The 57,671-nt window shown below is 73.1% G+C and carries 33 protein-coding genes and 1 pseudogene (2 of these 34 only partly in view); 16 read left to right on the forward strand and 18 right to left on the reverse strand.

Features of this window, described 5'->3' with window-relative positions:
* Positions 1-24,225 carry the 3' portion of a lonely Cys domain-containing protein gene (locus tag ACZ4WQ_RS31645; protein ID WP_468022622.1) on the forward strand. Its footprint begins 1,605 nt before the window's first position, so the window shows 24,225 of its 25,830 coding nt (coding positions 1,606-25,830); the start codon falls outside the window, past its left edge; it ends in the stop codon at positions 24,223-24,225.
* A 60-nt stretch (positions 24,226-24,285) separates the two neighbouring features.
* Here the strand turns inward: ACZ4WQ_RS31645 and ACZ4WQ_RS31650 are convergent, their stop codons facing one another.
* Complete coding sequence (locus tag ACZ4WQ_RS31650) at positions 24,286-25,710, reverse strand: RICIN domain-containing protein (protein ID WP_398373477.1); 1,425 nt, start codon at positions 25,708-25,710, stop codon at positions 24,286-24,288.
* Positions 25,711-25,840: 130 nt separating this feature from the next.
* Positions 25,841-27,835, reverse strand: coding sequence for a BTAD domain-containing putative transcriptional regulator (locus ACZ4WQ_RS31655; RefSeq protein WP_398373478.1), 1,995 nt, complete (start codon positions 27,833-27,835; stop codon positions 25,841-25,843).
* A gap of 467 nt (positions 27,836-28,302) precedes the next feature.
* Between ACZ4WQ_RS31655 and ACZ4WQ_RS31660 the strand changes: the two genes are divergently transcribed.
* Positions 28,303-28,980 carry a response regulator transcription factor gene (locus tag ACZ4WQ_RS31660; RefSeq protein ID WP_398373479.1) on the forward strand — a complete coding sequence of 226 codons (678 nt, stop codon included), beginning with the start codon at positions 28,303-28,305 and terminating at the stop codon, positions 28,978-28,980.
* Here the strand turns inward: ACZ4WQ_RS31660 and ACZ4WQ_RS31665 are convergent.
* Positions 28,895-30,439 (reverse strand): HAMP domain-containing sensor histidine kinase, encoded by a 1,545-nt coding sequence (locus ACZ4WQ_RS31665; RefSeq protein WP_398373480.1) that lies wholly within the window; start codon positions 30,437-30,439, stop codon positions 28,895-28,897. The two genes, ACZ4WQ_RS31660 and ACZ4WQ_RS31665, sit on opposite strands and share 86 nt — an antisense overlap.
* A gap of 3 nt (positions 30,440-30,442) precedes the next feature.
* On the reverse strand, positions 30,443-31,117 hold the full coding sequence (locus ACZ4WQ_RS31670) for a response regulator transcription factor (RefSeq protein WP_311725534.1): 675 nt from the start codon (positions 31,115-31,117) through the stop codon (positions 30,443-30,445).
* A 185-nt stretch (positions 31,118-31,302) separates the two neighbouring features.
* On the opposite strand from ACZ4WQ_RS31670, the gene ACZ4WQ_RS31675 reads away from it, so the two are divergent.
* A complete protein-coding gene (locus tag ACZ4WQ_RS31675) occupies positions 31,303-31,596 on the forward strand; it encodes a hypothetical protein (protein WP_311725535.1) in 294 nt (97 codons plus the stop codon).
* A gap of 46 nt (positions 31,597-31,642) precedes the next feature.
* Here the strand turns inward: ACZ4WQ_RS31675 and ACZ4WQ_RS31680 are convergent, their stop codons facing one another.
* The 3 genes from ACZ4WQ_RS31680 to rpmB all read right to left on the reverse strand — a co-directional run bounded on the left by ACZ4WQ_RS31680 (position 31,643) and on the right by rpmB (position 32,611).
* The gene (locus ACZ4WQ_RS31680; RefSeq protein ID WP_311725536.1) at positions 31,643-31,783 is read right to left on the reverse strand and encodes a hypothetical protein; all 141 of its coding nucleotides are present in this window, start codon (positions 31,781-31,783) and stop codon (positions 31,643-31,645) included.
* Positions 31,784-32,069: 286 nt separating this feature from the next.
* Entirely contained in the window at positions 32,070-32,375 is a 306-nt protein-coding gene (gene rpsN / locus ACZ4WQ_RS31685; RefSeq protein ID WP_311725537.1) for a 30S ribosomal protein S14, read from the reverse strand.
* Positions 32,375-32,611, reverse strand: a complete 237-nt coding sequence (gene rpmB, locus ACZ4WQ_RS31690) for a 50S ribosomal protein L28 (RefSeq protein WP_311725538.1) — start codon at positions 32,609-32,611, stop codon at positions 32,375-32,377. Before rpmB ends, rpsN begins: the two co-directional genes overlap by 1 nt.
* Before the next feature lie 85 nt (positions 32,612-32,696).
* Between rpmB and rpmG the strand changes: the two genes are divergently transcribed.
* From rpmG to ACZ4WQ_RS31705, 3 genes are read left to right on the forward strand one after another with little or no spacing between them, the layout of a single operon-like run.
* Positions 32,697-32,861: a 50S ribosomal protein L33 gene (gene rpmG / locus ACZ4WQ_RS31695; protein ID WP_216346459.1), complete on the forward strand. Its 165-nt coding sequence runs from the start codon at positions 32,697-32,699 to the stop codon at positions 32,859-32,861.
* Positions 32,862-32,866: 5 nt separating this feature from the next.
* Complete coding sequence (locus ACZ4WQ_RS31700; protein ID WP_361188372.1) at positions 32,867-33,124, forward strand: type B 50S ribosomal protein L31; 258 nt, start codon at positions 32,867-32,869, stop codon at positions 33,122-33,124.
* Positions 33,121-34,287, forward strand: coding sequence for a CobW family GTP-binding protein (locus ACZ4WQ_RS31705; RefSeq protein WP_311725540.1), 1,167 nt, complete (start codon positions 33,121-33,123; stop codon positions 34,285-34,287). Before ACZ4WQ_RS31700 ends, ACZ4WQ_RS31705 begins: the two co-directional genes overlap by 4 nt.
* 54 nt (positions 34,288-34,341) lie before the next feature.
* Here the strand turns inward: ACZ4WQ_RS31705 and ACZ4WQ_RS31710 are convergent, their stop codons facing one another.
* The 6 genes from ACZ4WQ_RS31710 to dnaK are packed head-to-tail and all read right to left on the reverse strand — an operon-like array spanning position 34,342 to position 41,117.
* Positions 34,342-34,605, reverse strand: coding sequence for a UBP-type zinc finger domain-containing protein (locus ACZ4WQ_RS31710; RefSeq protein ID WP_311725541.1), 264 nt, complete (start codon positions 34,603-34,605; stop codon positions 34,342-34,344).
* 40 nt (positions 34,606-34,645) lie between these two features.
* Entirely contained in the window at positions 34,646-37,285 is a 2,640-nt protein-coding gene (clpB, locus tag ACZ4WQ_RS31715) for an ATP-dependent chaperone ClpB (protein ID WP_311725542.1), read from the reverse strand.
* Positions 37,276-37,644 (reverse strand): chaperone modulator CbpM, encoded by a 369-nt coding sequence (locus tag ACZ4WQ_RS31720; RefSeq protein ID WP_385337018.1) that lies wholly within the window; start codon positions 37,642-37,644, stop codon positions 37,276-37,278. Before ACZ4WQ_RS31720 ends, clpB begins: the two co-directional genes overlap by 10 nt.
* Complete coding sequence (locus tag ACZ4WQ_RS31725) at positions 37,641-38,612, reverse strand: DnaJ C-terminal domain-containing protein (RefSeq protein WP_385337021.1); 972 nt, start codon at positions 38,610-38,612, stop codon at positions 37,641-37,643. The genes ACZ4WQ_RS31720 and ACZ4WQ_RS31725 overlap by 4 nt, the downstream gene beginning before the upstream one ends.
* Before the next feature lie 6 nt (positions 38,613-38,618).
* Entirely contained in the window at positions 38,619-39,206 is a 588-nt protein-coding gene (locus ACZ4WQ_RS31730) for a nucleotide exchange factor GrpE (RefSeq protein ID WP_311725545.1), read from the reverse strand.
* Positions 39,207-39,215: 9 nt separating this feature from the next.
* Positions 39,216-41,117 (reverse strand): molecular chaperone DnaK, encoded by a 1,902-nt coding sequence (gene dnaK / locus ACZ4WQ_RS31735; RefSeq protein ID WP_385337024.1) that lies wholly within the window; start codon positions 41,115-41,117, stop codon positions 39,216-39,218.
* 250 nt (positions 41,118-41,367) lie between these two features.
* On the opposite strand from dnaK, the gene ACZ4WQ_RS31740 reads away from it, so the two are divergent.
* The 10 genes from ACZ4WQ_RS31740 to ACZ4WQ_RS31785 all read left to right on the forward strand — a co-directional run bounded on the left by ACZ4WQ_RS31740 (position 41,368) and on the right by ACZ4WQ_RS31785 (position 53,141).
* Entirely contained in the window at positions 41,368-43,086 is a 1,719-nt protein-coding gene (locus tag ACZ4WQ_RS31740; RefSeq protein WP_398373481.1) for a PucR family transcriptional regulator, read from the forward strand.
* Between the two features lie 262 nt (positions 43,087-43,348).
* Complete coding sequence (locus ACZ4WQ_RS31745) at positions 43,349-44,230, forward strand: transketolase (RefSeq protein ID WP_311725548.1); 882 nt, start codon at positions 43,349-43,351, stop codon at positions 44,228-44,230.
* The gene (locus ACZ4WQ_RS31750) at positions 44,227-45,213 is read left to right on the forward strand and encodes a transketolase family protein (protein ID WP_385337032.1); all 987 of its coding nucleotides are present in this window, start codon (positions 44,227-44,229) and stop codon (positions 45,211-45,213) included. Before ACZ4WQ_RS31745 ends, ACZ4WQ_RS31750 begins: the two co-directional genes overlap by 4 nt.
* Complete coding sequence (locus ACZ4WQ_RS31755; protein WP_385337035.1) at positions 45,200-46,717, forward strand: FGGY-family carbohydrate kinase; 1,518 nt, start codon at positions 45,200-45,202, stop codon at positions 46,715-46,717. The genes ACZ4WQ_RS31750 and ACZ4WQ_RS31755 overlap by 14 nt, the downstream gene beginning before the upstream one ends.
* Positions 46,714-47,511, forward strand: coding sequence for an SDR family oxidoreductase (locus tag ACZ4WQ_RS31760; RefSeq protein WP_385337038.1), 798 nt, complete (start codon positions 46,714-46,716; stop codon positions 47,509-47,511). Before ACZ4WQ_RS31755 ends, ACZ4WQ_RS31760 begins: the two co-directional genes overlap by 4 nt.
* Before the next feature lie 101 nt (positions 47,512-47,612).
* Positions 47,613-48,626 (forward strand): ABC transporter permease, encoded by a 1,014-nt coding sequence (locus ACZ4WQ_RS31765; protein WP_361188388.1) that lies wholly within the window; start codon positions 47,613-47,615, stop codon positions 48,624-48,626.
* Between the two features lie 99 nt (positions 48,627-48,725).
* Positions 48,726-49,691, forward strand: a complete 966-nt coding sequence (locus ACZ4WQ_RS31770) for a sugar ABC transporter substrate-binding protein (RefSeq protein WP_311725553.1) — start codon at positions 48,726-48,728, stop codon at positions 49,689-49,691.
* A gap of 34 nt (positions 49,692-49,725) precedes the next feature.
* Positions 49,726-51,231: a sugar ABC transporter ATP-binding protein gene (locus tag ACZ4WQ_RS31775; protein ID WP_385337042.1), complete on the forward strand. Its 1,506-nt coding sequence runs from the start codon at positions 49,726-49,728 to the stop codon at positions 51,229-51,231.
* A 69-nt stretch (positions 51,232-51,300) separates the two neighbouring features.
* Positions 51,301-52,305 (forward strand): sugar-binding transcriptional regulator, encoded by a 1,005-nt coding sequence (locus tag ACZ4WQ_RS31780; protein WP_352132163.1) that lies wholly within the window; start codon positions 51,301-51,303, stop codon positions 52,303-52,305.
* A 68-nt stretch (positions 52,306-52,373) separates the two neighbouring features.
* The gene (locus tag ACZ4WQ_RS31785; RefSeq protein ID WP_398373482.1) at positions 52,374-53,141 is read left to right on the forward strand and encodes an SDR family oxidoreductase; all 768 of its coding nucleotides are present in this window, start codon (positions 52,374-52,376) and stop codon (positions 53,139-53,141) included.
* A gap of 12 nt (positions 53,142-53,153) precedes the next feature.
* On the opposite strand, the pseudogene ACZ4WQ_RS31790 reads toward ACZ4WQ_RS31785, so the two are convergent.
* The 5 genes and pseudogenes from ACZ4WQ_RS31790 to ACZ4WQ_RS31810 all read right to left on the reverse strand — a co-directional run.
* Positions 53,154-53,623 (reverse strand): annotated as a pseudogene (locus tag ACZ4WQ_RS31790) (aminotransferase class V-fold PLP-dependent enzyme); the annotation flags it as partial.
* Positions 53,622-54,701 (reverse strand): tetratricopeptide repeat protein, encoded by a 1,080-nt coding sequence (locus tag ACZ4WQ_RS31795; protein ID WP_398373483.1) that lies wholly within the window; start codon positions 54,699-54,701, stop codon positions 53,622-53,624. The pseudogene ACZ4WQ_RS31790 and the gene ACZ4WQ_RS31795, both read right to left, overlap by 2 nt.
* Positions 54,698-55,960, reverse strand: a complete 1,263-nt coding sequence (locus ACZ4WQ_RS31800; RefSeq protein WP_398373484.1) for an ATP-binding protein — start codon at positions 55,958-55,960, stop codon at positions 54,698-54,700. Before ACZ4WQ_RS31800 ends, ACZ4WQ_RS31795 begins: the two co-directional genes overlap by 4 nt.
* 67 nt (positions 55,961-56,027) lie before the next feature.
* Positions 56,028-57,092: a PP2C family protein-serine/threonine phosphatase gene (locus tag ACZ4WQ_RS31805; protein ID WP_385337054.1), complete on the reverse strand. Its 1,065-nt coding sequence runs from the start codon at positions 57,090-57,092 to the stop codon at positions 56,028-56,030.
* Between the two features lie 123 nt (positions 57,093-57,215).
* Positions 57,216-57,671, reverse strand: the 3' portion of a protein-coding gene (locus tag ACZ4WQ_RS31810; protein ID WP_398373485.1) for an endo alpha-1,4 polygalactosaminidase. Its footprint extends 471 nt past the window's final position; only the last 456 of its 927 coding nucleotides appear in the window; its start codon lies beyond the right edge, outside the window; it ends in the stop codon at positions 57,216-57,218.

A 57,671-nucleotide genomic window follows, 5' to 3' on the forward strand; every position in this document is an offset into this window, starting at 1 on the left:
GGGTTCGACGCGACCCCCGACGACACGCCGGACACGACCCCCGCCCCGGACACCATCACCCAGGACAGCGACGACAACCCGGCGGCTGCGGACCCGGTCCGGGATCCGGTACGCCCCGAGCAGTGGCGCGGGCGGCAGCAGGGGTCCCCGACCGAGATACACACCGAGATCCGGCCCGCCGCCGACGACCAGACGCAGGACCAGGACCAGGACCAGGACCAGAGCCAGGAACAGGGTCACGGCGGCCCGGTGACCCAGCCCGCCCAGGACCCGACGGTCGTCCGCACCACGGTCCAGCGCGTCCAGGCCGACGACGGCCGCTGGGTGCGCAACCTGACCCTGGACCTCCCGGTGCGGTTCGGCGACGGGTTCTCCGCCGACCGGCTCCAGGAGTTCCAGGAGCGGATGCGCGGACTGCTGGACACCCAGGTCAACCACGGCCTGCCACTGCCGCGCTCCGGCGACCAGCTGTACATCGACCTGAACCTCGTCCACGACCCCGGCAACGCCGAGGCCATCGAGCTGACCGAGACGGCCAACCCCGCCCCGTCCGATCAGCGCCACGTCCGGATGTCCCCGGATGACCCGTCACTCGGCGGACCCGAGCGCGCCCGGCGCCAGCTCCGCAACGACGGGACCGCGCTGCGCCAGGTACTGCGCTACGCCGGCCTCGACGTGGATCCGGACGCGCTGCCAGGCCCCGCCGTACGCCCTGACCACCTCCAGACCGTCGAGGACCTGACCGACACCGGCCCGGCCGTGGCCGACCAGGCGCCGCCGCCCACCCCCTCCGTGGCCGACCACACCCAGCCCACCCCGCCCGTGGCCATCGCCACGACGTCCACGACACCCACCAGCACCCTCACCGAGGCCGACGGCCCCGCCGCCCTCACCGAGACCGTCGACACCGACCCGGCCCCCGTGCCCGAGCCGACGGTCCTGGCCACGGCCTCCTCGTCGCCGGTCGACCCCGCTCCGCGCAAGCCGGTGATGGTGGAGCCCGTCGTCGACCCGGTGCGCCCCGAGCAGTGGCGCCCCCGGCGGGAGGGGGCGCCCTCGGCGCCCCTGTGGACCGAGCGCTACGACCCGGCCGCCGACCCGCTGGCTGAGGGTCCGGGCCGCGGGCCGCAGACGCTGGGCGGGCGCGACACCGTCATCCGTGCGTGGATCCGGCGGGTCCAGGCCGACGACGGCCGCTGGGTGCGCAACCTGACGCTGAATCTGCCGGTGCGGTTCGGCGAAGGGTTCCCCGCCGACCGGCTCCCCGGCTTCGAGGGCCGGATGCGCGAACTGCTGGACACCCACATCAACCACGGGCTGACGCTGCCGCGCTCGGGCGACCAGCTCCACATCGACGTGAACTTCGTCCACGCGCCCGACCACCCGGAGGCCATCGAGCTCAGCTCGACCGCCGACCCCACCGAGTTCGACCAGTTCTCTTTCCGGCTGTACTCCGACGACCCGTCTCTCGGGCCGGAGGAGAACGCGGTGCGCCGCCGCAAGAACGACGCCCGGTCGCTGCATGAGCTGATGCACTTCGCCGGTCTGGGGGACCGGTCGCGCGACCCCTCCTCGCTCTTCCGCCGCATCGAGAACGGCTCGGTCGACAGCGTCGGGATCATGGCCGATCCGAACACGCTGCCCGACCGCGCCGTGCCGGCGCACTACCTGCGGACCATCGAGGACGCCGCCGACTCCGGTCCCGCCGTGCCCGACCACCCGGTCTCGGCCCGGCCCCTGCCGACCACCACCTCCGGCGACCCGGCCGATCTGCTGCCGCCCGCCCAGCTGCGACCGGCGCATCCGCCGTCCCAGGCGAACGTCGGGGTCACCGCGGCGCCCAAGGACGTCGAGGACATCAAGGAGCTGTGGGACCGGGCGGTCGAGCGCCAGGGCCCCGGTGGCGGGCCACTCACCATCACGGTGGACGGCGCCAGCGTGACCGCGCCGCAGCTGATGACCGCGGTCCTGGAGCGGCTCGGCGCCACGGACCGGGCGGGCGATTTCACCGTGCCCAAGCCCAAGGCCAAGCTCACGGCGGGGGCCACCCACAAGGTGCTGCTCTCCTTCAACGCCGACGGCCACCGCGGAACCGTCAGCCGGGAGATCCGCATCGAGTCGGCGCAGTCGGCCACCGCCCCCGCGTCCGGGCCGGCCGGCCCGCCGCGTCCCCCGTACGACCCGGCGACCACGCCGGAGGCCAACGCGCGGGCGCTCACGGTGGGCCGCGACGTGGCCGCGCTCATCAACGGGCTGTTCCCGGGCGACGGGCGGACGCGGGACGTCCAGGGGCCCGTCGTGCTCACCGGCGGCGCCCAGGCCAATCTGCGCTTCGGCAGTCCGCGCCCCCTCGCGGGCCTGGACTTCCGGCTCGCCACCCCGGATGTGCGGCTCCACGAGGACCTGCTCAACCGGGCCCTGGCCGAGCACTTCCCGAGCCCGCCCGGCGCCCCGCTGGGCGTCCTGCGGCAGGACGGGCGCGACCCCCGCGCGCTCAGCGGACGGATCAACGGCGTCGACATCACCATCGGCCCGAGCACCGACCCGTACCGCGACACGGACGAGGCCGACGGCATCGCCGTCCCGTCCCTCGTCGACTCCCTGGTCGACACGGCGTACGCGCTGGCCGCGCGGCCGGACCGGCACAAGCGCGGCTCGGACCTGTTCGACCTGCTGTGGGCGCTGGGCGGGCACCCGGGCCTGGACGCGGCGCTCGCCGACGAGCTGGTGCGGCGGCGGGGCTCGGAGTACGCCGCCCAGCGGCCGGCCCAGGCGAAGGCGGATGTGACGAGCCAGTTCATCGACGTGCTGAACGGGCTGATGGGGACCAGGGCCGCGCGCGAGGCCCTGGAGGCCCAGTGGCGTGAGTTCGGCGCCACCCCGGAGGACGTCCAACGGCTGCGCACCACCCTCACCGACCTCGCCGACAGCTTCCGGGCCGGGTCCGGCCCGCACCGCGCCCTGGTCCTGACGGCGGGCAACTTCACCGGCGACATGTTCGGCCTGGCCACCGCCCTCTCGCTCAACCCGAAGCTGCACGTCGGCGTGGTGACCGGACCGCGCACCCGCGACCAGGTCGGGCCGTTCCTCCGGAAGACCCTCACCGCCCCGGTGCACGCCCGCCACGCCCGGGCGATGGCCGAACTCGAGGCGAACACCGGGCTGTCGCCGAGCGAGCGCGCACAGGAGCGGGACCGGCTCACCGCCCGGCGCGACGCCGAGCTGCGCGCACAGGAGGACCGGCTCCACACCCTCCACACCGACGACCCGCACCAGCTGTACACACAGACCGCCAACGGCTACGAGGCCCTGCCCTACGACGCGATGAGCCCGCCCGTGCCGGCGGGGCTGCGCAGCACCCGGTTCCAGAAGCCGACGAAGTACGCCACGAGCGAGGTGGCGCAGGTATGGGACGGCCAGGGGCGCTCGCGGGCGAAGATCCGTGGCGCCTGGGGCCTGGACAACCACCACACCGAGCGGGTGCGGCGCTTCCTCGCGGCCCGCGGAGTGCCGGAGGGCGGCCCGCATGTGGTGCTGTGGTCGCGGCTGGGCAGCCGTCAGGAGGGCGACGCGCACCCCCAGCACGACAGCGGCACGACCGGGCTGCGGCAGATCATCGACCATCTGCCACCGGGCACGAATGTGATCATCGCGGGCGACAGCGCGCAGAGCGGCGCGCTGAAGCGGCTCGCCGACGGCTATGACAACGTCCACGACCTCACGGAGTTCTGGAAGACGGACGACTGGCGGCAGGCGTTCCCCGACGAGACGCGCGAGGTCCAGTTCCAGGTCTTCGACCACCTCTCCCAGGCCTCCGGCGGCAACCTGAAGCACCTTGGTTTCCGCAGCGGCAACCTGGAGGGCTACGCCCTGATCGGACATCAGGTGCGCTACCTGGAGGAGTCCGGGAACCACCAGGCCAAGCGGATGAAGGCCTGGCACGACCCGAAGATCGGCTATCAGCGGATCACCGTCAACAAGGTGCCGACCCTCGCCGGGCAGTGGGTGGTCAAGAACGCCGAGGTGACCGGCAACGAGGCGCCCGTCCCGTGGTGGTCCGACCTCGACAGCGCGAACACGGGGTCCCGCGCGCGGCTGAAGACCGAGTCGCTCGCCGCCTTCGGCATCAAGAACACCCCGGCCCAGCGCGGCTTCGACCCGCTGGACCTGGAGGCCATCGGCTCGTATCTCGGCTTCTCCGCCCAGGGCTCGCAGGGCGCGCTCGACGCGCGCCCCCTGCCGCCGCCCCCCGGCACCTCGGCCCCGTCCCCGGCCGCCGACCCGACGGGGCAGCGGCCGCGGGCGCGGCGGCCCGCCCCGTCCCCGGCCTCCCCGGACCGCGTGGCGGACCTTGCCGCCCGGCTGCCGGGCATGCCGGCGGCGGAGCGCGCGAAGGAGCTGGCGCTGCTGTCGTCGGCCGACCGCGAGAAACTGGCGTCGGACCCGGCGCTGATCGACGCGCTGGAGGCCGGGCTGCCCGCGCCGGAGTTCGCCGCGACGGCCGCGCGGCTGCTGATCCAGGTGCCGGAGGGGGTGAACCAGCCCGACGCGGCACGGCGCGAGGTGCTCGGCCGGCTCACGCCGATGCTGAGCAACCGCAAGGTGGCGGCCACCCTGCTGAGGGCCCGTGCGCGGGTCGTGGTGGTGCCCAAGGACGAGGCGATGACCTCGCTCGCCCCGTTCCGCCATCTGCGGGGCAAGCCGGTCGGCCCGGACGGGCGGGTCTGGGACACCGTGCGCGGCAAGGGCGGCCGCACGACAGCGGTGACTGAGGAGAACCTTCTCGGCAAAGAGAGCACCATCGGCGACGAGCACATCTACGCCAAGGGGTACTCCACCACCACGCACGAGTTCGCGCACGCCATCCATCAGCACGGGCTCTCCGACAAGGACCGCAAGCGCATCCGGGACGCCTTCTACGCCAAGCGCAACCGGGAGCGGCGGTCGCAGCTGCCGGGCTCCAAGGTCCCCCCGCCGCAGTGGCCGGACGGAGTGGCCAGGGACCTGGCGGGGCAGCCGGTGCTGAACTACTCCGCCCGGGACGAGTACGAGTTCTTCGCCCAGCTGACCAACGCCTACCTCGGGACCAACGAGGGCACCGACCCGTACACCGGGCAGCGCCGCAACAACGGGGCCCAGTGGGTGCGGGAGTACGAGCGGGGACGGCCCAAGCGGGAGCGGCTGTTGCCCCTGCTGGAGCGGCTGTACGGCACGAGCCGTCCCGAGGCCGAGAACAACCTGTACGAGGGGTTCCGCGGGCTGTGGGACCAGGCCGAGAACACCCACCGGCCCCAGCCGCACGTCCCCGCGCCCGCGCCCGACCCCGCGCCCACCGCTCCGGCCACCGTGGACACCCTCGGGACCGACGGGCGGACGCCCCCTCCGCCGCAGACCACCACCCAGGACCAGCAGGAGCGGAACGGAGACCAGGACGGAGACGGTACCGAGACCCCCGAGACCGGTACGGACACGCCGGAGACGACAACTCCCAAGGACCCGCTCAGCATCGAGCACCACCTCGACCGCCGCCGCCCGCCCCGCCTCGACCGCGGGCTGCCGCCCGCCCCGCTGGAGCGCGAAGGCGCCCGGTTCACCGACGGCAGCCGGATGCCCGCCCCCCTCGACGGCATCCGGCAGCTGATGGCCGACCTGCCCGAGGAGGTGCTGGCGCGGTCGGCCGCCTTCGGCACCAAGGACTTCACCCTGCGCGGCACCGATCAGGCGCTGAAGGAGCTCGATCGCGAGCTGCGGGCCAGGCCGGGCGCCCGGCCCGGCAAGCCCCGCTCCGGCGCCCCGCGCGACACCGGCCTGCTCGCCGAGGTGGCGACGGCGCTCCGCGAGGACCTGAGCGGACTCAGCGGCGACGGGCGCGAGTTCACCTACACCGACGAGAAGGGCCGGGTCCGGGTGCTGCATCTCGCGGTGCGCCACTACGGCGGCTGGGAGCGTTTCGCCGACACCTCCGACGGACCGCGGAAGATCGAGTCGACGGCGCGGACCCAGCGCACCACGGGACGCACCCCCACCCAGAGCACCAGCTACGCCCTCAACCCGTTCGTCCCGCTGTGGCCGCTGACCAAGCCGCTGGACGTCTTCGGCCGGGTCGGCCTGCGCTTCGCCCGCACCCACGCCGTCGGTTACACCCTCACCTCCCAGGCCACCAGCCAGTCCAAGACGAGCAGCACCGACACCTCGCACCGCTACCTCGACGACGCCTACTACGAGTTCACCGTCACCGATGAGCAGGGCCGGCCCGTGACGGAGGACGGCGGCCGGACCCCGGCGACGTTCGGCTTCGGGATGCGCGGCGGGCTGTCCCTGCGGCTCTCGGACAGCGCGGTGACCGAGTCCAAGCCGGGCCGCATCCCGCGCCTGATCGGCTACCAGGGCCGGCCGCACCACCGGCTCGTCACCACCGAGGACTTCGGCCCCCTCATCCATGTCAGGGACTGGGCCGCCGGGCAGATCGGGGCCCGCCCCGGCTCCTCGGCCCACCGCGAGCTGGACGCGTTCATCTCGTCCCGCAACTTCCAGCGGATGTCCCGGGTCCTCGGCACCGGCCGGATGACCACCGCCCCGCTGTTCGCCGACGACAAGCTCCGCACGCCACTCGGCGTCTTCACGGTGCAGGTCCTGCCACGCCGCGCCATCCTCGTCGACGAGACGACCGCCTCCGCCCTCAAGGACGTCACCGCGCTCACGCTCACCAACGAGCGCAACCTCTCCATCGCCACCGGCCAGGAGATCAACGGCTCGGTGGGACCGGCCTTCAACTGGCTCGGTCTCAACGGGGACCAGCTGAATCTGCGCTTCCTGCTCGGCTTCGCCGCCCGGTACGGCCACCGGTCCACCCGCGCCATGAACACCGGCGGGTCCGGCGCGGTCAAGACCGAGGGCGAGGCCAAGAACACCCCCGTCGGCCTCTATCTCGTCGAGAAGGCCGTCGTGGTGCGGCGCGCCGGCCGCGACCGCACCGGGGACACCACCCCGGGGCCCGAGCACACGGCCCGGGTGTTCGTCACCTGGAGCCTGGACCGGATGCCCCGCTCCGAGGCGCGCCGGCTGGCGGGCTGGGACGACGGGACACGGCTGCGCATGCGCAGCGGCGCGCCCGAGCCGTACGCCCCCGCGTATCTGACCACCGACCGGCCGCCCACGCTGGGGGTGGCCAGAGTCGAGGAGTTCACGGCCGACGACGCCACCGCCGACGACGCCACCGACACCACCTGGCTCGACAGTTTCGCGGACGCCATCCTGCGGGAGGCCGCCCGCGCCTACCCGGACCTGGTCGCGCCGCTCGACGAGCTCGACCCGGACAACCCCCGCTGGCGCGACGCCGACCACTTCCAGACGGCGCTCGCCAACACCCTGGAGATCCTCACCACCCTCTCGTACCACACCATGGCCGGCAGCCTGGAGACGCTGACCACCAGCGGCGTCCGGATCCCGCTGCGCGAGTCGCTGCGCTTCAAGCGCGGCTATCGCTATCTGTGGCTGGACGGCGAGCTGACCGGCCGCCGCTACGAGGGCACCCAGACCGGGCTGAAGATCAAGCACTCCGCGCCCGGAGGCGAGAAGCTCGACAGCGACCACGGGGTGGTCCACGACCTGGAAGCAGGCATCGAGGGCAACGGGACCCTGCGTACCACGGCCGCCACCGCGCTCGGCCTCGCCAAGCACTCCGGCAGCCTGTTCCTCGGGCTGAGCGGGGGCCGCGGCCGCGGCCAGAACAGTGTGTTCGGGCCCAGCACCGCCGTCGAGCGGGCGGTGGCGAGCACCCGACCGCCGCATCTGTACAGCTACCGACTCGGCGTCACCGTCAGCCGTGGCGGCTACTGGCGGCTGCCCGGCCTGCTGCGCGGCTTCGCCTCCGCCGGGCTGCTGGGCACCCAGCCCTTCGTCTTCCGCGAGAAGCCGTCCGATGTGATCGGCACCGCCACCGACGGCACCCCCGTGGGCGGCGGCCCGCTCACCGGGCGGGTGCTGCTCAGCATCCTCGACGAGCACACCTCCGCCACCGACCCGCACGCGGCGGGCACGGCCAACCCCTATCGCGACTTCGAGGACGGCATCGACAGCACCCCGCTGGACGACGCACAGGCCCTGGCGCTCGCGAAGGCCGACCACACCGCGCTCGACGGCGCGGCCCGCCGCGCCCAGCAGCCGTTCGCGGGCCACGCCCAGCTCACCATCGCGGTCCTCGGCCAGCCCGCCCTCATCCGGGCCGTGGAGGAGTCGCTGCGGGGCGCCTCGGGCGGGTCGTGGCATCTGACCCAGCAGGGCGCGCCCGCCCATGACGCGGCGGTGCGCCCGTTCCAGGCCCCGTATCTGACGGCCAACGCCGACCAAAGCCTCAGCCCGTCGGGCTGGCGGATCACCGGGCTGTGGGCCAGGGGCCCGTATCTCAACCGCGGCGGCGTCCTCGCCCACCGGATGACCGTGGCGGGGCTGACGCTGCTGTCCGAACCGGCCCCGATGGCCGCCGCCCTGAAGATCACCGGCGGCACGCAGTCGGGCGGCAAGAACACCGTCACCTACAGCTTCCTCTTCGGCGGGCGGCTCTCCGCCTTCCAGCCGCACGGCGGCGAGCGCGGCGCGGCCGGGTTCTACTCGCTGAACATCAGCCCCTGGTCGTACGGCCGGACCAAGGGCGACACCATCAGCCGGTCCGTCACCAACGAGGTCTCCCGGCAGGACAACACCCACCAGGTGCTGGTGTCCGGCAACGCCGAGCACGAGATCGCGGTGGCCTCCAGCGCGCTCGGCACCACGACCGGCGCGGGCAGCCGGCTGGTGCCGCGCGGCCTCGCCGCCGCCTCGGGACGGCTGCTGGCCGTCCCCGGCGGCTGGATCGGGCTGCTCCCCGAGTACAGCGCCGTGGAACTCCGGCTGATCGACGACGGCTGGGGCGCGGTGCCGCACTACGACGCGCAGACCTGGTCGCCGCAGGCGTGGCTGGCGGGCAACGCGCTGAGCGGCTATCCGCTGGGCGAACTCAACGCGGCCGCGGTGCTGGACGCCTTCGACCGCGCGCTGCGCGGTCTGTCGCTCGACGAGACCGGCCGCAACGCCCTGCTGCGCCTCGCCTCCGGCCGGCTGCTGCGGGCGCTGCGCGGCGACATGGAGGGCACCGGCTCCACGGTGCCCGCCAGGACCGGGCGCTGGGGTTGGGACGGGCTGCGCATCGGCGGCCGCCAGGTGCGGCTGCGGGTGCAGCTGATCGCCGGCGCGCCGCAGTTCCGCCGGCTCGGACACGGCATCGACTGGGAGGACAACCTCGCGGCCACCGAGTCCACCGGCTCCAGCCTGAGCCGCACCCGCGGGCCGGACTTCGGTCTTTCGGTCGGCGAGAACGCGTACACCCACAACCCCGACGCCCCCACGGCGGGCCCCGGCTACAGCGAGACCGGCTCCGGCCGCAAGACCCTCACCGCCAGCCACTCCTCCAGCCCGATGACGACCTGGACGGTGGCCACCAGCGAGCCCTACGCCGAGTACGACACCCCCTACCGGCTGCGGATCGTCCTGGAGGTCGAGGACGCCCCCGACCCCGCCCCGCCGGCGGCCGCCGACAGCCGTGTCAGACACCTGACCCACCGGGCGCGGCAGGCGTCCCGCTATGTCCGGGGCAAGCGCCGCGTCGTGGAGGAGGGGGACGTCGGCACGCTGCGCAAGCAGACTCCGCTCAGCCTGATGAGCCCGGACCCGGCCGGCCCGCGGACGGCCCCGGCCGCCGTCGACCCCCTCGGGCCGCCCACCCTTCCCGCCCCCTCCGACCCGCGGCCGGCGGCGCCCCCGTCGCTGCGCGGGGACGGCGACTGGCGGCGCGTCACCTTCCTCGACGGCACGCAGGGCGTGTTCGAGATGCCCGCCCAGGGGTTCCAGGTCCGCGGGGTCATCGGCTTCGAGCAGGTCCGGGCGGGGAGCTATCTCGCCCTCGCCAAGGCGTACGACATCGGCTTCAAGACGGACGGCGACGACGTCCTCGTACGGGCCAAGGACACCGGCCTGACCGGCCTCGGTACCGGCTCGGCCCACACCCTGGACGAGGGCACCGGCAACATCGTGCTCGCCGCCCACTACCCGCTCACCCTCGAGCCGGTCGGCTACCAGGTGCCGGGGCTCACCGAGGACAGCCTGGTCGGCGGGGCGGACGGTCAGCTCGCGCTCTACTCCAAGCCGCACTTCGGCGGCGCACAACTGCTGACGGTGGCCCCCGGCACCAACCTCCAGATCGCCCGGCGCCACGTCACCGCCGACGGGGTGGCCGCCTCGGGGTCGGAGGGCCAGACCTCGGCCGTCGACGCCGCCGTCTCCGCCTCGATGGGAGGCGCCGGCTCGACCAGGCCGGGCGCCGCGGCCACCGGCCCGAACACATCGCAGGGCGAAGGCGCGGGATACAACCGCGACTTCATGGCGGAGATCTCCGTCAACGACGGCGAGGACCGGGCCTTCCTCTTCGCCGTCCCCACCACCTGGCTCAGCAGCGCCACCGTCCACCGGCACATCAGGGACAGCGCCATCGGCCGGATGGTGGCCTCCCCGTTCCACAAGCTCATGCCGGGCCACTTCGGCTCCGCCGGACGGCAGGCGTTCGAGACGGACGCCGCCGTCATCGCCTGGGTACGGGAGGACGTGGCCCGCCAACTCGGCCTGATCGACGACACCAACTTCCCCGCGGAGGCCGGGAAGGCGTGGGACGCCGTCCAGGAGGCGGCCAAGGCCTGGACCGAGGCCGACGAGAAGTACTGGGAGACCCGCCGCCAACAGGGCTCCGGACCACGTGACACCCTGGCCAGGGCGGAGCGCGAACTGCGGGACCTCCAGCGGCAGCTGACCGAGGCGCGGGACGCGGAGGTGGCGGCGCGGCGGCCGCTGGTGGACGCCAGGGCCGCCGCCGTGGAGGCGGACCGCGCCGCCGGTGAGCTGGTGGCGGACGCGCGACTGCGCGTCGAGCGGGAGCGCGGCGCGGCCGCGGACGCCGCACCCGAACACGACGGCTGGGCCGAGCTCCAGCGCGAGGCGCTGACGGACGCCCTCCGCGACCTCGCCACCGCCGAGACCAGGGCGGCCGAGCTGCGGGCCGCGGCCACCGAGCGGGTGGCCGAGGCCGAGCGGACCACGGCCGCCGAGCGCGGGCGGACCGCGCGGGAGCTCCAGGCCGCGACGGCCGCGGAGCGCAGGGCCACCGACACCCGGGACGCGGCCCGGCAGGCCCTGCAGACCTGGCAGGGCACCCTCGACACACTCCAGGCGACCGCCGAGGCGCTGGCCACCGAATACCACCGGGTGCGCACCGCCGCCGACCGGCTGACCCGCTGGCACCGGCTCAACGCCACCGAGGAGGGTCGCACCCGGCTCGACGGGCTGCCCAAGCCGCCCGAGGTGACGTTCACGGACCCGTCCAAGACCGCCGCCGCGGACACCGAGGACACCACGGACACCGACACCCAGGACGCGCCGCGCTACACCCAGGAGGACGGCGACGAGGACCCGGCGGCGCTCATCGCCCCGGACGGCGAGCGGTTCGCCCTCCTCGATGTGCCCAGGGACGGCGACGCCTTCTTCCACGCGCTCGCCGAGGGCCTGCACCGGCTGGACCCCGGCCTGCTCGCCGACGCGGGCCTGGACCTGTCCAGCCGGGCGGCGCTGGTACGCGGCCTGCGGGAGCTGCTGGCCGCCCGGCTGGCCGACCCCGCCAACGCGGATCTGCTCGACGTCCTCGCGCCGGACACCACGGACACCTTCACCGACGACGAGATCGGCGGCGCCTGGATCGAGCTGGGCGAGGACACCGCCGAGCGGCGGGAGTTCGAGGCGATCGGCGTGCTGCCCGACTCGCTGCCCGTACGCACCCGCTCCCGCCTCGCCCTGGCCGTCACCCAGCTGCTGCGGCCCGGCGGCACGGCGGAGCGGGGCGGCTGGGACCACGCCGCCGCCGACCTGCTGCCGCTGCTCGCGGCGCGCACCTTCGGCGTCCCCGTGCGCGTGGTGACGCCGGACGGAAGCTTCCTCCAGTTCTCCCCGGACGGCTTCTCCGCCGACGGGTCCGGCGCCGACGCGGACCCCGTGCAGCTGTGGCTGGGTGGCGAGGGCGACGACCGCCACTACCAGCTGATGCTGCCCGAGGAGTCCGTCGACTCGAACCCGCCACCCGGTCTGCCCGCCCCCGCACCGGCCACCACCACCGCCCCCGCCCCCGTGGCAGCCACGGGGACCCAGCGCCCGGCGCACACCACACCGCCCTGGACGGCTCCTCAGGACGGCCAGGATGGCCAGGACGGGTCCCGGTTCGACGCGGCGAAGGACCACCGCACCCTCACCGGCCCCGACGGGCGGGTGTACGACCTGGTGGAGGCCGAGGGAGACGGCAACCGCTTCTACGCCGCGGTGGCGGCGGCCCGGCCCCCGGCCACCGCCCGGACCACCCCGCGGGGCGGGAACACGGGACCGGGCGTACCGGGGGCGACCCCGCTGGCCGACCTGTCCGCCACCCAGGTGGCGCGCCGCATCGCCACCCGCGTGGCCGCGCAGCCCCTGCCGGACGGCGCCCGGCTCGACCCGTCGGCGACGTTCCGCTGGGAGGACGTGGCGGGGCTCACGCTGGGCCTCGACGCCACCCGGCGCGACGCCCTGCGCGGCGAGATGCGCCGCACCGGCGGCCGGATCCCCCAGGCGACCCGGAACGCCGACCGCAACGGGGAAGCGCTGCTGCGCGTCCAGTTGCACGCGGCCCGCCGCTGGGACGCCACCACCGCCGCGCTGGCCGCCGAACTGACCGCGCGGGCGCAGGGGATCACCCTCACCCTGGTGTCCGAGGACGGCACCCACCGCACCTTCGGCGACCCCGCGGCCACTCCCGAGAACACCGTCACCCTCTATCAGCGGGGCGACGAATTCCTCCTGGCCCGCCCCCGCCCGCGCCCCGCAGAGGACGAGACCGGCGACGTCGAGGACCACGTCAGTGACGCCGAGGACGAAGCGCCGGACACCGAAGACCAGGCCGGGAACACCGAGGACCGGACGCGGGACACCCAGGACATCCCCCTGCCGCCCCCGCCCGGAAGCGGCCCGGGCCACCGTCCCCTCATCCCCGCGAGCTACGCGGACCTCCAATGGCTGCGCTACCAGCACGAGTCCGAGGCGTACGAGCGCAGGCTCGGCGACTACCTCTCGGAGCATCCGCAGGTCGTCGAGCAGATCTCCCGGTTCGCCCGCCTCGTATGGGAGAAGACGCCCCCGGCGCTGCGGGGTCTGCTCGGGACCTACGAGCAGGAGGTGCCCGGCGCGGTCGGCGTCGAGCCCAAGACCCTGGAAGAGGTCGTCCACGACGGCAACTTCCGCGAGCAGTCGACCCTCGTGTGGAACGCGCTGCGCCGGGGCCTCTTCCATATGCTGCTGGGCACACCGACCGACCAGCCGCCCATGATCAACGACGAGCGTCGCTGGCGCGGCACCCCGTCCGACGGCCCGTTCGACCGGCGTGCCCCGGAGTACATCGTGCCGCCGCTCAGCGCCCGCGAGCGGGCGTTCACCTCGGACGGCGCCACCTGGAAGCCGGGCGAGGAGCTGTCGGGCATCAACCACGAACCCCCGGCGCGGCTGGCCGAGGACCCCCGCCCGCTGACCCTGGAGGACTCCCCGCACGCGCGCGCCCAGCGCACCGGCGGCCTGATCAAGACCGGCAGCTCGGGCACCGTCTACAGCCTGCTCGACGCCGCCGAGGACGCCAACGAGAAATGGGACGCGGGCCTGGACCTGCGCTGGTTGCGGCTGGCGTACGTCGGCTCGATGCTCGCCGACCGCCACCACACGTTCCATGAACTCCTCAGGGCGACCGAGCTGTGGGCCCATGAGGAGGACCATCCGGACCGCAGCGAGCTGGGCTTCGACTACGAGGACACCCGGCGCCGCTACCACCGTCTGTCCCCGCTGTCGGAGGAGGAGCTGCGGGAACACGTCGCGATCGGCGGGCGGTTCCCCGATGAGCGGATCCGGGAGTACTACGCGGACACCACCTCGGGGGCCCCGCCGGGCGCGGCGGCCCCGCGGCTGTCCCGGCTGCTGCCCCGGGATTCGTGGTGGCGACTGTTCATCGACCCCAATGTGCACGCCGAAGCATTCCGGGCGACCCCCGAGGACGTGGGCGGCCACCTCGACACCCGGACGTACCCCGGCTATCGGCTGGGCATGACCGAGGCGTACCAGCAGGTCCTGGACGTCGGCGGCACCGGACGCGACTGGTCGCGCATCGACGCCGACGCGTACGAGGAGCTGCACAACATCGCCACCCGCCATCTCAGGCCGGGCGAGGGGCAGAACGTGGCGACCACGTGGTCGGGCCACGAGGGCGGCCGGATGAAGACCACGATGCGTGGCACCGGCGCCGACCATGTCGCGGCGGACATCAAGGACGACGTGCTGCTCGGCCGCAGGCTGGTGTTCTCCCTGAACGAGCCGCGTGAGCCGGGCATGGCCAAGCCCTGGGTGGTCTTCCACCACGGGCAGCGCGGCGGACAGATCTCCATCGACTACGCCCCGGGCGAGGCCCGTCAGGTGGTGCAGGCCGCGCTGGACCGCTACTACGGCGAGGTGGCGGTCGCGGTCACGCCCGACGAGAAGCTGCGGGCCGTCGCCCGGGTGACCCGGGCCCTCCAGATCCTCCAGCCGTTCACGGACGCCAACAGCCGGGTCAACGTCCATCTGCTGATGCAGAAGTTCCTGCTGGAACAGGGGTTCCGCCCGGCGGTGCTGATGGATTCGCGCTCGCTGTTCCTCGGCGGGTTCACCGTGGACGAGATCGTGGCGGGCCTCAAGGAGGGCATGGCGCGGTTCGCCCGGCATGCCGCCCAGGCGCGCTGGGACGGGTTCAACGGACCCCAGGGGCCGCCCGCCGAGCTGGTGGTCCGGCTGGCCACCACCCTGGGGCTCGCCGACGCCGACCCGGAGGCGCGGCGCCGCGAGGTGACCGCCACGGTGCGCACGGCCCGGGCGCTGTTCGGCGACGCGTTGTTCGGCCCCGATTCCCGCTCGGAGGCGACGGACCTGGCGCGGCTGGCGGCGGTCCGCTCGCTGAGCGGGCCGGCCATGGCGCGGTTCCCCTCCGGTACCGCCGCCGAGGCGATCACCGCGTACACCCGGGAGGTGTTCGGGCTCGGCTCGGTGGACGAGGTGAGCGAGGCCCACATCGGCGCGCTGACCGACGCCGCCACCGAGGCGGCCGACCAGGGCCGGCCCCTGGACCTGGACGTCCTGCGCTCGCTCGCCGAGCCACCGGCCACCGACGCGACGGCGGAGGACGCGGCGTCCGACCGCTCTCGGCCGGCGTCGCCGGCCCCGGAGGGCGCCGTGGAGCCCGCCTGGGACACCCTCGTCCACCTGGCCCCGGACGACGGCCGGAAGACGCTGGAGTTCCGGGTCTCGGAGCTGACAGAGGGCGCTCCGGTGCGCGAGGCCGACGAGCTGGGGGAGGCGCTGCTGCCCTCGGTGGCGGGCGAGCCGCTGGGCGGGGTCCGGCTGGTGCTACGGGCCGACGCCGGGGCGTTCGGGAGCGATCCGACGGAGACGGTCGCGGAGCTGGCGGACAGCCTCGCCGCCCCGGTCGACCTGCTGCTGGCCGCCACCGATGGCACCGTACGGCTGCTGCGGTTCGACGAAGGCGGCCGTCACACGGACCTCGGCCCGGTGCTGAGCGCCGCGGACCTGTCGGTGCTGCGGTCCGAGGCGGTCGCGGAGGTACGGACCCTGCGGCGGCTGGCGCGCGACGCACCCGTCAGCCTGGACGACGAGACCGTGATGCGGGCGCATCAGGAGCTGTCGCCCGATCAGTGGCGGCGGACACTGCGCCAGCGCGGCCAGGCCATCGCCCAGACCCTGGAGACCGGCGACATCGTCAGGGCCCGCGGTGGCGCGCCCCGCGGCGACGGCTCGCGTGGCGAGAGCTCGCGTGGCGAGAGCTCGCGTGGCGAGAGCTCGCGTACCGCCCGCAACCGCCCGCCCATGCTGGACGTACTCGCCGAGGACGAGGAGCCGGACGAGGACGAGGCACCCACCCCCGGCCCCAGCGCGCCCCGGGGCCCGGGCGGACCGCCGCCCGGCCCGGGGCGGGCCGCCGACGAGGCGCGGCACGCCGCGTTCAGGGACTCGCTCAAGGCCCGGCCGCTGGTGACGACCGACTACGAGGTCATCGACCCCAGCGGGAACGGCGTCCTCTTCAGCCAGCCGTCCGGCGAGTCCCTGGGCGTCTGCTACCCCCTGGGCGGCGGGCCGGACCCGGATGTCGCCGCGCTGTATCTGCCGACCCAGGGGTACTACCCCTTCCGCGCCGACGCCCGCCCCCCGCTGCGTATCTCGGCGGACCGGACGCTGGCGCTGCGCAGCGACGACGACGGCGCGCAGGGCAACCCCCAGCAGGTCTACGCGACCCGCAAGGCCATCGAGCGCTCGAACGCGCAACTGGCCCTCTACGACCGCGGCGTCCGGCTGAAGGCGAGCGAGGACATGGCCGTCGTCCTCCCGTCGGAGGACGGCACTCCGGGCGAGCCGCTGTACAAGGTGGAGCCGGAGTTCCTGACCCGCAGCGGCCGTTCGGAGGAGGAGATCTGCCGCGACTTCGCGCAGATGCTCGCCGGCGGGACGGCCGTCTCCCACATGGTGTTCGAAGACCCCGACGGCGACGGGGTGACCACCGTGCCGGTCAACGCCCTGGACGGGTGGGAGATGACCGGCACCCACCATCTGGCCCAGGCGCTCTCCGGAGTGGCCGACGGCGCGGCCGACGTGGAGCAGGTGAATCCGCGGTGGGCCGCGGACCGGGCGCGCGAGGACGACCGCCCCATGGGCGGCATGGGCGGCCCGCTGCCGGGCGAGTCGTACGGCAGCGCCCAGAGCTACGAGAAAGAGGACGACCCCCGGCGCGAACGGCTGGACGAGGCGCTCCGGCGGATCGGCGCCAACAGGAACGCCTGGGCGCCGGTCGGTTCCGGCTATGTGATCCAGTCGATCGGGGCCGCGGACGAGCAGGGCCGTCCGGCGCTGGACCGCAACTACGCCAAGCCCCCGGGCGCGGAGGGTGTCACCTTCGGCTACCACTTCGCGCAGGTGGTGATGGCCAGCGAGGACGGCGCGTACCAGGTCACCCTGGAGAACCACGCGCGCAAGGGATATATGAGGTCCCTGCTGTCCGGGATGGTCGAGGAGAACCGGGCCCGTACCACCCCGGAGGGGCTGCGGCGGCTGGAGGCCGGACTCCGGCGCAGGGTCGACGAGGCACAGACGGACGGCACCGGCGAGCGGGAACTCGCCAACCTGCGCGCCTATCTCCAGCTGACGGAGGCGCTGCTCGCCATCGGCCAGGCGGAGGCCGACGCCCGTACGCACCCCGAGGGCAGCCCCGAACACGCCGCGGCGCTGGACCGGATGGGCCGGGCGCACACCCGCGCCCAGACCGCCATCCGGCGCGCCGCACCGCTGATCCGCAACGAGGACCAGTGGTACTTCCGCGTCTTCAGCAAGCGCCAGGGCGAGACCATTCACGAGGTCAACGCCGATCTGCTGTCGGACGGCCCCTCGGCGGAGGCCAACCCGCTCACGGCGGTGGTGGTCCACGGCCACCGGATCACCCCCAAGACGGTCGCCTTCGCCGAGGGCGAGCACGAGGTGACCGCGGAACAGAAGAAGACCGTGATCCATGGGCTGGCGGCGACCGTGGCGCGGGTGGGGCTGTGGAACCTCGCCCATGGCCTTCCGCTGCCCGACATCACCGTCACCGGGCGCGCCAACAACCGCCGTTTCTCGCTGGGGAGCGGGGCGAAGAACACCGGTCAGATCCGGGCCGAGAACATCGCCAAGGCGGTGCGCGAAAGCCTGGCCGAACACCTGGAGCGGCTGCAGAGCGGGCTGGAGGCGCCCCTGCTCACCGCGGACCGGTTCCGTATCACCGAGGTGCCCGAGACGGCCCGCGGTGGCGGCGACCCCGCCAAGGGCCGCGAGGCGACCATCACGGTCGACGACCACCGGGGCTCGGCGTCCCCCGCGACACGGCCGGGCCGGCCGCGCCGGCAGTCGACGGCCGGGGACTACACCAACGCCCCGGACCGCGACGCCCCCCGTTCCCACCAGGCCCCCGCCCCGGCGTCGTCGGCGGCGCCGACGACGGCCGCGCTCCGCGATGCGCTGCCGCCGGTCCTGCCGCCCCGGTCCCATGTCTCCTTCGCCGACCGCTCCTCCGCGCTCGACACACAGCAGGGCGCCCTCGTCGATGAACTGGGCCGCCAACTGGCCGAGGTCGCCCTGCGGGACGCCCGGGCCGGTCTCGCCCCGCCGAAGGTGAAGGTCACCGGACACCGCGACGGCACCGGATCCGTACGGCCGGACGTCGGCCAGGGCAGCGGCACCCTGGACCAGGAGCGCGCGGATACGGTGGCTGATGCGCTCTTCGACAGCGCGCACACTTACCTGCGGCGGGCCCAGCGCAACGAGCCGTCGACCGCCGGGCGGATCGACGCCCGCGACATCCCCATCGAGGCCGTCGGCCAGGGGCGGACGCACGGCACGGACCGGCGGCCGCGCGCCCGGACGACGGTGGAGATCGTCCGCTCACGCTACTCGGGGGCGGTCGAGCGGCTGGACACCCTGCGGCGCACGGACCCCGACCCCGCGCTGCGCGAGGGCCCGTTCGACCCCGACCCGCTCGTCCGCCGGATCCTGCACCTGGCCCCGGACGCGCCGGTCAGCGGCGAGCAGCGGCGCGAGCTGTACCGGCTGGTGGACGAGGCCATCGCGGCCGACCGGGCGGGCAGCCTGGCCGAACTCGGCGTCCAACACCTGGTGAAGCGGGGCGTGTTCGCCAAGGCCACCACCATCACCTCGACCGGCGGCAGGACCATGGGCCGCAACCTGACGGGACGCCCGATCGGCGCCTTCGACCGGCGGTCGTACTTCATCCAGAACCCCGACGGCTCCCTCAGCCGGCCCATCACGGGGGAGTGGTGGCGCAGGCCCGGGGCCAGAACCCCCTATGTCGTGGTGGCCGAGGGCGGCCACGACCACATCATGGTCTCGCTGCCGGGCTCCGCTCCCGTGCGGGTGACGCTGGAGGAGTTCGCCGCACTGCTGGTCAGGGACCCGGAGCTGCTCGGCCTCGACCCCGACGTTCCGGTGCTGCTGGCCGTGCCGGGCGCGGGCGACCGGGGCCTCCTGCTGCCCCGTACCGGGGCCTTCCGGACCAACAGGACGGTCTGGGCGCACAGCGGCGAGGTGACCGTACGCTCCGGCCGGATCGTGGTGATCGACCGCGGGAAGGGCGGACCGCCCGTCGGCGGGTGGATCGGCAGCGAGCCTGACGATCTGGACGAGGAGGACATCGCCGCGGCGGAGGGCTTCGTCCGTACGACCGACGGACACCTCATCCCGGACAGCGCCGTCAAGCACACGACCATGGTGGCCGACGGGCGCCCCTACGGCCGCGCGAGCTTCAACGACGCGGACACGCGGATACGGGAGGGCACCTTCGAGATCCTCCCCGACACCGATGAGTACATCGTCCTCGACCCTGTCACCGGGCAGCCGGTGGGTCCGCCGGAGAAGGTGCCGTGGGCCGGCCGGAACGCGCACTTCGTGAGCACGCACGCGATGCCCAACCGGTTCAAACTCACGGACGACAGTGACCGGTCCTGGAGCGTGGACGGGGACGAGATGGGGGGCTTCCTGGAGCGGCGTCCGAGCATCCGGCGGCTGCGCCCCGAGGACGTGGTCGTCACCATGAGCTGCTGGATCGACGCGCGCGCCGACGGCTACCCCGAGGTCGGCAACCTCAGCCGCGACACCGCCGCCGCCGACCCGCTGGAGACCGTCTCGGCCATGCAGCGGGTGGCCAACAGGACCCGGCGCACCCACTTCAGCGCCGATCGGACCTCCGGATTCCGCGCCTCCCAGGGGCGGCACTCGATCGTCACCGACCCGCAGCTCCGGCCGCGCCGCTGGCTCGAGACCCGGCCCGAGCCTTACGGCGCCGAGCTGGACGAGCTCGCCCGGATCGCGGGCCTGCACAGGGGGGAGGGGCGCGCCCCGGCCGAGGTCAGGAAGGTGACCCTGCGGCTGGTCCGGGCGCTGCGCATCACCTTCGGCGTCACGGTGGAGAACGACAAGGACGGCCCGGCGGGCGAGTACCGGCGGCTGCTGCGCGGCATCGGCGCGGTGGAGCGGATGCGCCGGCGCGGTGCCGACGGGCGGTTCCGGATGGAGCTGCTGAGGCGCGCCGCCCTGGGCCATGCCGGGGTGCTGCCCCGTGCCGGCGGCCGGCCGGCCGAGCCGACGCCGGAGCAGGTCAAGGCGCTGCTTCTCGCCGCGCCGTCCGCGCCGCGCGGCACGGAGCTGAGCGAGTTCGTGTCCATGCCGTCGGTGGAAGGGGGCGTGGACCTGCTGCGGAGGGTGGTCGGCGGAGACCGGCTGAGCCTGAACGAGCGCGCGGCGGAGGTCCTCCACCTGAACTCCCCGGACCAGGTGACCGACGCGGACCGGGAACGGCTGCTGTGGGCGGTGATCGAGGCCCATGAAGTGCTCTCCGACACCCCCGATGTGGCGGCGCTGGCGGCCAAGGTCCTGCACCTCGGCGACGGGGCGGGGCCGCTCGACAGGGCGCGCCACGCGGAACTGGTGTGGCTGATCGCGGCGGCGTCGGCCGCGGGCCGTGATGTCCACAACCCCACCGCCCTCGCCGCCCACCACCTCCAGCTGAACGGAGCGCTCTCCGACGACACGCTGATCCGCACCCCCGGTAGCGAGGCGAGGGGCCGCGACTGGACCGGTCAGCGCTCCACCAAGCCGCTCGAGGTGGCGTACTACCTGGAGTCCCCGGACGGCACACTCGAAGGGGCCTTCGAGGCCCGCACCCCGCGGTACACGCCGTGGAACGTCGACGGCACCTCCGATGTGCCCAGGGCGCGGCTCCCGTTCTTCGTCCTGGCCGACGGCGGCGACGGCCACATCGACATGCCCTGGCCGGACGGCTCACGCCGCCGGGTGCCGCACGACGAGATCGCCGAACTGCTCGTCCACGACCCGTGGCTGACCGTCAGGCCCCCGGACGCCGAGATCGCGGTGATCAAGTCCCACGCCGGCAGCGGGAGCCGCAGCCTGCCGAAGTCCCTCAACAGCCGGGCGGCGACCGCGCGCACCACCGTCTCGTCCCGTGGCCCGGTCACCGTGCACGACGATCCCCTGACCGGTACCCGCGTCATGGTGGTGACGGCGGCCCCCGGGCAGAAGCACCACTGGCAGCGCGGCCGTCCCGCAGCCCCGGCGCCTGGTGCCGCGCGCACCGCGACGACCTCCGAAACGGACACGTTCAACGCGGACGACCCGTCCAGGGACCGCCGCGGGGAGCCGGTGTCACGCGGCGGCGCCGGGCCGCGCGGCGGCCTGCCCCTGGCGGAGGGTTCACGCCCCGCGCGGAGTCGGCCGCCCGTGCTGGACGCGCGCATCATCGCCGCGGCCGAACCGGGGCCGCAGCGCGCCCTGCGGCGGGTGAGGGGGCGCATCGGTGGCGAGACCCGGCCCGCCGCGCCCCAGGAGCCGCGCCGGCCCGGGCCGCTGGTGACGCGCGACTACGAGGTCATCGACACCAGCGGCGACGGTGGCGGTGTGCTGTTCCGGCAGCCGGACAACCCCGTCCTGAGCGTCGCCCATCCCCTCGGACGGTCGGCGTCCCGGAGGGCCGCGCTCTACCTGCCCAGCCAGGGCTACACCGAGACCCCGACGGACGAACGTCCCACCCTGCGTTTCTCGGGGGACCGGACACTCGCCGTCCAGAGCGGTGAGAACGGGGAACTGGGCTTCAACCAGCAGGTCTACGCCACCAGGAAGGCCATCGAGCGGGCGAACGCGCACATGGCGGAGGCGGGAAACCACGTCCGGCTGACGGCGCACGAGGACGTGGCCATCGTCCTGCCCACCGCGGACGGCAGCCGCGGTGAGCCCCTGTTCAAGGTGGAGCCGGAGTTCCTGACCCGCAGCGGCCGTTCGGAAGACGAGATCTGCCGCGACTTCGCGAGGATGCTGGCCGGCGGGGTGCCCGTGTCCCACATGGTGTTCACCGACCCCGACGGCGGCGCTCCGGTCACCGTGCCCGTCAACGCCTCCGACGGCTGGGAGGTCACCGGCACCCACCATCTGGCGCGCGCACTGGCCGAGGTGGCCGATGGCCTGGAGGACCTGGAGCGGGTGGATCCGCGCTGGGCGGCGGCGCGGACGCGGGAGGACGACCGCCCCATGGGCGGCGTGGACGGACCGCTGCCCGGCGAGGCGTACGGGAGCGCGCAGAGCCTCGAGGAGGGGGACAACCCGCGCCGAGAGCGGCTGGACACGGCGGTGAAACGGATCGGCGCCAACAGGGGCGCCTGGGCCCCGATCGGCTCCGGGTATGTGATCCAGTCGATCGGCGCGGTCGACGATCAGGGCCGTCCCGTACTGAACCGCAACTACGCCAAGCCCCAGGCCGGGGAGGGCGTCCCGTTCGGATACCACTTCGCGCAGGTGGTGCTGGCCAGCGAGGACGGCGCCGACCAGATCACCCTGGAGAACCACTCACGCAAGCTCTATATGAAGTCCCTGTTGTCCTGGATGGTCGAGGAGAACCAGGACCGCTCCACCCCCGAGGACTGGTGGCGTCTTGAGACCGGACTCCGCCAGAGGATCGAGGAGGCCGAGCGGGACGGGACGAGTGCCCGGGAACTGGACCGGCTGCGCGGCTATCTGAAGGTCACTGAGGCGCTGCTCGCCGTCGACCGGGCGACGGCTGACCGGGACGAGCACGTCCGGGGCACCCCGGAACACGCCGCGGCACAGGGCGAGCTGGACCGGGCCCTGGGCCGGGCCCAGGCCGCGATCAAGCGCGCCGCCGCGCTCGTCCGGAGCGAGGACATGTGGTACTTCCGCATGTTCAGCGGGCGTCAGGGCGAGAGCATGCACGAGGTCAACGCCGATCTGCTGTCCGACGGCCCCTCCGCCGAGGTCAACCCCCTCACGGCGGTGGTGGTCCACGGCCACCGGATCACCCCGAAGACCCTCACCGTCGAAAGCCCGCGACAGGTGACGGCCGACCAGAACCGCTTCGTCATCAACGACCTGGCCGCCACCCTGGCCCGGGTGGGGATGTGGAACCACGCCCACGGACTTCCGCTCCCCGACATCACCATCACCGCGCGGGACAACGTCCGCGACTCCAGGGCGGGGCGGGCGAAGGACAGCGGCCCGTGGCGGGCCGAGGCGGTGGCCACGGCGCTGCGGGAGAGGCTGGCCGAGCATCTGGCCCGGCTCCAGAGCGGGCAGGGGAGACCACGCGTCACGGCGGATCGGTTCCCCATCACGCCGGTGTCCAGAACCGCGCGCCCCGGTGGCGACATCAGCCGGACCCATCAGGTGGCCGTCACCGTCGACGATCACCGGGGTTCGGCGCCGATGACGCTGCCCGTCGGACTGCGTGGCGGGACGAGGGACGCCGACGTGGAGCCGGTGGCACAGGGCTGGCCGGTCGGTCATGAGCTGACCGTCGGGGGACCGCGGTACGGCGGCGGTGTGCGCGAGGTGCCGCCGCCGGCCGCGCCGGAGGGGAAGGGCAAGTCGGCGGAGCAGTGGCGGAAGTTCGGGCGCCCCTCTCCGAACCAGTCCACGCCATGGGGCTACGAGGTCAGCGACGCGGGGAGGATCCGGCTTCCCGACGGCGAGGTGCTGCCGTCGGAGGGGTGGCAGCGGTTCGGCGACGACTTCGTCCATCCGGCGGCGGGGGTGCTGCTGCGGGGAGACAGCGGCTGGATCGGCCGGGTGACCAATATCGACACGCTGTGGGACGCGCTGGAGCTGCTGGATCCCGGGACGGCGCCCTACCGGGTGGTGGTGGACGCGTCGGGGATCCATCTGACACCGGTCGCTCCGGCCAACGAGGGTGCCAAGGCGATGCAGTTGCCGTGGGAGTCCCCCGCCGAGGACGCCGTCGCCGACGAGGTGTCCGAGAAGGCGCTCCCGCCGCTGGACAAGAGCCGCACCGTGCCGGTGAAACTGCTGGAGGAGATGGGGGTGAAGCTCTCGACCTCCCAGTACGCCCAGGCGGCGCTCCTCGTCGACATGCTGCCGCTCGTGGACGTCGAGCTCACCCCGGCCCAGCAACTGCTGCTGCTGACAGCGGACCCGTCCTACGCGGCCGACGGTCCGGGAGGGGACAGGGCCTGATACGCCGGTGGCCCCGGCGGAAACCGCCGGGGCCACGGGCAGCCGAGCCGGGACGAGGGCTCAGGAGCGGGTGAAGTACCACTCGTGGTTGTTGAGATTCTCCGGTGCGCACGGCCAGATGATCAGATCGCGCGTCTGGTCATCCGGCCCGTACGAGTCCAGACAGGTGTTGTTGCTGGCGAAGTTGCGGATCCAGAACCGGCCGTCCGCCTGCTTGTCCAGCCACCACAGCTGGTTGTCGGCGGTCGTGCCGTTGCACGGGAACTCCGTCACCTTGGTGGCGTTCCCCGCGGCCCCGTAACCGGGCAGGTCGAGGCACATGCCGTCCATGACGTTGCGGATCTGGAACAGGGGAACCCCGCCGGGGCCCTTGCTGTCGTACCTCTTCTCCACGTTCCACAGCTGGTTGTCGTCGGGGTTGCTGTTGCAGGCCGACTGGTGGATCGGGCCGTCGGGGTTGCCGCTGGTGAAGCCCGGGACATCGACGCAGGTGCCGTTCGTGTTGTTCTTGATCAGCACCCGGGTCAGCACGGCCGGCAGATTGCTGGGGGCCTTCTTGCGCACGGAGGTCTTCTTCTTCTCCTCCTCCTTCGCCGTGGGGGAGGAGCTGGGCGGTGACGGGTCCGCGGCCTTCTCCTTTGCCGGGGAGGGGGACTCCTTCTCCTTTTCCTTCTCCTTCTCCTTCTTCTCGGGCTTGCTCTTCTTGGGAGACGGGGATTCGGCGACGAACTCGCCCGCCCGGCCCCCGTCGTCGTCCAGCACGGTGTCGGCGGAGCTGGAGGAGGCCACCTTCTTGCTGTCGTCGTCGTCCTTGCCGGTGGCCATGATGAGCAGCGGCACGGCCACGAGAATGGCCCCGGCCATGGCGGCGCCGGCGAGGAGGGGCTTCTTCGGGCGGCCGGAGAGGCCGCCGTCCGCGTCGGGGGAGTCGCCACCGGGGCCGATGGTCGTGGCGGCGGCGGCCGCGGCGGCCCCGTCGGGCCGACCGTCGGCGCCGGACACCGTGGCGACCCTGCCCCAGCCACGGCGGGCCTTCGGGGCGGGGGCACTCTCCTCCGACCGGGCGCTGTCCTCCGACCGGCCTTCCGATTCCGCCTTCTTACCGCTCACGGTCTCGGCTTCGGTCTCAGCCTCGGGATCGGGATCGGGATCGGCCTCGGGTTCGGCCTCGTCGTGGCCGTCCGTGGTCGCTGAGGCGGAGGAGGAGGCGGCTCGCGCGGTGGTGGTGGTGCTGGCGGATGTCTTCTTGCCGGTGAGGTGTTCCTCGACGGTCGCCGCGTCGGGCGAGTCGGCACTCTCACCGGCGGCGGAACCAGCGGCCTTGCCGGTGGCCTCGCCGGTGGCGGACGACTCGCCGGACGCGGACGCGGACGCGGACGCGGAACCGCGTGGCGAAGGCGACTCCGGCTCGGGCGACGCGAAGAACGCCGCGGCCGGCTGGCCGCTGGACGTCGTGTCGTCACCGGTCCGGTGCTGATCGGACATGAGCTTCTCCTCGTGGCCACCGGACCCGGGTCCGGTGGCGGTGGGGGCTTGACGGGGGATGTGATGGCAGAGGGGACGGGATGACCGGGCGCTCACCGGCCCGGACATCGCGCCGGAACCAGGAGCGGGCTCAACGGCCCTGGTCCGGCGACGGATGACGGATCCGGTCCTGGTCCGACACCGGCGCCATCGGGCCCGCCGCGCGAAGTTGCCGGGCGAGCCGCTCCGGGTCGGTGTCTTCCCGGGCTGCCAGCTCGCGGGCGAGCGCGGCGTGCAGCAGTTGTCTGGAGGACGGGGTGAGCGTACCCAACACGACTTCGCGGGCCAGCTCGGGGAAGCGGTAGCGCCCGGTGTCACACTGGCCGGGGTCCGTGTCCCAGACCAGCACACGGGCGGTGACGGCGGCGTCGATCAGCGGCAGCAGCCGGTCCCGCGCCATGCCCTGGACATCGGCGAGCAACCCGATGTCCAGGTGCGGGCCGTCGGCGGCGGCGTAGGTGAGCATCGTCCTGGCGGGGGCGGACAGTTCGGCGAGCCGCGCCTGGACGACGCTGCGCACGGCGGCCGGCACCTGCGCCGCGGGTCCCACGCGCCGGTCCGGCGGCAGCTTCAGCAACTCCCCGAGCGTGAAGGGGTTGCCCTCGGCGCGCCGGTGCAGCGCCGCGGCCTCCTCGGCGGAGGAGCGCTCGCCGCGGGCGGCGAGCAACTCGCCCACATCCGCGGCGGACAGCGGCTCCAGGTGCAGCCGGGTGGCGCCGTGCCGGGCCAGCTCCGCGAGCAGCCCGCTGGCCGCGGGGTCGTCGGCGTTCCGCAGGGCGCACACCACGGCGACCGGGGCGTCGCGCAGCAGGGCGGTGAGCCGGCGCAGCAGGTCGTGGAAGTCCGGTGGCGCCCAGTCGAGGTCGTCGACGACGCACAGCGCGGGGCCCCGGTTGAGTTCCCGTACGAGCGCGGCGAGCCGGTCCTCGTCGGGCCGGGCCTCGGCGGGGGTGTCGTCGGGGCCGGTGCCGGACCGCTTCCGGCGCAGCGCGTCCAGGAGTTGGGCGGCGGGGCACACCAGGGAGATGCCGTGGCTCTCGCTGAGCGCCTGGCCGCCGCTGGCCCGCGCCACGGCGAACCCGGCCTGCTCGGCCCAGGCGGACACCTGGTCCAGCAGCCGCGTCTTGCCGGACCCCGGCTCCCCCGAGACCACGGCCCACTGACCGCGCCCCGCGCCCGCGGCGCGCAACAGGGCGGTGAGGCGCGCGCTCTCCTCGGACCTGCCCACCAACGGGGCGTCGGCGGGACCGGCTTCGGCGCCGGGCAGGGTGGCGGAGTTCAGGGTGACCGCGGGTCCGGTCGAGTGGGGCTCGCCGAGGACCCGGGTGTCGTGCCGCAGGATGGCGGTGTGCAGATCCGACAGTCCGGGGCTGGGGTCGAGGCCGAGCTCCTGGGCCAGAAACGTGCGGAACCGCTCGTACTGCCGGAGCGCCTCGACGGACCGCCCCGCCCCGTACAGCGCGCGCATCAGCAGCGCCCATGAGGACTCGCGGAGCGGGGCGCTGATGGTGAGTCCCTCGGCGACGCCGATGGCGCGCTCCAGGTCGCCCTGTTTGATGAGGATGGTGGCCTGGAGCTCGATGGCGTCCTGTCGCGCGGTGTTGAGCCGGGCCGTCTCGCGCGCCGCGAAGTCGAGTTCGGCGGTCTCGCCGAGCGCCTGGCCGCGCCACAGTCCCAGCGCCCCCTCTATCTCCTTGCTCGCGACGTCGAGTTGGCCTCGCCGCATGGTGTCCCGGGCCCGTGTCACGGACTCCTCGAAGCGGGTGGTGTCACGCGCCTCGCGGGGCACCTTCAGGGCGTACCCGGCGGGGCCGTTGACCAGCAGCGTGGACCGGCCGCCCCGCACGGGCTCCAGCACCGAGCGCAGTCTGCTGATGTGCGCGCGTACGGAGGAGATGGCCCCGGTCGGCTGGGAGCCCTGCCATACGTCCAGGCAGAGTTGGCGCAGGGAGACCGGCCGTCCGTCCTCGATGAGCAGTCGTATCAGCAGCACCCGTCGCTGCCGTGGCCCCAGGGCCAGCGCCGTGCCGTCCCGTGTCACCTCTACCGGGCCCAGCAGGCTGTACCACGTGGAGTGATCGTGCACCGAGATCCTTCCCTGCCAGCACGCGTTGGGTCCTCCCTCGGCCCGCGCGCGGCAGGGGACGAGGGAAGGGGCTGCCGTGCGGGTGAGTTGTCCGACAGGGACCGGATGGCCCTCTGGGTGTCTCCACCACAGGGCGCAGGCGACAAGCCCAGATACTCCGCCTGCGACGCTATAGAGGCACTTTGGGCAGGTCCAGGTTCATCGGGGCAGCGAGTTTTGGTCTTTCGGGCAGCGCCGCGCGGCCGTCGCCGCGCGAAGGACGCCGGAGGCGGGACCGTGGCGGGGGCGCCGCGGCGATCACTTTCGCCGCGCTGTTTCCGAGTGTTTCCCTAGCGTTTTTGTCGTATGGGTTACCGGCGGTATCGAAGCGATAAAGAAGGATTTGAGTACGCGGGCGTCGATGGCGGCTGGCGTATGATCAAAACCGGAATCGCGTGGTCCGTTTCGCGGTGGACAGAGGGAGTACATTGGGCGCCTCTTTAGAGCCGGTGGATCCCCGGTCGGCGACGACGGACTCCCGGCGCAGAATCTCGGTCGTCGTCCACGCGCGGGATCCGATCTCCCGGGAGGGGGCGATCGGCCAGCTGCGGCACCATCCCGAGATCGTCCTCCTCGACAAGTCGGACGCCCGGGCGGGCGATGTGGTCATGCTGCTCACCGACTCGATCGACGCGGCCACGCTCGCCGGTCTGCGCCGATTCGTCCATGACGCCGGGCTGCGCGTGGTCCTGGTCGCGAGCCTGATCCGCCGGGCCGAGCTGCTCGATGTGATCGAGTGCGGTGTCGGGGTCATCGTCTGGCGCCGCGAGGCCACCGGACACCGACTGCTCCAGGCGGTCCTCGCGGCCTCCCGCGGCGACGGCGACCTCCCCGCCGATCTGATCGGCCAACTGGTCAGCCAGGTAGGTGCGTTGCGGCCTGGCGCGCTCGGCCAGCCCGGGGGCCGGCCGCTCGGTCTGACCCCGCGTGAGACCGACGTCCTGCGGCTGGTCGCGGAGGGGCTGGGCACCGGAGAGATCGCCGCCAAACTCTCGTACTCGGAACGGACCGTGAAGAACGTCATCCAGGGCCTGACGACCCGCCTGGGCCTGCGCAACCGCGCCCACGCCGTGGCCTACGCCCTGCGGGAGGGGTATATCTCCTGACGGAGCGCCCGGGGCGATCGTCCGGTCGGCCGCCCGGCGGCGAAACGGGCAGCCGCAGCACCAGCCGGGCCCCCGGACCGCCGTCCTCCACGGATGCCCGCCCGCCGTGCCGGGTGACGATCTCCCGCACGATGGCGAGCCCCAGCCCGGAGCCGCCGGCGTCCCGGCTGCGCGCGTCGTCCAGACGGGTGAACCGGTCGAATACCCGCTCGCGGTCGGCGGGTGGGATGCCGGGGCCGTCATCGCGGACACACAGGACCGCTTCGCTGTCCGTGGCGGCGAGAGTGACCTCTACCCGGCGGTGGGCGTGCCGGACGGCGTTGTCCAGGAGGTTGCGCACGGCGCGCGACAGGGCGTCGGGATCCCCGCGGATCCGGGCCGGCTGAATCCGGCCACAGGCGACGGACACCTCGGGGTGGGCGTGCGGCCGTCGGACTTCCGCCTCTACCAGGTCGTCCAGGTCGACCTCCGTCTCGCGCAGCGCGCCCCTGGTGTCGAGCCGGGCCAGGTGTACGAGGTCGTCGACGAGCGCGCCGAGCCGGACCGTCTCCTCCAGCATGCCCGGGATTCTGGCCGACAGATCGGCGCGGGGATGCCGGGCGGCGGTCTCGAGCTCCGCGCGCACGGCGGCCACTGGGCTGCGCAGCTCGTGCGCGGCGTCCGCCACGAACTGCCGCTGCCGGGCGGTCGCCTCGTCGAGCCGTTTGAGCAGATCGTTGAGGGTCTCGCCGAGGCGTCGTACCTCGTCGGTGTTCGGCGGCAGGTCGAGCCGCCGGTGCAGGTCGGTGGTGGTGATCTCGGCCGCCTGCCGGCGCAGCCGCTCCACCGGCCCCAACGCGCGCCCCGTGATGTGCCATCCGGCGGCGGCGAGGAGGGCCGTCAGGGTCGGCAGACCGACGGCCAGCTCGGCGGTGAGCGTGTGCACGGCGTGGTCGACCGGGGCCGTGGGAAGGCCGACGTACACGGTCTTGCGCGCATCCGCCGGGCCCGCCGACAGGGCGGCGACGCGGTAGGTGTCGTTGTCGCCCAGCGGTACGCCGCGCACGCTGTAGACCGACGGTTCGCTGTCCGGGGCGGCCGGCCTCACATGGAACAGAGCGTGTTCTCCCGCCACGTTCTCCGACGCCGCGACCACCCGGCCACGGCTGTCGACCACCTGTGCCACGTCGTCCCCGGCGCCGGAGGCGGGCAGCGGCTGCACGGGGCGGCCCTTGTCCAGGGCGGTGGCGATGATCAGTGCGCGCTGGCGGGCGCTGCCGTCCAAGCCGTGCATGAGCGAGCCGCGTTGGCTGATGAGAAGGAGCACGGCGGCCAGGGACAGGCCGAGCGCGGCGACGAGCGTGGCGGCCGCGGTCAGCCGGGCGCGCAGGCTGAGTCTGCGCCAGTGGGGGAACGGCCGGTGGCGCGGCGCCACCGCTCCGGCTCGGCCGGAGCGGACAGGTGCGGGGATGCCCGGCACGGTTCACCTGTCGTCGGCGAGCCGGTACCCGGCCCCCCGGACGGTCTGGATGGTGCGCCTGCCGAAGGGTTCGTCGATCTTGCGGCGCAGATAGCCGATGTAGACCTCGACGACGTTGGGGTCGAGGTCGAAGTGGTCCGTCCAGACGTGGGTCAGGATGTCCTGCTTGCTCAGCACCTCTCCCGGACGGCGCACCAGGCACTCGAGCAGCGAGAACTCCCGCGTGGTCAGCTCGACGGGGACGGTGCCGCGCCGACAGGTGCGATCCCCGGGGTCGAGGCGGAGATCGCCGACACGAAGGACGGCGGGCCTGGGGCGCCCGCCCCGCCGCATCAGGGCGTTGAGCCGGGCGGTCAGCACGACATAGGAGAAGGGCTTGGTGAGGTAGTCGTCCGCCCCGATGTCCAGGCCGTCCGCCTCGTCGTACTCCCCGTCCTTGGCGGTGAGCATGAGGACCGGGGTCCAGTTCTCCGCCGCTCGCAGCCGTCGGCACACGTCGTAACCATTGAGCCGGGGCAGCATGATGTCCAGGACGACGACGTCGTACGAGGTGTCCGCCGCCCGCAGGAGACCTTCCTCGCCGTCGACGGCAAGGTCCACGGCGAACCCCTCGGCCGTGAGCCCGTGCACCAGAGCCCGCCCGAGCGCGGGATGGTCCTCGACGACCAGGACGCGCATGGCACGTCTCCCTTCCAGGCGCCGCCTCACTTTTCCGGAGCGCCCACCTCCACCGTAGGCATGCGCAGCTGAGAAGAGGCTGAGAACCCCGCCGTCTCCGGTCTCAGCTTCCCCTCAGCCGGGGTGGCGCAGGATTGCCGCATTCCGGATGGACGGTCCATCCGGTAGCGAAAGCGAAGGTGATCATGAACACGCGCAAGAAGGCCGCCGTCCTCGCCGCATCCACCGCAGCCATTGTCACGGCCGTGATCGGAGGAGGCGCCGCGGTGGCCTCCGCGGCTCCGGCGCACCACGCCACGTCCTCGGTGTCCGCCACGGCGACACAGAAGCCCACCCCTCCGGGCCCGAAGAGCGACGGTGAGCAGGAGAAGAAGGGCGAGCAGGAGAAGAGCGGCGAGCAGGAGAACCAGTCGGACGGCCCCGGCGGCCACGCCGACACCTCGGCCAACGCGGAGCACGAGTTCGAGGGCGACGAGTAAGCGAGGGGCGGAGAGGACGCGTAAGAGGGAACAGGCGTCCCGGCGGTCAGCTCGCGGGGAGCGAGACGACGAATCTCGCTCCCCGCGCGGCCGCGTCCAAGCACAGATCCCCGCCCGCGCCGCGGGCCTGGTACACATCGCGCAGTCCGTGGTCGTCCTCGACGACCGTACCCGGGTGAACGGTCACCGACCCAGTATCACCCGCCACCCGGTGTGCCCCGGGGCCGGCCGCGCAGGCGTTCAGGCTGCGTACAGGTCGGGGGTGACAGGGTCGGGGGCCATGACACCCGAGATGCGGGAGGTCACCGAGCGGGACCGGGCCGTCCCGCCGACGGCTTGATCGCGGACTCCGGTACGACGATTCACCCGTTCACGTGTTTTGGGACAGCTGCGCCATGGTGGACCCGGGCGGCTATTGCCCGCGGCGGCGGTGGAGGCCGACCTGGCTCCCGCGCGCCGAGCCGGGGCGCGGGTTACCAACTGCTCTTGAACACCCCGGGGAGTTCGCCCGCGTGCGCCAGCTCGCGCAGGCGGATCCGGGACAGGCCGAAGGCGCGCAGATGGCCGCGGGGGCGGCCGTCGATGGAGTCGCGGTTGCGCACCCGGGTGGCGCTGGCGTCGCGCGGCTGGCGGCGCAGTTCCCGCTGGGCGGCGGTGCGTTCGTCGTCGGAGCTGTCGGGGGCGGCGATGATCGCCTTCAGCTCGGCGCGGCGCTCGGCGTAGCGGGCGACGATCGCGCGGCGCCGCTCATTCTTGGCGATCTTGCTCTTCTTCGCCATCAGACCTTTCCTCCCGTGGCGCGGATGCGGGCCACGGCGGCCTCGATGCCGATCGCGTCGACGGTCTTGACGCCCTTGGCGCTCAGGGTGAGCCGGACGTGGCGGCCCTCGCTCGGCAGCCAGTAGCGCTTGCGCTGGATGTTGGGGTCGAACCGGCGCTTGGTGCGGCGGTGTGAGTGGGAGACGTGGTTGCCGAAGCTGGGTTGCCGACCGGTGAGTTGGCAGTGGGCGGACATGGTCCCTCTCGCTCTGGTGGGGTGCTGATGGTGGCACCCTAGCCGCTTATGAAAATGAAAACCAACTCCATGTATGCTGTCGGGCATGGCACGGAACGAACTACGCCCGATCATCAAGCTGCGGTCCACCGCCGGCACCGGCTACACCTATGTGACCCGCAAGAACCGTCGCAACGACCCCGATCGGATGACCCTGCGCAAGTACGACCCGATCGCCGGCCGCCACGTCGACTTCCGCGAGGAGCGCTGACCGCCATGAAGCCCGGCATCCACCCCGAGTACCGGCCGGTCGTCTTCCGCGACCGAGCCGCCGACTTCGCCTTCCTCACCCGCTCCACGGCCACCGGCGACAAGACCGTCGTCTGGGAGGACGGCAACACCTACCCGGTCATCGACGTCGAGATCTCCTCGGCGAGCCACCCCTTCTACACCGGCAACCAGCGGGTCGTGGACACGGCGGGCCGCGTCGAGCGCTTCGAGCGGCGCTACGGGCGCGGACGGGGGAACCGATGAGCGGGACCGAGACGCGGCTCGCCGTCGCGATCGTGGGCGGGCTGCACGCCGACGCCCGGCGCACCGCCGTCCGGGAGATCCTGCGCACGGTGCCCGGCTCCGTCGCGCTGCATCACGACTTGTCGTCCGCCGCCGACGGCGCCGTGCGCCGCACCGTACGAGACGGCCGAGGCCTGCTCGGCGCGGGCGACGCGCCCCTGGTGAACGACTGCGCGTGCTGCGCCCTGCGCGAGGACCTGGTCCCCGAACTGCTGCGGCTGGCTGACGGCGGCGGCCACCGGTTGGCCGTCGTCGAGCTGTGGGACTCCGTCGAGCCCCAGGCCGTGGCCGCGGTCATCGCCGCCGAGGGCGAGCCCCTGAAGCTGACCGGGGTGGCCACCGCGGTCGACCCGGCCCTCCTCGTGCCCTGCCTCACGGACGGGGACGACCTCGCCGAGGCCGGTCTCGCCGCCGCACCGCGCGATCAGCGCACCATCGCCGACACCTTCGCCCGGCAGCTCGAATACCCCACGGTGATCGCCGTGTTCGAGGGCGGTGCGGCCGACCGGCCCTCGGACGACGGCGACCACGCCCTGCTCGCCCAGCTCACGCCCGGCGCGCGGCGCGTGCGTACGAGCGAGGCGGCCCTGGGCCCCGCCCTGCTGGTCGGGTTCGATGTGGCGGCGGCGGCCGCCCGGCAGCATCCGGCGTGCGCGCTGTTGCCGCAGGAGTGTGATGAACACGGGGTGAGCACCGTGGTCTGGCGGCGCGAGCGGCCCTTCCACCCGGGGCGGCTCTACGCGGCGCTGGAGGACCTGACCTGCGCCGCCGCCCGCAGCCGCGGACGCTTCTGGCTGGCCGACCGCCCCGACACGCTGCTGTCGTGGGACGCGGCGGGCGGCGCGCTGTGCGTGGAGTCGGCCGGGCCCTGGATGGCCGCGCTACCGGCGGCGGCCTGGGAGATGGTGCCCGCCGAGCGCCGGGTCGCGGCCTCGCTGGACTGGCACCCCCGGCACGGCGACCGCCGCCAGCACCTCACCTTCACCTCACCCGGCCTCGACCGCGACGGCCTGCTGACCCTGCTCGACTCGTGTCTGCTCACCGACGCCGAGTACGCGGCGGGGCCGGACGGCTGGAGGAAACTGCCCCGCGCCTTCGACGAACTGCTCGACCCGGTGGCCTGAGCACCCACCGGCTCTCCCCGAAGGATCCGATTGCAGGGGGTGCCGTTGCCGCGGTCAGACCAGCGCCTCGTGGACGAAGCACCACCGCCAGTCCTCACCCGGCTCCATCGGCTCCATGATCGGGTGCTCCTCGGCGAACGCGTGGGCGCGGGCGTGCCTGAGCGGTGAGGAGTCGCAGCAGCCGACGTGGCCGCAGGTCAGGCAGAGCCGCAGATGCACCCAGGGGGTCCCAAGGCGCAGGCACTCCTCGCAGCCCTCGGGGGTGCGGGCGGTGACATCGCGGATCATGGAGAGATGCGGGTCCCGCTCTGTGGCCATGTCGTTCGCTCTTTCTGTCGTGACGTCGTCTCCTGCGGGTTCATCCTGCCCTGCCCGCTCCCGCGAGCTCCGGCTGCCGGTAGGTGACCACCAGCTCCCCGTGCCGGCCGTCGACGCGCACCGTCGCGCCGTCCTGGACGTCTCCGCTCAACAGGGCGCGCCCGATGAGGGTTTCGACCTCGTGGGAGATGAAGCGGCGCAGCGGCCGCGCCCCGTACACGGGGTCGTAGCCCTCGTGGGCGATGACCTGCCGGCCGGCCTCGGTGAGCTCGACGGCGATCCGGCGCTCGGCGAGGCGCTGCCGCAACTCCTCGAACTGGAGATCCACGATCCGCTCGATCTGGGGCTCGCCGAGCGGCTTGAACAGCACGATGTCGTCGACCCGGTTGAGGAACTCGGGGCGGAAGTGCGCGCGCAGCTCGCTCATCACCAGGCCGCGGGCGTCCGGCTTGAGCTCTCCCTCGGAGGTGACGCCGTCGAGGAGGTACACGGACCCGATGTTGGAGGTCATGATGAGGATGGTGTTGCGGAAGTCGACCACCCGGCCCTGGGCGTCGGTGATCCGCCCGTCGTCGAGCACCTGGAGCAGGGTGTTGAAGACGTCGGTGTGCGCCTTCTCGACCTCGTCGAGCAGCACCACCGAGTAGGGCTTGCGGCGCACCGCCTCGGTGAGCTGGCCGCCCTCCTCGTAGCCGACGTATCCGGGCGGCGCGCCGAGCAGCCGGCTGACGGTGTGCCGCTCCTGGTACTCGCTCATGTCGAGGCGGACCATGTTCTCCTCGGTGTCGAACAGGGTCGCGGCCAGCGTCTTGGCCAGTTCGGTCTTGCCGACGCCGGTGGGGCCGAGGAAGATGAACGACCCGATCGGCCGGCGCGGGTCCCGGATCCCCGAGCGGGCCCGGATGATGGCGTCGGCGACCGCCTTGGTCGCCTCGTCCTGGCCGATGACCCGCTCCCGCAGGATTTCGTCCAGCCGCAGCAGCTTCTCCCGTTCGCCCTCCTTGAGCCGGGAGACGGGGATGCCGGTCCAGGCGGAGACGATGTCGGCGATCTCGTCCTCGGTGACGACCTCGCGCAGCAGCCGGTGCCGGCCCTGCTTGGCGGCCAGCTGCTCCTCCTCGGCGGCCAGCCGGCGCTCCAGCTCCTGGAGCCTGCCGTAGCGCAGTTCGGCGGCGCGGTTGAGGTCGTAGTCGCGCTCCGCCTCCTCGGCCTCGCGGCGCACCTCCTCCAGCTCCTTGCGCAGCGCCTGGACCCGGCGGATGGACTGCCGCTCGGCCTCCCACTGGGCGTGTTTGGCGTCGGCATCGGCGCGCAGGTCGGCGAGTTCCCGGCGCAGCTCCGCCAGCCGCGCCGCGCTGGCCGGGTCGGTCTCCTTGGACAGCGCCGCCTCCTCGATCTCCAGCCGGGTGACCCGGCGGGTGATCTCGTCCAGCTCGGCGGGCATGGAGTCGATCTCGGTGCGCAGCCGGGCGCATGCCTCGTCGACGAGGTCGATGGCCTTGTCCGGCAGGAACCGGTCGCTGATGTAGCGGTGGCTCAGGGTGGCGGCGGAGACCAGGGCGGTGTCCTGGATCTTGACGCCGTGGAAAACCTCCAGACGTTCCCGCAGACCGCGCAGGATCGAGATGGTGTCCTCCACGGACGGCTCGTCCACCAGCACCTGCTGGAAGCGGCGCTCCAGCGCGGCGTCCTTCTCGATGTGCTTGCGGTACTCGTCGAGGGTGGTGGCGCCGATCATGTGCAGCTCGCCGCGGGCCAGCATGGGCTTGAGCATGTTCCCGGCGTCCATGGCGCCCTCGGCCGCCCCGGCGCCGACCACGGTGTGCAGCTCGTCGACGAACAGCAGGATCCTGCCCGAGGCGGCCTTGACCTCGCTGAGCACGGCCTTCAGCCGCTCCTCGAACTCGCCGCGGTACTTCGCCCCGGCCACCAGGGACCCCATGTCGAGGGCGAAGATGGTCTTGTCGCGCAGCCCTTCGGGCACGTCCCCGCGCACGATGCGCTGGGCCAGGCCCTCGACGATGGCGGTCTTGCCGACCCCTGGGTCGCCGATGAGCACCGGGTTGTTCTTCGACTTGCGGCTGAGGATCTGGATGACCCGGCGGATCTCGGCGTCCCGGCCGATGACCGGGTCCAGCTTGCCCGTGCGGGCCTCGGCCACCAGGTCTCGGCCGTATTTCTCCAGGGCCTCGTACGCCACCTCGGGGTTGGCGGAGGTGACCCGCTGGCTGCCGCGGACCTGGGTGAGGGCGTTCAGGAACGCCTCCTTGGTGACGCCGTGCTCCTTGAGCACCCGCCCGGCCGGGGTGGCGGCCCCCTCGTCGGTGAGCGCCAGGACGAGGTGTTCCACCGAGACGTACTCGTCCTTGAGCCGCTTGGCCTCCTGCTCGGCGGTGTCCAGCAGTCTGGCCAGGCGCTGGGTGATGAAGACCTGCCCGGGGGCGGCGCCGGGGCCGGTGACCTTCGGCCTGCGGGCCAGGTCGGCCTCCAGCATGGTGCGCAGCGCCGCGGGGTCGGCGCCCACCTGGTCGACCAGCCGGGGGACCAGCCCCTCGGGCTGGTCGAGGAGCGCGAGCAGCAGGTGTTCGCCGTCGACCTCGGTCTGGCCGAGCCGCAGGGCCCTGGTCTGGGCGTCCTGAACGGCTTCCTGGGACTTCTGGGTGAGGCGGTTCATGTCCATGGGGGTTTGTCACTCCTCGCGCCGCCGCGGCGCAGCGCGGCCTCGAGCCGGCCGATGCGGTCGAGCAGGTCGAGCACCAGGCCGATGGATGCGTAGTTCAGACACAGTCCGGTGCGCAGCCGCTCCACGCGGGCCAGCGTCGCCGGGGCGGCCTCGGGGAACACCAGCCGTCCCGCCGCGTCGCGCTCGGCCTCGACCAGGCCGAGGGCGACGAAGCGCCGGACCAGTTCGGGGTGGAGCCCGGCGCGGCTGGCCACGGTCTCCAGGGTGAGCCGGCGCGCGGGCACCAGCGCGTACTGGACGGAGGCCACGGGCGCGGACCGCGCGGCCGCCCGTGCCTTCGGCGGGTGGGTGCTCATGGCGCGCTCCTGGGGTCGAAGGAGGAGGTGGCGGCGAGCTCTTCGAACAGCTCGCGCTCCCGGTCGGTGGGGTGGGGCGGCACCATGACGCGGATCTCGGCGTAGAGATGGCCGCTCTGGCCGCCGGGGTTCGGCAGACCCTCGCCGCGCAGCCGCAGCCGGCGGCCGCTGGAGGACCCGCCGGGGACCGACACCTTCGCCGTGCCGCCCGGGGTGGGCACGGGGACGGTCGCGCCGAGCGCCGCCTCCCAGGGCGTCACCGGGAGCGTGACGTGGACGTTCCGGCCGTCCAGCCGGAACCGCGGATGGGGCTGGATCCGCACCCGCAGATACAGGTCCCCGGCGGGGGCGTCACCGCTGCCGCGGCCGCCCTGCCCGGCAAGCCGGATGCGCTGCCCATCGGTGACGCCTGCGGGGACATCGACCTGGTAGCCGCGCTGCCCCGAGGGGCCGGCCAGGGTGACGGTGCGGCGGCCGCCGCGGTAGGCGTCCTCCACGGTGAGCGGCAGCTCGGCCTCCTGGTCGGCCCCGGGCACATGGACGCGCCCCGCTCCGGGCCGCGCGCCGCCGCCGCCGAAGAACGCGCCGAACAGGTCCTCGAAGTCGGCGCCCGTGCCCTGGGCGTCCTCGCCGAAGCCACGGACGAACCGCACCCGGCCGCCGTCCCCCGAGGTCGTCCAGGACCGGAAGCCGCCACCGGCGCCACCCCCGGCTCCGGCGCCGACCCGCTCCTCCCAGTCCTCCGGGATCTTGCGGAAGTCCTCGCCGAACCGGTCGTAGCGGGCCCGGGTGCCGGGGTCGGAGAGCACGCTGTAGGCCTCGTTGAGCTCCTTGAACCGCTCCTCGGCCGCGGGGTCCTTGTTGACGTCCGGGTGGTGCTTGCGGGCCAGATTGCGGTACGCCTGCTGGATCTCCTCGGGGCTCGCGCCCCGCGAGACCCCCAGCACCTCGTAGTAGTCCCGTGCCATGGCCGGTCACCCCCGCCTGGCCACGGTGACGGCCACCGGCCGCAGTTGGTTGCCGGTGTCCCCGTAGCCGGGGCGCAGCACCTGGACCACCGTCCCCGGCTCCGCCTCGGGGTCGTCGACCACTCCGACCACCTCGTGGCGGGCCGGGTCGAACGGCACCCCCGTCTCGGCCCGCCGCTCGTAGCCGAGCCGGGCGAGGGCGTCCACGGCCTGGTCGCGCACGGCCCTGACGCCTTCCACGATGGTGCCGGGGTCGGCCTCGGCGTGGGAGAGCGCGAGTTCGAGGTTGTCGATGACGGGCAGCAGCGCCGCGGCCGTACGGGCCCGCTCGGCGGCCCGCTCCCGCTCCATCTCCCTGGCCTGGCGCTTGCGCAGATTGTCCAGGTCGGCCAGGGCACGGCGCCACCGGTCCTCCAGCTCCGCCAGGGCCGCGGCCTCGTCCTCGTCATGGCGGAGTGCGGGGCCGCCGGCGGCGTCCGGGCCGGGCCCCTCCGCGCCCCGCGCCTCGGCGGCGCCCGGAGCGGGGAGGTCCTGGCCGGGCTCCGGCACGGCGCCCTCGGGTACCGGGTCGGGCTGCTGCGGACGGTGGGACATGGCGGCCGCCTACCCCTTGTCGAACTCGGCGTCGACGACGTCCTCGTCGTCTCCACCGGGCCGGGCTTGTCCGGCCCCCGCGCCCGTCTCCGGCCCCGCGCCAGCACCCGCGCCCGCCGTCGCATGCGCGGTCAGGCCCGCGTGGACCTGCTGGAGCTCGGAGCTCAGCGGCCTGGTCCGGTCCACGCCGGCCTCGTTCCTGACCGCCTCACGGGCGTCGCCGACCAGCATTTCGGCGCGCGCCTTCTCATGGGAGGGCGCCGCGTCGCCCAACTCGGCGAGGCGCTTCTCGACCTGGTACGCGATCGCGTCCAGCTCGTTGCGGGCATCCACGGCCTCGCGCAGCGCCTGGTCCTCGCCCCGGTTGCGCTCGGCCTCCTGGACCATGCGGTCCACCTCGCCGCGGTCGAGGTTGCCGGTCTCGCTGATGGTGATGGACTGTTCCTTGCCGGTGTCCCGGTCGCGGGCGGTGACGTTGAGGATGCCGTTGGCGTCGATGTCGAAGACGACCTCGATCTGCGGCTCGCCGCGCGGCGCCGGGCGGATGTCGGTCAGCTGGAAGCGGCCGAGCCCCCGGTTGTCCGCGGCCCGCTCCCGCTCGCCCTGGAGCACCACGATGTCGACGGCCTGCTGGCTGTCCTCGGCCGTGGAGAAGGTCTCGGTGCGGCGCACCGGGATCGTGGTGTTCCGCTCGATGATCTTCGTCATGACGCCCCCGCGGGTCTCCACGCCCAGCGACAGCGGGGTGACATCCAGCAGCAGCACGTCCTTGACCTCGCCCTTGAGCACCCCGGCCTGGATCGCCGCGCCCAGCGCCACGACCTCGTCGGGGTTCACGCTCATATTGGGCTCCTTGCCGCCGGTCAGCCGGCGCACCAGGGCCTGCACCGCGGGCATCCGGGTCGAGCCGCCGACCAGGATCACCTCGTCGATGTCCGTCCCGCCGACCTTGGCGTCGGCCATGGCCTGCTCGACCGGGCCGAGGCAGCGCTCCACCAGATCGGCCGTGATCTGCTCGAAGGTGGACCGCATGACCGACTCGGTCAGATGCTTGGGGCCCGCGGCGTCGGCGGTGATGAACGGCAGGTTGACCTGCGTCTGCGTCACCGAACTCAGCTCGGTCTTCGCCTTCTCCGCGGCCTCGAAGAGCCGCTGGAGCGCCTGCGGGTCCCGGCGCAGATCGATGCCGTCGGTCTGCTGGAACTTGTCGGCGAGGTGGTCGACGAGCCGGCGGTCGAAGTCGTCGCCGCCCAGGTGGCTGTCGCCCGCGGTGGAGCGGACCTCCACCACGCCGTCCCCGACGTCCAGGACGGACACGTCGAAGGTGCCGCCGCCCAGGTCGAACACGAGCACCGTCTCGTGCTGCTTCTTGTCCATGCCGTACGCCAGGGCGGCCGCGGTGGGCTCGTTGATGATCCGCAGCACCTCCAGGCCCGCGATCCGGCCGGCGTCCTTGGTCGCCGTGCGCTGGGCGTCGTTGAAGTAGGCGGGCACCGTGATGACCGCCTCGGTGACCCGCTCGCCCAACTGCTTCGCGGCGTCGTCGGCGAGCTTGCGCAGCACCAGGGCGCTGATCTCCTCGGGGGAGTACAGCTTGTCGCGCACGTTGAAGCGCGCGACACCGCCCTCGCCGCCGACGACGTCATAGGCCACGGCCTTGGCCTCGTCCGACACCTCGTCGTAGTGCCGGCCGACGAAGCGCTTGGCCGAGTAGATGGTGCCCTTGGGGTTGAGGATCGCCTGGCGCCTGGCCAGCTGGCCCACCAGCCGCTCGCCGGTGTCGGTGAAGGCCACCACGGACGGGGTCGTGCGACTGCCTTCCGAGCTGGGCACGACCGCCGCCTCGCCGCCTTCCCAGGCCGCGATCACCGAGTTGGTGGTGCCCAGATCGATTCCGACTGCCTTGGCCATGAGGAACTCCTTCGCGAGGCGGCGGCACCGCGGACAGCGCACAGCCGCGGAACCAACCCGTCTTCCGGCGCCGACGCGCCCAGCCTGGCAAAACGGGGCCCCGGCCCGCCTGCGCCTGCGAGGCCCAAAAACCACGCCTAGGGTGGACCTGTGGGTACAGGCGGAGCGTGGCCGCAGCGGTGACCGCCCCGCCCGGCGGGTACCCGCGAGTTCGGACTCGTTCTCTTCCGAACGCGGGCGGAGCGACGGCATGACCTCAACAGCCTTCACCCGGGACGAGCGCGGGGCTCGGGACCGTTCCCTGAGCCCTCGGGCGCGAGGGCTGCTGCTCTGCTCCACCGCCATGTTCGACAGCCGGGACGAGACGGAGATCCTGCACCGGGCGATGGCGCAGGTCGCGGCCCTCGGGCCGGGGCGGGCCGAGGCCGGGTACCTCGTGGTCGGCGGCGCGCTGACCCGCTGCCACGACGATGGGGCCGCCGGGGCCGATGGCATCGCGGCCGCCGCCCTCGACGAGCGGGTCCGGGAACTGGGCGGGCGGGACGGGCCGGTGCGCCTCCCCGGGCAGGCCTGGGGCTGGGCGTACGCGCTGCGGGAACCGGGCGGTCTGCGCGGGCAGCTCGTGGTGAGCTCGGGGGTGCCGCCCAGCGAGGACGACCGCTTCTGGCTCACCGTGCTGGCCCGGCAGACCGCGGCGGCCCTGGCCGGCGCGGCCGCGCACCGGCGGGAGCGGGAGCGGGCGGCCGAGCTGCGCCGGGCGCGGGCCGAGCAGCAGGCCGTCCGGGAGCGGCTGGAGTCCTCGCGGTCCGACCTCGAGCACGAGCGAGGGGTCCTCGACACCCTCCACCGGGCCGCCCTGCACGGGGACGGCGAGGCGGGCATCGCGGAGGCGCTGCACAAGATCACCGGGTTTGCGGCGGGCGTCGAGGACCGGTTCGGCAATCCGCGGGCCTGGGCGGGGCCCGGGCGCCCGGACCCGTATCCCCGGCCCGACCCGGCCCGCCACGAGGAGCTGCTGCGGGACACCGCCCGGGGCGGGCGCCCGGTGCGGGTCAGGGAGCGCCTGCTCGCGGTCGCCGCCCCGCAGGGCGAGGTGCTGGGCGCGCTGTTCCTGGTCGACCCCGAGGAGCGGGCCGACGAGCGCGCCCGGCTCGCCCTCGGCCACGCCACGGCGTCGCTCGCCCTGGAACTGGCGCACCAGCGCTCCCTGGCCGAGGTGGAGCTGCGGCTGCGGCGCGATCTGGTGGAGGACCTGCTCGCCGGCACGGACGACGCGAGCGCCTACGCCCGCGCCCAGGCGCTCGGCCACGATCTGCACGGGCCGCACTATGTGGTCGCGGTGCGGTGGGCGGAGCGGGCGGCCGACGCCTCCTTCGCCGCCGCCGTCGACCGGTCGGCGGCTGCCGTGGGCCTGCGGTCGCTGCTCGCCCGCCGGTCGGGCGTGGTGGTCCTGGTGGCCGACGGCAGGCCGGCCGGAGACGATCTGCACGCCGCGCTGAGCCGGGAGGCCGGGACGCCGGGCGGGGCCGTCGGCGTGGGCGCCCGCTGTGACTCCCCGGGCGAGATTCCGCGTTCCTACCGGGAGGCGCTGCGGGCGCTGGAGGTGCGGCGGCGCTCGCCCACCGCGTACGGCACGACCTTCTTCGAGGACCTGGGCCTCTACCGGATCCTGCGGGCCGGCAACGACTACCAGGAGGTCGAGGGTTTCGTCCGGGAGTGGCTGGGGCCGCTGCTCGACTACGACTCCGCGCACCGGACGGACCTGGTGCCGACCCTCTCCCAGTACTTCGACTGCGGCGGAAACTACAGCCGGACCGCGGCGGCGCTCGTCGTGCACCGCAGCACCCTGCGCTACCGGCTCCAGCGGATCCGAGAGATCAGCGGTTCCGACCTCACCAACGTCGAAACCCGGCTGAATCTCCAGGTGGCCACCCGGGTCTGGAAGATCATGAGGACCTGCCCGGACTGAGCTCCGGCCGGGGCCAAACCGCTGGCCATGCCCCCTCGCACAACACGAGACGGCCCTTCGGGCCTGCCGATTCACCCTATTGACACGCGGCTGAAACGCCACCAGTATCTAGAGCACCGAGATTCATTAGTGAATATTTATTCGCAAGGGCCCCTTCCTCAGGCCCTGTTCCTGGTCCGGGCCCCCTGCCGCCGCTCCGATCGACGCCGCAGGCGCCCGCCGCTCCGAACGCTCCGAAGAGTCAGCGATCAAGGACACTCACATGCTCAGCACAGACCCAGAGGGTGCCGCCCGGTTCCGGGCACGGCGCCGACGCGTCGCCGAAGACGATCCGGTGGGCCATCTCGACGACCTCCGGCATCTGTCGACCGACGTGCGCCGCAGCATCGTCCAGATGATCGACCACGCACAGCTCGGCCACATCGGCGGCGACCTGTCGGTGACCGACATCCTGGTGACCCTGTTCGGCGGAGTCCTGGACGTCGACCCCGAGCACCCGCGCAGGCCCGACCGCGACCGGTTCATCCTCAGCAAGGGCCACTGCGCGGCGGCCCTGTACGCCACGCTCGCCCACAGCGGTTTCTTCCCGCTCTCCGAGCTGGACACCTTCATGGCCCCCCTCTCGCCGCTCAACGGCCACCCGAACCGCAGAAAGGTGCCGGGTGTGGAGACGAACACCGGGCCGCTCGGACACGGGTTCCCCGTCGGTGTCGGCTGCGCCCTGGCGGCCAAGCTGTCGGGCTCCTCGTACCGCACCTACGTCGTTCTCGGGGACGGCGAGTTGCAGGAGGGCAGCAACTGGGAGGCCGCGATGACCGCCGCCCACTACTCCCTCGGCTCCCTCACGGCGATCGTCGACCGCAACCGCCTTCAGCAGGGCGCCCGCACCGAGGACACCAAGCGCCTGGAGCCGCTCGCCGACAAATGGACCAGCTTCGGGTGGGAGACGCGCGAGGTCGACGGCCATGACCACGCGCAACTGCTGTCCGCCCTGCGCCCCTCCACCACCGGCAGGCCGGTCGCCGTGGTGGCCCGCACCATCAAGGGGAAGGGCGTGTCGTTCATCGAGGACCGCGTGGAATGGCACCACAAGGTCCCCGACGCCGCACAGGTTCACGCCGCGCTGGAGGAGCTCAGCCGATGACCGCCGAACTCATGCCCGACACCACGCGGACCTACGATTGCCGACAGGCGTTCGCGGACGAACTCATCGCCATGGCCGCCGAGGACGAGCGGATCGTCGCCGTCTGCAACGACTCCGTCGGCTCCAGCAACCTCGTCCGCTTCCGCGAGCTCTACCCCGAGCGCCTCATCAACGTCGGGATCGCCGAACAGGACCTCGTCGGTGTCGGCGCCGGACTCGCCATCGGCGGGTTCATCCCCTTCGTCAGCGCCGCGGGCCCGTTTCTCACCGGCCGGGCCACCGAGCAGATCAAGACCGACGCCGCCTACAACGGACTCCCGATGGTGCTGTGCGGCCAGAGCCCCGGCATGGCCTACGGGGAGCTGGGGCCGACCCACCACTCGATCGAGGACCTGGCGTGGATGCGGGCCATCGCCGACCTGACCGTCGTGGTGCCCGCCGACCCGGCCCAGACCCGCGCCGCCGTGCGCTGGGCGGCCGCGCAGGACGGCCCCACCTATCTGCGCGTCCCGCGGTTCAAGGTCCCCTCGGTCACCCCCGACGGCGCACCGTTCGAACTGGGCCGCAGCGTCCAGCTCACCGACGGCTCCGACATCACCGTCATGGCCGTCGGGACGATGGTCTCCCGGGCCCTGGCCGCGGCCGAGACGCTGCGGGCCGAGGGCATCGGGGTGCGGGTGCTGAACATGACCTTCGTCGAACCGCTGGACGTCGAAGCGGTCCTGCGGGCGGCCCGGGAGACCCGGGGCATCGTCACCGCCGAGGAGGCGACCACCACGGGCGGCCTCGGCGCCGCGGTGGCCGGCGTGGTGGCGCAGAACCACCCCGTGCCCATGCGGATCCTGGGCGTGAACCGGGAGTTCGCGCCGACCGGAAGCGCCGCCTTCCTGCTGGAACACTTCGGGCTGACCGCCGACGGCATCGCGGCCGCCGTGCGCGAGCTGATGGCCATGAACCCCGGCGGGGCGCATGAGCACGGCTGAGCCGCTCGTCCTGGCCGTGGACCAGGGCACCAGCGCGACCAAGGCGATCCTGGTCGACGTGCGCGGAGACATCGTCGCGCACGGGTCCGCGCCCGTTGCCCTGTCCACCCCCGCGCCCGGCTGGGTGGAGCAGTCGGCCGAGGACATCTGGGAGAGCTGCCGCCTGGCGGTCGCCCGGTGTCTGGACGGCCAGGACGCCGGGCGGGTCGCCGCCGTCGGCCTCAGCACCCAGCGCGAGTCGCTGCTCCTGTGGGAGCGGGCCACCGCGACCCCGCTGAGCCCGCTGCTGAGCTGGCTGGACAAGCGCACGGCCCAAAGCCCGGCCCTGCTGCGGGCCGTGGACTCCGCCCGGACGGTCCGTGACATCAGCGGCCTGCCGCTGGACCCGATGTTCTCGGCGCCGAAGGCCGCCTGGCTCCTGGACCACCACGACCCCGAGCGCCGGCGCAGCCGCCGCGGTGAACTCTGCCTGGGCACGGTGGACTCCTGGCTGCTGTACAAGCTGGGTGGCGAACACCTCATCGAGGTGGGCAACGCCGCCCGCACCCAACTGCTCGACGTGCGCCGCCTCACCTGGGACGAGCGGCTCATGGAACTGTTCGACGTACCGCGGGAGGTGCTGCCCCGCGTGGTGTCCTCGCAGGGGCCGTTTCCCACCGCGGGCGGCCTGGGGCCGCTGCCGGACGGCGTCCCCGTCACCGCGGTCCTCGGCGACTCGCACGCGGCGCTGTTCGCACACGCCGGATGGCAGCGCGGCACGGTCAAGGCGACCTACGGCACCGGCTCCTCGGTCATGGCGCTCACCTCGCCCGACACCCCCCTGTCCGCAGGGATGTGTCTGACCGTCGCCTGGGACGTCGACGGCCCGGCCTGGGCCGTGGAGGGCAACATCCGCTCCACCGGGGCCACCCTGACCTGGCTGGCGGGGCTCCTCGGCACCGACCCGTCCGCGCTGGCCACCCTGGCCGCGGACAGCAGCGACGGCGTGGTCATCGTCCCGGCCTTCGGCGGGCTCGGCGCGCCCTGGTGGGACGACGAGGCCGTCGGCCTGATCAGCGGCGTCACGCTGGGCACCGGCGCCCCGCACCTCGCGCGGGCCGCGCTGGAGTCGATCGCCTTCCAGGTCGAGGACGTGGTGGCGGCGGTCGAAGAGGACATCGGCCCCGTGGTCCGGCTGCTCGCGGACGGCGGCCCCACCGACAACCCGCTGCTGATGCAGTTGCAGGCGGACACCAGCGGCCGCGCGGTCGAACGCGCCCGGGCCCGCGACCTGTCGGCCCTGGGCGCCGCCCATCTGGCGGGGCTCGGCGGCGGCGTGTGGAGCAGGGCGGACCTGGAACGGCTGAACCGCCCGAGAGACCTCTACACACCGGCCGAGGACGCCGGCAGCAGGGCGGCCCGCCGCGCGCACTGGCACACCACGGTGCGGCGCGCACGCCTCCGGGCCGCCGCGGCCCCACAGAACACCTCGCACCCTTCGGACGCCGGAGAGAAAGCATCATGAACAAGTCCAGCCGATTCGAAGGAAAGAGCGTCGTCGTCACGGGAGCGGCCCGTGGCATCGGCCGCGGGATCGCCGCGCGGTTCGCCGCGGAGGGCGCCGGTGTCCTGATGGTGGACGCGTCGCCGGCCGTCGAGGAGGCGGCCGAGGAAGTGGCGGCCGAGAGCCCGTCGGGCGGTGTGCTCGGCGTCCGGGCCGATGTGACCTCCGCCGACGACGTGGCCCGCGCCTTCGCGCTCGCCGAAACGACCTGGGGACGCCTGGACGTCCTGGTGAACAACGCGGGTGTCATCACCATCAGCCGTCTCGAGGACCTGACCCTCGACGACTGGCAGAAGGTCCTCGCGGTCAACACCACCGGTGTGTTCCTGTGCGCCCAGGCCGCCGCCGGGATCATGCGACGGCAGGGACGCGGAGGGCGCATCCTCAATGCCGCCTCGGGCCAGGCCCGCCAGGGCTTCATCTATACGCCGCACTACGCGGCCAGCAAATTCGGGGTCGTGGGGCTGACCCAGAGCCTGGCGAAGGAGCTGGCCGGGGACCGGATCACGGTGAACGCCTACTGCCCCGGCATCGTCGGCAGCGACATGTGGGACTACAACGACCGGGAGTGGGGCCGGCTGCTCGGCGGCTACGGGCCGGGCGAGCTGATGGACGAGTGGGTCGCGGGCATCCCGCTGGGGCGCGCCGGCACCCATGACGACGTCGCCAATCTGCTGCTGTTTCTGGCCTCCGAGGAGGCGGAGTACATCACCGGCCAGACGATCAACGTCGACGGCGGGATGTTCATGAACTAGCGCGCGACCTGGCACGACGACATCGTCGCTCGCCGGACACGCGGTCCATGACGCCCCTCTCGAGTCGGATATTAGAGAAATGTCAATACTCGGAGGTATTGATGAGTGCAACCAGCGACGCCGCGACGCCCGTTGACGCCCAACCGGGCGAACGGCGCCTGCGGGTACCGTCCTGGGCGACGGAACTGCTCACCGGATCACGAGGGCCCGCCCTCGGCCTGCTCGCCATGTGCGTCGTCTTCTACATAGCGACGCCGTACTTCCTGACCCAGAACAACCTGCTCAACATCGTCGACCAGACGGCGATCCTGGGGCTGCTCGCCCTCGGCATGACCGCGGTGATCGTCACCGGGGGCATCGATCTGTCGGTCGGCGCGGTGCTCGCCCTGGCGACCATGGTGCTCGGCTGGCTCTCCCACGACCAGGGGTGGCCGCTGTGGCTGAGCGCCATCGTCGCCACCGGCGTCGGGGGAGCGTGCGGACTGGCCAACGGGCTGGGCATCACGTTCACCAGACTCCCGCCGTTCATCGCCACCCTGGCGATGATGTCCGTCGCCCGCGGCCTGGCCAACGTCATCACCGACGGACAGCAGATCGTCGGCTTCCCCGACTGGTTCGGCAACCTCTCCACCACCCGCTACCTCGGCATCTTCACCTTCACCACCTTCGTGCTGGTCGTGCTGTACGCGGCGGGGTGGGCGTATATGCGCTACCGGTCCGGTGGGCGCGAGCTGTATGCGATCGGCGGCAGCTCCGAGGTCGCCAGGCTCGCCGGGATCAGCGTGCGGAAGCGGACGGTGCTCGTCTACACCGTGACCGGCCTGCTCGCCGGCGCGGCGGGGGTCTTCCTCGCGATGCGCCTGGACTCCTCCCAGCCGAGCGCCGGTACCGGCTACGAGCTCGACACGATCGCCGCCGTCGTGATCGGAGGCGCCAGCCTGAGCGGCGGTGTCGGCTCCATCAGCGGAACGCTCTTCGGCGTCCTGATCATCGGAGTCCTGCGCAACGGTCTGAATCTGCTCGGGGTTTCCCCGTTCGTCCAGCAGATCGTCATCGGCGTGGTGATCGCGCTGGCCGTCATGCTCGACGTGCTGCGCCGACGCGATTCGCGCTGACCACCACAGGTCCTTCCTCCGTCCCCAGCCCATCTCCTCTTGTTTCAGCAACCACCTCCCCCCGAGTCGCCGGGATCCGTTCCCGAAGGAGCAGTTCTCATGAAGACCCCACGTGTGATCGCCACCGGTGTCGTGGCCGCCCTCGCGCTCGGCGCCGCCGCCTGCGGACGCGGCGAGGACGCCGGAGCGAAGACCGCCGACGGCAAGCCGGTGACCATCGGCCTGGCCGTGGCCAACCTCCAGGCCGACTTCTTCAACCAGATCAAGCAGTCCGTCGAGGCCGAGGCCAAGAAGAAGGGCATCAAGGTCATCGTCTCCGACGCCCGCGGCGACGCGGCCACCCAGGTGAACCAGATCCAGGACTTCATCAGCCGCCAGGTCAGCGCCATCATCTACATCCCGGCCGGGGCCACGGCGGCCGGTGTGCCGGTGAAGGCGGCGAACCGCGCGCACATCCCCGTCGTCACCGTCGACCGCAACCCGCCGGACGTGCCGGGCGAGTCGTTCATCGCCACCGACAGCGTGGCCGCCGCCAAAACACTCGGCGAGTGGGTGAGCAAGCAGAAGGGCGGCAAGGGCCAACTCGCCATACTTCAGGGCCAGATCGGCACCACTCCCCAGGTGGACCGGCAGAAGGGGTTCGGGCAGGCGCTCGCCGAGTCGCCCGGCATCAAGGTGGTCTCCCAGCAGTCCGCCGACTGGGCGCAGGACAAGGCGTACTCGGTCGCCCAGGACATGCTCCAGGCGCACCCCGGCATCGACATCATGTGGGGCCAGGCCGACGCGATGGCGCTCGGCGCCGCGCAGGCCGCCAAGGGCGCCGGCGGGAAGAAGCGGCTGATCGTGGGCTTCGACGGCGACTTCGCGGGCATCAAGGCCGTCCGCAAGGGCACCATCGACGCCACCATGGTCCAGCAGACCCAGAAGATGGGCCGGATGGCCGTGGACACCGCGCTGGACATCCTGGACAAGAAGAAGGTCCCGGCCATGCAGCTCCAGCCCGCCTACCTCCTCACCAAGGACGACACGGCCAAGGCCGACCAGTACCTCAAGAGCCACCCCTGAGCGCGGCAAGGAACCCGAAAGGCAGGACCTCGCCATGACGAACGTCGGCCGGCCCCCGGAGGACGGGACCCACCAGGGTCTGGTGGTCCGGGGAGTGTCCAAGCGCTTCGGCGTGACCCAGGCCCTCGACCGGATCGACCTCGATGTGCGCCCCGGTGAAGTGGTGGCCCTCCTCGGCGAGAACGGCGCGGGCAAGTCCACGCTGTCCAACATCGTCGCCGGGTCGTTCCCCTCCGACACCGGCCATATGCTCTGGCGGGGACGGCCCTACGAGCCGAAGTCGCCCGGGGACGCCATCAGCCACGGCATCGGCCTCATCCACCAGGAGATGCGTCTGCTCCCGGACCTGACGGTCGCCGAGAACGTCTTCCTCGGCCGGCTGCTGGTCCGCGGCGGGCGCATCGACCGGGCCGAGATGAACCGGCGGGCGGCGGAGCAGCTGCGGCGGCTCGGCCTGGACATCGCGCCCACCCGGCTGGTGCGCACGCTGCGGGTCGCGGCGCAGCAGCAGGTCGAGATCGCCAAGGCGCTCACCCTCGACGCGAAACTCCTGATCCTCGACGAGCCGACGGCCGCGCTCGGCAGCGAGGAGACCGATCATCTCTTCGAGCGCATCGACGCCCTCCGCCGCGAAGGCGTGTCGTTCATCTATGTGAGCCACCGGCTCGAGGAGATCGCCCGGATCTGTGACCGCATCGTGGTGATGCGGGACGGACAGCGCGTCGCCGCCCACGCGACCGCGCAGGTGCCCGTGGCACGGCTGGTCGAGGAGATGGTGGGCCGCAGCGTCGAGCGCATCTTCCCGGACACCGGGGCCCCCGGGCGGCGCGAGGTCCTCACCGTCCGGGGCCTCACCAACCCGTCGTTCCGGGACGTGTCCTTCGGCGTGCACGAGGGCGAGGTGTTCGGCATCGCGGGCATCGTCGGGGCCGGCCGCACCGAACTCGTGCGGGCCGTGGCCGGCGTCGACCCGGTGGCCGCGGGAACGGTGTCGGTGGAGGGCCGGGTCCTGCGGCTGCGCGGGCCCCGGGACGCCATCGAGGCGGGCGTCGCCCTGGTACCCGAGGACCGCAAGGGCCAGGGAGCCGTGCTCGACCTGTCGATCGGTGACAATGTGGCCCTGCCGAACCTCGACCGGGTGGCCCGCCGCGGCTGGCTGACACCCCGGCGCGTCACCGAGGTCGCCACCGCCGCCATCAGGCTGATGACCGTGAAGGGGCGGGCCGAGCAGCCCGTACGGACGCTCTCCGGCGGCAACCAGCAGAAGGTCGTCATCGCCAAGTGGCTGGAGCGAAAACCGAAGGTGGTCATCCTCGACGAGCCCACCCGCGGTATCGACGTCGGGGCGCGCGCCGCCATCTACGAGGTCATCGCGGACCTGGCCAGGTCCGGCATGGCGGTCGTCGTGGTCAGCTCCGACCTCGACGAGGTGCTGGGCCTCTCCCACCGGGTGCTCGTCCTCAGCCGGGGGCGGCAACAGGGCATCCTGCCCGCGGAGGAGGCGACGGACGTCGCCGTCATGCGCCTCGCCACGGCATGATGCATCGGGAGCCGCCGGCACGCCTCGCGGCGGCTCCCGACACCCGATGGGCCTGCTTGAAAGGACACGATGGACCCCCGCAGCAGCACCGGTCAGCCGGTGAACCGCCGCACCACCCGCATGGCGACGGCCGATGAGCAACTGCGCCTGATGACACGGGTCGCACGCCTGTATCACGAACAGGGCATGCGGCAGGCGCAGATCGTCGAGGAACTCCACATCTCCCAGGCGCGGGTCTCCCGGCTGCTCGCCCAGGCGGCCAAGGTCGGAATCGTCCGCACCATCGTGGTGCCGCCGGAAGGCGTCTTCGCGGACCTCGAGGAGACGATCGCGAGCCGCTACGGGCTGCGCGACGTCGTGGTCGTCGATGTCGAGGGAGAAGGGGACGAGGTCATCCCGGCCCTCGGGGCGGCGACCGCCGTCTACCTCGAGACCACGCTCCTGGAGGGCGACCGGCTCGGCATCTCGTCCTGGAGCGCCACGCTGCTCGCCGCCGTCGAGGCCATGCGGTCCCGCCCCGGCAAGCGGTCCCTGGAGGAGGTCGTCCAGCTGATGGGCGGCGTGGGCGACCCGCAGGTCCAGATCCAGGCGACCCGTCTGATGGGGCGGCTCGCCGAGACGACCGGCGCAGAACCGGTCTTCATGTCGGCCCCCGGCGTCGTCGCGAGCCCCGCGGTGCGCGACGCCATACTCGCCGACCCCAAGGTCAGCAGCGTCGCCGACGCCTGGAAACACCTCACCATCGCGGTCGTGGGCATCGGCAGCCTCGAACCGTCGCCACTGCTGCGCCGCAGCGGCAACATCTTCTCGCTCGAAGACCAGGAGCGGCTCCGCGACCTCGGCGCCGTAGGGGACATCTGTCTGCACTTCTTCGACGAGAACGGCACGCTGCTCGACACCGAACTCAACGACCGCGTCATCGGCATCGACCCCGACGCCTACCGAGCCGTCCCGCGCCGCATCGCGGTGGCCGGCGGCGACCGCAAGTACGCTGCCATCAACGCAGCGGTGAGCGGCGGCTGGGTCGATGTCCTGATCACCGACCTGGGCATCGCCCGACGGCTCGCCGGCTGACCGGAGACACCACTCCGCGGCCGCCGCGGGCGAGGCCACAGCTGTTACGCACAATGGAGGAAGAACCCATGGCCGCACCTTCTTTCCGGATCGACGACCGCGTCGCCATCGTCACGGGAGCCGGCAGTGGCATCGGCCGCCGGCTGGCGATCGGGCTCGCCGAGATGGGAGCGCACGTCGGGTGCCTGGACCTGCCGGGGGGCGATCTGGCCGGCACCGTGGCGGCCGTCGAGGAGACCGGACGGCGAGCGGTCGCCCTCCCCGCCGACGTCACACGGTCCGACGAACTCACCGAAGCGGTGGCCGCGGTGGAACGCGACCTCGGGCCGCTGCGGCTGGCCGTCAACGCCGCGGGCATCGCCAACGCGGCCCCCGCCGAGGACATGCCCGTCGAACAGTGGAACAGGGTCATCGACGTGAACCTCACCGGCGTGTTCCTGTCCTGCCAGGCCGAGGCGCGCGCCATGCTCCGGGGCGGCGGCGGTTCCATCGTCAACATCGCCTCGATGTCCGGCACCATCGCCAACCGCGGACTGCTCCAGGCGCACTACAACGCCTCCAAGGCGGGCGTGATGCACGTGTCCAAGAGCCTGGCCACGGAGTGGTGCGACCGCGGGATCCGGGTGAACAGCGTCAGCCCCGGCTACACCGCCACCCCCATGAACCTGCGCGCCGAGGTCGCGGAGCGGGTCAGGCAGTTCGAGTCCGACACCCCGCTGGGGCGGATGGCCTCGGTCGACGAGATGGTCGGGCCCGTGGTGTTCCTGCTGAGCGACGCCGCGAGCTTTGTCACCGGCACCGATCTCATCGTCGACGGAGGCGTGACCTGCTGGTAGCCGCGCGCCGGGTCAGCCCGTGCCGCGCAGGAAGTCCGACAGCCCCTCCAGCAGCCGGTCGGCGTCCCGGGTGTCGTTGTACGGCGCGAGGCCCACGCGCAGCCCTCCCGTGTCGCCGAGACCCAGCCGGCGGGACGCCTCCAGGGCGTAGAAGGAGCCGGACGGCGCGTCCACGCCCCGGGCGGCCAGATAGCGGTAGGCGTCGACGGTGCTGCGGCCCTCGATGGTGAGCAGCAGGGTGGGGGTGCGGTCGGCCGCGCGGGAGTGGACGGTGATCCGCTCCAGCCCGGCCAGCCCCGCCTCGATCCGCGCCCGCAGGGCGGCAGCCCCTCGTGCCGTATCGCCTCCAGCGCGGTGAGCGCGGAGACCAGCCGCTCCCGGCGGGGGCCGTCCCGCCGGGGGCCGAGCCCGGCCAGGAAGTCGACGGCGGCCCGGGTCCCGGCCAGCAGCTCGTACGGCAGGGTGCCCAGTTGGTGGCGCTCATGGTGTCTTCCTCCGGTCGAACCAGACGGTGGCCAGGGTGGGCAGCAGCCCCGCCCAGAAGAGAATCCGCGGCACGGACCGCTCCGTCCACGGCACCTGCGAGATCAGCAGCGCGCACAGCATCGCCCAGGCCGCCTGGGCGAGCACGACGCGGGCCCAGCGGCCCCGGCGCACCAGGGACCGCACATTCAGCTGGACGCCGGAGCGCAGCCCGCGGTAGCGGCGCCAGGCGCCGAAGCCCCACACCGCCGCCATCACCACCAGCACCCACAGCCGGTTGCCGAGCGGCACCGGCAGGTCCCGCGCCGCCTCGCCGTCCTGGGGGAACAGATCGACCATGACGCCCGCGGCCGCCACACAGATCAGCGCCAGCCAGCGCACGCCGCGCAGCAGCCGGTAGGTGGCCCGGTCGAGGTCGTGGCGCAGTCCGGTGTTGTCCGGGGCGGCGGCCAGGGCGTCGGCGTACACCTCCGCGGCCTGCGCGGCGGTGGTGCCCGGCTTGTGGGCCTCCTGGCTGCTCACCAGATACAGGGCCTGGTTGTCGGTGGGGTCCAGGCGGAGCACCTGGCGCAGCGCCCATGTGTAGGTCTCGGTCTCGCCCGCGGCGCCGGCGGTCCGCCACAGCGCCTGGTACGCGTCCACGCTCTCCGGGTCCAGCCGCACCGCCTCCTTGGCCAGGGCCAGGGCCTCGACGCGGCGGGTCGGGTAGTACATCAGGAACTCGCCGAGGAGCGCGTGCACCGAGCTGTTCTGCGGGTCGACGCGCAGCGCCTGACGCAGCGCCTCCTCCGCCTTCCGCCAGCGCTCCGCCCGCTCCAGGTGGTCCGCGCGGCGCAGGGCGAAGGCGTATATGTACAGCGCGCCGATGTCCTCGGGGGCGCGCCGGAGCGCCTCGCCGAGCGTGGTCAGCGCCTCCTCGACCCGGCCCGCCGCCACCTGGCAGCGGCCGAGCTTCACCCAGGCGCGTACGTCGTCGGGGTCCTCGGCGAGGCGGCCGCCCAGCACGGCCGCGGCCTCGTCGTACCGCTTCAGCTCGATGAGCGCCTCGGCCCGCTCGAGGGCCGGGTGCGTGGTCACAGCTTCCGCCGCTTCTTCAGATACGCGAGCAGGTCGTCGTACATCCCGCCCTCGTTGGCGAACATCGCCACGTTGCGCGCGGCCGCGAACCACGGCTCGGTGGAGGGGACCACGGACTTCGCCGCGTCGAGCAGGTCCCGCATGCCGATCATGCGCACGGTGCCGGTGCGCGCCGAGTCGAGCAGCGCCGTCTCGGCCGCGGCCTCGCACACATGGGCCAGATCGGCGCCCGAGAGGCCGTCGGTGGCCTTGGCGAGCTTGCCGAGATCGATGCTTTCGATGGGCCGGTCGCGCAGGTGGTAGCGGAGGATCGCCTCGCGCGCGGCGGCGTCGGGCGGCAGCACGAGCAGGGTGCGGTCCAGACGGCCGGGGCGGCGCAGGGCGATGTCCACGTCCCAGGGGACGTTGGTGGCCGCGAGCACGAACACGCCCTCGTTCGCCGGGGCGTCGATGCCGTCCAGCTCGGTCAGCAGCTGATTGACCGTGTTGCGCATACCGCTGTTCTGGGTGCGGCTGCGCTTGCCGCCGAGGGCGTCCAGCTCGTCGAGGAACACCACACAGGGGGCCTGGCGGCGGGCGGTGGCGAACACCTCGTGCATGTTGCGTTCGGAGTTGCCGATCCACATGTCGAGCACATCGCTGATGGACACCGACAGAAAGCCGGCACCGAGCTCTCCGGCCACGGCGCGGGCGATGAAGGTCTTGCCGCAGCCGGGCGGGCCGTACAGCAGCAGTCCGCCGCGCAGGCTCTTGCCGTACAGCTTGCGCAGTTCGGGGTTGCGCATCGGGGCGAGGAAGGCGGCCTCCAGACGCTCCTTGACCTCCCGCATGCCGCCGACGTCCGCCAGGCGTACGGTGCCGGGCGCGGCCACCTCCCAGGCGGCGGCGTCCTTGGGGTCGCCGCTGCCGTCGACGGTGAGCGGGGTCTCCACGAACCGGGGCGGCACCACATCGCCGACCTGGTCCGCGGCGGCCCGCCAGTCGAAGCCGGCCCGGGGTGCGGCGGGCGGGGTCGGCGCAGCCGGGGCCCCGGTGGCGGGGGCCTGGGTGGTGGGTGCCCCCATGGCGCGGGCCATCAGCTCGCGCGCCTGCGGGTCGCCGGGCGCGTGCTGAAGGGCGACGGCGGCCTCGGTGACGGCCGCGTCCTGCTGCCCGGCGGTCAGCAGCAACTCCGCGAGATGCAGCCGCAGCGGTACGTCGCCGGGCGCCGCCGCGACAGCCGTGCGCAGGCTCTGGATCAGGGGGGAGTCCTCCGACATGGCGCACACTCTACGGAGGCGAGCCGTGCGGGTGATCACCCTCCCCCTGATCCGCGTCCGCGGTCCGTCAGGTGTCCGTGGCGGAGGGCTCGCGGGCGATCACGACGGTGGCCGCGTCGTCGTGCACCAGGCCGCCGGTGTGCCGGAGCAGATCGTCCTGGAGATAGCGGGCCAGCGACAGCGGGCCGTCGCCCGTCCAGGCCGCGACGCGCTCGGCGAGCGGGTAGAAGGCTCCGGTGGTGTCCCGCGCCTCGATGAGGCCGTCGGTGTAGAGGACCAGCAGGTCGCCCTCCTCGAAGCCGAAGGTCCCGGCCTGGTAGTCGCTTTCGGAGGTCATGGCCAGCCCCAGTGGCGGCGCGGGCTCGCAGATCTCCAGCGTGTGGACCTCCCCGTCCCGCACCAGCAGCGGAGGGGGGTGTCCGCAGTTCACCAGCCCGGCGAGCGGGCGGTCGTCGTAGGCGTCCAGCACCAGGGCGGTCACAAACGACTCATGGGGATCCGAGTCCTCCCTGCCGCCGTGGTCCCAGTTCCAGCGCATCGCGTTGCCCAGGTGTGCCGCGACGGCCGTCAGCGAGAGGTTTCGGTAGGCGGACCCGCGGAAGGCGCCGATCAGCACCGACGCGTCACCGATGGCGGCCAGCCCCTTGCCGCGGACGTCGCCGATGACCAGCCGGGCCGCCTCATGGGTGGCCACGACCGCGTACAGATCCCCGCCGATCCGGGCCCCCTCCTCGGCCGCGAGATAGGTGGAGGCGATCCGCAGCGGCCCCAGCCGGTCGGGCAGCGGCCGCAGCAGCACCTGCTGGGCCGCCTCGGCCACCGAACGCACCTGGGTGAGCTTGCGCTGGTGCACGTCGGTCGCGAGCCGGAAGCCTGTCACCAGCGCCGAGATCACCAGGAGGGTGCCGATCTGCGCCTCGTGGTTCGCGGTCGACAGACCGCCCTGCAACTGGCCGATGATCACCTGGGCCACCACGGCGAGAACTCCGATCGCGCCGGTGGCCGCGGCGCCCGCGAACGAGGCGGTGATCGCGGGCGCCGCGATCAGGAACGGGCTCAGGTGGATGTTCTTGGGCGTCTGCACGTCGAGCACGGAGATCGCCACGATGAGCCCGAGCGGAATGGCGAGCAACGCCCGGTTCCACCGCCGTGAACCGGCCGGAGGGGCGGAACCGTGCCGAACGCGCATATCTCCTGCTTACACCCGTTGCCGCCGCGGCGCCCGGCCCACGGGCCCGGGTGGCGGGGCATCCGGTCACACGGAGTCGCAGGTCCTGCGCACATAGCCGTCGTCGTCCGGCGTGGACACGTCCACGTCGCGGCGCACGATGGCGACCCCCGGCTGCTGCGAGCCCTCACAGGCGGTGTCCAGCGCGGAGTCCGTGTACTCGATCATGATGACCTTCGAGAAGGCCTCGGTGTAGTCGCCGCACTCGGGGGGATCCTGCTGCCCGCACTCCTCGGCGACGGCGAAGTCCAGACCCAGGTCCTCGCGGTGCGAGGCGAGCTCCAGGGTGTTCTTCTGGCCGATGGCCAGGTGCGCGTCGTGCGCGCGGTCGGCCAGCAGCTTGATGAACGCCATGGCGTCGTCGTCGGTGAGCAGCCCCTCGGAGCGGGTGTAGCTGTCGTAGTTGTCCGGCTCGACGGCCTGGTAGCCGTCCTCGGCGCAGCCGTCGATCCAGTCCCCGACCGTGTCCGCGATCCGCCGCCG

Source organism: Streptomyces sp. NPDC028305 (assembly GCF_055569495.1).

What these genes read in the sequence shown, in the direction of transcription:
- ACZ4WQ_RS31770 (WP_311725553.1), top strand. Translation starts at nt 48,726, where the DNA reads ATGAAGACCCCACGTGTGATCGCCACCGGTGTCGTGGCCGCCCTCGCG.
- ACZ4WQ_RS31765 (WP_361188388.1), top strand. Translation starts at nt 47,613, where the DNA reads ATGAGTGCAACCAGCGACGCCGCGACGCCCGTTGACGCCCAACCGGGC.
- ACZ4WQ_RS31710 (WP_311725541.1), bottom strand. Translation starts at nt 34,605, where the DNA reads ATGGCCACAGAGCGGGACCCGCATCTCTCCATGATCCGCGATGTCACC.
- ACZ4WQ_RS31725 (WP_385337021.1), bottom strand. Translation starts at nt 38,612, where the DNA reads ATGGCACGGGACTACTACGAGGTGCTGGGGGTCTCGCGGGGCGCGAGC.
- ACZ4WQ_RS31760 (WP_385337038.1), top strand. Translation starts at nt 46,714, where the DNA reads ATGAACAAGTCCAGCCGATTCGAAGGAAAGAGCGTCGTCGTCACGGGA.
- ACZ4WQ_RS31780 (WP_352132163.1), top strand. Translation starts at nt 51,301, where the DNA reads ATGGACCCCCGCAGCAGCACCGGTCAGCCGGTGAACCGCCGCACCACC.
- ACZ4WQ_RS31705 (WP_311725540.1), top strand. Translation starts at nt 33,121, where the DNA reads ATGAGCGGGACCGAGACGCGGCTCGCCGTCGCGATCGTGGGCGGGCTG.
- dnaK (WP_385337024.1), bottom strand. Translation starts at nt 41,117, where the DNA reads ATGGCCAAGGCAGTCGGAATCGATCTGGGCACCACCAACTCGGTGATC.
- ACZ4WQ_RS31750 (WP_385337032.1), top strand. Translation starts at nt 44,227, where the DNA reads ATGACCGCCGAACTCATGCCCGACACCACGCGGACCTACGATTGCCGA.
- ACZ4WQ_RS31700 (WP_361188372.1), top strand. Translation starts at nt 32,867, where the DNA reads ATGAAGCCCGGCATCCACCCCGAGTACCGGCCGGTCGTCTTCCGCGAC.
- ACZ4WQ_RS31785 (WP_398373482.1), top strand. Translation starts at nt 52,374, where the DNA reads ATGGCCGCACCTTCTTTCCGGATCGACGACCGCGTCGCCATCGTCACG.
- ACZ4WQ_RS31800 (WP_398373484.1), bottom strand. Translation starts at nt 55,960, where the DNA reads ATGTCGGAGGACTCCCCCCTGATCCAGAGCCTGCGCACGGCTGTCGCG.
- ACZ4WQ_RS31775 (WP_385337042.1), top strand. Translation starts at nt 49,726, where the DNA reads ATGACGAACGTCGGCCGGCCCCCGGAGGACGGGACCCACCAGGGTCTG.
- rpsN (WP_311725537.1), bottom strand. Translation starts at nt 32,375, where the DNA reads ATGGCGAAGAAGAGCAAGATCGCCAAGAATGAGCGGCGCCGCGCGATC.
- ACZ4WQ_RS31745 (WP_311725548.1), top strand. Translation starts at nt 43,349, where the DNA reads ATGCTCAGCACAGACCCAGAGGGTGCCGCCCGGTTCCGGGCACGGCGC.
- ACZ4WQ_RS31650 (WP_398373477.1), bottom strand. Translation starts at nt 25,710, where the DNA reads ATGTCCGATCAGCACCGGACCGGTGACGACACGACGTCCAGCGGCCAG.
- clpB (WP_311725542.1), bottom strand. Translation starts at nt 37,285, where the DNA reads ATGGACATGAACCGCCTCACCCAGAAGTCCCAGGAAGCCGTTCAGGAC.
- ACZ4WQ_RS31670 (WP_311725534.1), bottom strand. Translation starts at nt 31,117, where the DNA reads ATGCGCGTCCTGGTCGTCGAGGACCATCCCGCGCTCGGGCGGGCTCTG.
- ACZ4WQ_RS31755 (WP_385337035.1), top strand. Translation starts at nt 45,200, where the DNA reads ATGAGCACGGCTGAGCCGCTCGTCCTGGCCGTGGACCAGGGCACCAGC.
- ACZ4WQ_RS31675 (WP_311725535.1), top strand. Translation starts at nt 31,303, where the DNA reads ATGAACACGCGCAAGAAGGCCGCCGTCCTCGCCGCATCCACCGCAGCC.
- ACZ4WQ_RS31740 (WP_398373481.1), top strand. Translation starts at nt 41,368, where the DNA reads ATGACCTCAACAGCCTTCACCCGGGACGAGCGCGGGGCTCGGGACCGT.
- rpmB (WP_311725538.1), bottom strand. Translation starts at nt 32,611, where the DNA reads ATGTCCGCCCACTGCCAACTCACCGGTCGGCAACCCAGCTTCGGCAAC.
- rpmG (WP_216346459.1), top strand. Translation starts at nt 32,697, where the DNA reads ATGGCACGGAACGAACTACGCCCGATCATCAAGCTGCGGTCCACCGCC.
- ACZ4WQ_RS31720 (WP_385337018.1), bottom strand. Translation starts at nt 37,644, where the DNA reads ATGAGCACCCACCCGCCGAAGGCACGGGCGGCCGCGCGGTCCGCGCCC.
- ACZ4WQ_RS31730 (WP_311725545.1), bottom strand. Translation starts at nt 39,206, where the DNA reads ATGTCCCACCGTCCGCAGCAGCCCGACCCGGTACCCGAGGGCGCCGTG.